General features: G+C 70.7%; 49 protein-coding genes, 2 tRNA genes and 2 pseudogenes (1 of these 53 only partly in view). 22 read left to right on the plus strand and 31 right to left on the minus strand.

The window, feature by feature from the left end; genetic code table 11:
* Positions 1 to 33: 33 nt before the first annotated feature.
* Positions 34 to 1,938 (plus strand): annotated as a pseudogene (locus tag C464_RS14685) (DEAD/DEAH box helicase); the annotation flags it as partial.
* 35 nt (positions 1,939 to 1,973) lie between these two features.
* Here the strand turns inward: C464_RS14685 and C464_RS14690 are convergent.
* Positions 1,974 to 3,108, minus strand: a pseudogene (locus C464_RS14690) (molybdopterin-dependent oxidoreductase).
* 32 nt (positions 3,109 to 3,140) lie between these two features.
* Entirely contained in the window at positions 3,141 to 3,968 is an 828-nt protein-coding gene (locus C464_RS14695; protein ID WP_006114543.1) for an MBL fold metallo-hydrolase, read from the minus strand.
* Between the two features lie 113 nt (positions 3,969 to 4,081).
* On the opposite strand from C464_RS14695, the gene C464_RS14700 reads away from it, so the two are divergent.
* A complete protein-coding gene (locus C464_RS14700) occupies positions 4,082 to 5,131 on the plus strand; it encodes a succinylglutamate desuccinylase/aspartoacylase family protein (RefSeq protein WP_006114544.1) in 1,050 nt (349 codons plus the stop codon).
* A gap of 30 nt (positions 5,132 to 5,161) precedes the next feature.
* On the opposite strand, the gene C464_RS14705 is transcribed toward C464_RS14700, so the two are convergent.
* From C464_RS14705 to C464_RS14725, 5 genes are all read right to left on the minus strand, one after another.
* A complete protein-coding gene (locus tag C464_RS14705; RefSeq protein WP_006114545.1) occupies positions 5,162 to 5,647 on the minus strand; it encodes a Tfx family DNA-binding protein in 486 nt (161 codons plus the stop codon).
* A gap of 137 nt (positions 5,648 to 5,784) precedes the next feature.
* Positions 5,785 to 6,258, minus strand: coding sequence for a TRAM domain-containing protein (locus tag C464_RS14710; RefSeq protein ID WP_006114546.1), 474 nt, complete (start codon positions 6,256 to 6,258; stop codon positions 5,785 to 5,787).
* A gap of 130 nt (positions 6,259 to 6,388) precedes the next feature.
* A complete protein-coding gene (locus C464_RS14715; protein ID WP_006114547.1) occupies positions 6,389 to 6,736 on the minus strand; it encodes a hypothetical protein in 348 nt (115 codons plus the stop codon).
* Positions 6,737 to 6,959: 223 nt separating this feature from the next.
* On the minus strand, positions 6,960 to 8,102 hold the full coding sequence (locus tag C464_RS14720; protein WP_049911220.1) for a sensor histidine kinase: 1,143 nt from the start codon (positions 8,100 to 8,102) through the stop codon (positions 6,960 to 6,962).
* A 237-nt stretch (positions 8,103 to 8,339) separates the two neighbouring features.
* Positions 8,340 to 12,245, minus strand: coding sequence for a PAS domain-containing protein (locus C464_RS14725; RefSeq protein ID WP_006114549.1), 3,906 nt, complete (start codon positions 12,243 to 12,245; stop codon positions 8,340 to 8,342).
* 293 nt (positions 12,246 to 12,538) lie between these two features.
* Between C464_RS14725 and C464_RS14730 the strand changes: the two genes are divergently transcribed.
* The 6 genes from C464_RS14730 to C464_RS14755 all read left to right on the plus strand — a co-directional run bounded on the left by C464_RS14730 (position 12,539) and on the right by C464_RS14755 (position 19,980).
* Entirely contained in the window at positions 12,539 to 12,958 is a 420-nt protein-coding gene (locus C464_RS14730) for a winged helix-turn-helix domain-containing protein (RefSeq protein WP_006114550.1), read from the plus strand.
* Between the two features lie 37 nt (positions 12,959 to 12,995).
* Positions 12,996 to 15,062, plus strand: coding sequence for an ATPase, T2SS/T4P/T4SS family (locus C464_RS14735; protein ID WP_006114551.1), 2,067 nt, complete (start codon positions 12,996 to 12,998; stop codon positions 15,060 to 15,062).
* On the plus strand, positions 15,059 to 17,017 hold the full coding sequence (locus C464_RS14740) for a type II secretion system F family protein (RefSeq protein ID WP_006114552.1): 1,959 nt from the start codon (positions 15,059 to 15,061) through the stop codon (positions 17,015 to 17,017). The genes C464_RS14735 and C464_RS14740 overlap by 4 nt, the downstream gene beginning before the upstream one ends.
* A gap of 2 nt (positions 17,018 to 17,019) precedes the next feature.
* Positions 17,020 to 18,771: an Ig-like domain-containing protein gene (locus tag C464_RS14745; protein ID WP_152420962.1), complete on the plus strand. Its 1,752-nt coding sequence runs from the start codon at positions 17,020 to 17,022 to the stop codon at positions 18,769 to 18,771.
* Positions 18,772 to 18,894: 123 nt separating this feature from the next.
* Positions 18,895 to 19,275: a hypothetical protein gene (locus C464_RS14750; protein WP_152420963.1), complete on the plus strand. Its 381-nt coding sequence runs from the start codon at positions 18,895 to 18,897 to the stop codon at positions 19,273 to 19,275.
* 99 nt (positions 19,276 to 19,374) lie between these two features.
* Positions 19,375 to 19,980 (plus strand): response regulator, encoded by a 606-nt coding sequence (locus C464_RS14755; protein ID WP_006114555.1) that lies wholly within the window; start codon positions 19,375 to 19,377, stop codon positions 19,978 to 19,980.
* A gap of 163 nt (positions 19,981 to 20,143) precedes the next feature.
* Here the strand turns inward: C464_RS14755 and C464_RS14760 are convergent, their stop codons facing one another.
* Positions 20,144 to 22,003 carry an ATP-binding protein gene (locus C464_RS14760; RefSeq protein WP_006114556.1) on the minus strand — a complete coding sequence of 620 codons (1,860 nt, stop codon included), beginning with the start codon at positions 22,001 to 22,003 and terminating at the stop codon, positions 20,144 to 20,146.
* 86 nt (positions 22,004 to 22,089) lie between these two features.
* Between C464_RS14760 and C464_RS14765 the strand changes: the two genes are divergently transcribed.
* Positions 22,090 to 22,341 carry a hypothetical protein gene (locus C464_RS14765; RefSeq protein WP_006114557.1) on the plus strand — a complete coding sequence of 84 codons (252 nt, stop codon included), beginning with the start codon at positions 22,090 to 22,092 and terminating at the stop codon, positions 22,339 to 22,341.
* A gap of 223 nt (positions 22,342 to 22,564) precedes the next feature.
* Here C464_RS14765 and C464_RS14770 read toward each other — a convergent pair whose 3' ends face one another.
* Both C464_RS14770 and C464_RS14775 read right to left on the minus strand, forming a co-directional pair.
* A complete protein-coding gene (locus C464_RS14770) occupies positions 22,565 to 22,888 on the minus strand; it encodes a hypothetical protein (protein WP_006114558.1) in 324 nt (107 codons plus the stop codon).
* Positions 22,888 to 24,432, minus strand: coding sequence for an acyl-CoA carboxylase subunit beta (locus tag C464_RS14775; RefSeq protein ID WP_006114559.1), 1,545 nt, complete (start codon positions 24,430 to 24,432; stop codon positions 22,888 to 22,890). Before C464_RS14775 ends, C464_RS14770 begins: the two co-directional genes overlap by 1 nt.
* A 284-nt stretch (positions 24,433 to 24,716) precedes the next feature.
* Between C464_RS14775 and C464_RS14780 the strand changes: the two genes are divergently transcribed.
* From C464_RS14780 to C464_RS14795, 4 genes are all read left to right on the plus strand, one after another.
* The gene (locus C464_RS14780; protein WP_006114560.1) at positions 24,717 to 25,355 is read left to right on the plus strand and encodes a 50S ribosomal protein L1; all 639 of its coding nucleotides are present in this window, start codon (positions 24,717 to 24,719) and stop codon (positions 25,353 to 25,355) included.
* Positions 25,352 to 26,395: a 50S ribosomal protein L10 gene (locus C464_RS14785; RefSeq protein ID WP_006114561.1), complete on the plus strand. Its 1,044-nt coding sequence runs from the start codon at positions 25,352 to 25,354 to the stop codon at positions 26,393 to 26,395. The genes C464_RS14780 and C464_RS14785 overlap by 4 nt, the downstream gene beginning before the upstream one ends.
* A 16-nt stretch (positions 26,396 to 26,411) precedes the next feature.
* Positions 26,412 to 26,756, plus strand: a complete 345-nt coding sequence (gene rpl12p / locus C464_RS14790; protein ID WP_006114562.1) for a 50S ribosomal protein P1 — start codon at positions 26,412 to 26,414, stop codon at positions 26,754 to 26,756.
* A gap of 126 nt (positions 26,757 to 26,882) precedes the next feature.
* Positions 26,883 to 27,074, plus strand: coding sequence for a hypothetical protein (locus C464_RS14795; RefSeq protein ID WP_006114563.1), 192 nt, complete (start codon positions 26,883 to 26,885; stop codon positions 27,072 to 27,074).
* On the opposite strand, the gene C464_RS14800 is transcribed toward C464_RS14795, so the two are convergent.
* A complete protein-coding gene (locus C464_RS14800; protein WP_006114564.1) occupies positions 27,055 to 27,699 on the minus strand; it encodes an SWIM zinc finger family protein in 645 nt (214 codons plus the stop codon). The genes C464_RS14795 and C464_RS14800 overlap by 20 nt on opposite strands.
* A 173-nt stretch (positions 27,700 to 27,872) precedes the next feature.
* Between C464_RS14800 and C464_RS14805 the strand changes: the two genes are divergently transcribed.
* On the plus strand, positions 27,873 to 28,088 hold the full coding sequence (locus C464_RS14805) for a DUF7472 family protein (protein WP_006114565.1): 216 nt from the start codon (positions 27,873 to 27,875) through the stop codon (positions 28,086 to 28,088).
* Positions 28,089 to 28,131: 43 nt separating this feature from the next.
* Here the strand turns inward: C464_RS14805 and C464_RS14810 are convergent, their stop codons facing one another.
* The 5 genes from C464_RS14810 to C464_RS14830 form a co-directional block, all read right to left on the minus strand.
* Positions 28,132 to 29,289 (minus strand): DNA primase large subunit, encoded by a 1,158-nt coding sequence (locus C464_RS14810; protein ID WP_006114566.1) that lies wholly within the window; start codon positions 29,287 to 29,289, stop codon positions 28,132 to 28,134.
* Positions 29,290 to 29,401: 112 nt separating this feature from the next.
* Positions 29,402 to 30,052, minus strand: coding sequence for an HVO_2922 family protein (locus C464_RS14815; RefSeq protein WP_006114567.1), 651 nt, complete (start codon positions 30,050 to 30,052; stop codon positions 29,402 to 29,404).
* A gap of 68 nt (positions 30,053 to 30,120) precedes the next feature.
* Entirely contained in the window at positions 30,121 to 30,801 is a 681-nt protein-coding gene (locus C464_RS14820; RefSeq protein WP_006114568.1) for a protein sorting system archaetidylserine decarboxylase, read from the minus strand.
* Entirely contained in the window at positions 30,798 to 31,847 is a 1,050-nt protein-coding gene (locus C464_RS14825) for an AAA family ATPase (RefSeq protein ID WP_006114569.1), read from the minus strand. Before C464_RS14825 ends, C464_RS14820 begins: the two co-directional genes overlap by 4 nt.
* A gap of 60 nt (positions 31,848 to 31,907) precedes the next feature.
* On the minus strand, positions 31,908 to 32,564 hold the full coding sequence (locus tag C464_RS14830; protein WP_006114570.1) for a DUF4013 domain-containing protein: 657 nt from the start codon (positions 32,562 to 32,564) through the stop codon (positions 31,908 to 31,910).
* A 172-nt stretch (positions 32,565 to 32,736) separates the two neighbouring features.
* On the opposite strand from C464_RS14830, the gene C464_RS14835 reads away from it, so the two are divergent.
* The 4 genes from C464_RS14835 to C464_RS14850 all read left to right on the plus strand — a co-directional run bounded on the left by C464_RS14835 (position 32,737) and on the right by C464_RS14850 (position 37,243).
* Positions 32,737 to 34,041, plus strand: coding sequence for an ABC transporter substrate-binding protein (locus tag C464_RS14835; protein WP_006114571.1), 1,305 nt, complete (start codon positions 32,737 to 32,739; stop codon positions 34,039 to 34,041).
* Between the two features lie 53 nt (positions 34,042 to 34,094).
* Positions 34,095 to 35,081: a carbohydrate ABC transporter permease gene (locus tag C464_RS14840; RefSeq protein WP_006114572.1), complete on the plus strand. Its 987-nt coding sequence runs from the start codon at positions 34,095 to 34,097 to the stop codon at positions 35,079 to 35,081.
* Positions 35,078 to 36,022, plus strand: a complete 945-nt coding sequence (locus tag C464_RS14845) for a carbohydrate ABC transporter permease (RefSeq protein WP_006114573.1) — start codon at positions 35,078 to 35,080, stop codon at positions 36,020 to 36,022. The genes C464_RS14840 and C464_RS14845 overlap by 4 nt, the downstream gene beginning before the upstream one ends.
* Before the next feature lie 102 nt (positions 36,023 to 36,124).
* Entirely contained in the window at positions 36,125 to 37,243 is a 1,119-nt protein-coding gene (locus tag C464_RS14850; protein ID WP_006114574.1) for an ABC transporter ATP-binding protein, read from the plus strand.
* 51 nt (positions 37,244 to 37,294) lie between these two features.
* Here the strand turns inward: C464_RS14850 and C464_RS14855 are convergent, their stop codons facing one another.
* Both C464_RS14855 and C464_RS14860 read right to left on the minus strand, forming a co-directional pair.
* Positions 37,295 to 37,708 carry an SHOCT domain-containing protein gene (locus C464_RS14855; protein ID WP_006114575.1) on the minus strand — a complete coding sequence of 138 codons (414 nt, stop codon included), beginning with the start codon at positions 37,706 to 37,708 and terminating at the stop codon, positions 37,295 to 37,297.
* Between the two features lie 66 nt (positions 37,709 to 37,774).
* On the minus strand, positions 37,775 to 38,248 hold the full coding sequence (locus C464_RS14860) for a DUF192 domain-containing protein (protein ID WP_006114576.1): 474 nt from the start codon (positions 38,246 to 38,248) through the stop codon (positions 37,775 to 37,777).
* A 61-nt stretch (positions 38,249 to 38,309) separates the two neighbouring features.
* On the opposite strand from C464_RS14860, the gene C464_RS14865 reads away from it, so the two are divergent.
* Positions 38,310 to 38,383 (plus strand) — tRNA-Val (locus C464_RS14865).
* A 168-nt stretch (positions 38,384 to 38,551) separates the two neighbouring features.
* Here the strand turns inward: C464_RS14865 and C464_RS14870 are convergent.
* The 4 genes from C464_RS14870 to C464_RS14885 all read right to left on the minus strand — a co-directional run bounded on the left by C464_RS14870 (position 38,552) and on the right by C464_RS14885 (position 44,382).
* Positions 38,552 to 39,367, minus strand: a complete 816-nt coding sequence (locus C464_RS14870; protein WP_006114577.1) for an ABC transporter permease subunit — start codon at positions 39,365 to 39,367, stop codon at positions 38,552 to 38,554.
* Positions 39,364 to 40,386 (minus strand): ABC transporter ATP-binding protein, encoded by a 1,023-nt coding sequence (locus C464_RS14875; protein ID WP_006114578.1) that lies wholly within the window; start codon positions 40,384 to 40,386, stop codon positions 39,364 to 39,366. Before C464_RS14875 ends, C464_RS14870 begins: the two co-directional genes overlap by 4 nt.
* Positions 40,387 to 40,467: 81 nt before the next feature.
* Positions 40,468 to 42,645 (minus strand): NAD-dependent DNA ligase LigA, encoded by a 2,178-nt coding sequence (ligA, locus tag C464_RS14880; RefSeq protein WP_006114579.1) that lies wholly within the window; start codon positions 42,643 to 42,645, stop codon positions 40,468 to 40,470.
* A 552-nt stretch (positions 42,646 to 43,197) separates the two neighbouring features.
* Complete coding sequence (locus C464_RS14885; RefSeq protein ID WP_193366021.1) at positions 43,198 to 44,382, minus strand: metal-dependent hydrolase family protein; 1,185 nt, start codon at positions 44,380 to 44,382, stop codon at positions 43,198 to 43,200.
* Between the two features lie 118 nt (positions 44,383 to 44,500).
* Here C464_RS14885 and C464_RS14890 point away from each other — a divergent pair, with 118 nt between their 5' ends.
* Positions 44,501 to 46,195 (plus strand): HVO_2922 family protein, encoded by a 1,695-nt coding sequence (locus C464_RS14890; RefSeq protein ID WP_006114581.1) that lies wholly within the window; start codon positions 44,501 to 44,503, stop codon positions 46,193 to 46,195.
* A 30-nt stretch (positions 46,196 to 46,225) separates the two neighbouring features.
* On the opposite strand, the gene C464_RS14895 is transcribed toward C464_RS14890, so the two are convergent.
* The 8 genes from C464_RS14895 to C464_RS14930 all read right to left on the minus strand — a co-directional run bounded on the left by C464_RS14895 (position 46,226) and on the right by C464_RS14930 (position 53,807).
* The gene (locus C464_RS14895; RefSeq protein WP_006114582.1) at positions 46,226 to 46,534 is read right to left on the minus strand and encodes a glutaredoxin family protein; all 309 of its coding nucleotides are present in this window, start codon (positions 46,532 to 46,534) and stop codon (positions 46,226 to 46,228) included.
* Positions 46,531 to 46,911, minus strand: coding sequence for a DUF7126 family protein (locus C464_RS14900; RefSeq protein ID WP_006114583.1), 381 nt, complete (start codon positions 46,909 to 46,911; stop codon positions 46,531 to 46,533). Before C464_RS14900 ends, C464_RS14895 begins: the two co-directional genes overlap by 4 nt.
* Complete coding sequence (gene guaA / locus C464_RS14905) at positions 46,911 to 47,828, minus strand: glutamine-hydrolyzing GMP synthase (protein WP_006114584.1); 918 nt, start codon at positions 47,826 to 47,828, stop codon at positions 46,911 to 46,913. Before guaA ends, C464_RS14900 begins: the two co-directional genes overlap by 1 nt.
* The gene (locus tag C464_RS14910) at positions 47,829 to 49,484 is read right to left on the minus strand and encodes a CTP synthase (RefSeq protein WP_049911224.1); all 1,656 of its coding nucleotides are present in this window, start codon (positions 49,482 to 49,484) and stop codon (positions 47,829 to 47,831) included.
* Between the two features lie 713 nt (positions 49,485 to 50,197).
* Positions 50,198 to 50,281, minus strand: a tRNA-Leu gene (locus C464_RS14915).
* A gap of 35 nt (positions 50,282 to 50,316) precedes the next feature.
* Positions 50,317 to 51,555, minus strand: a complete 1,239-nt coding sequence (locus C464_RS14920) for an endonuclease/exonuclease/phosphatase family protein (protein ID WP_080510463.1) — start codon at positions 51,553 to 51,555, stop codon at positions 50,317 to 50,319.
* A gap of 226 nt (positions 51,556 to 51,781) precedes the next feature.
* On the minus strand, positions 51,782 to 52,858 hold the full coding sequence (locus tag C464_RS14925) for a PAS domain-containing sensor histidine kinase (RefSeq protein WP_006114587.1): 1,077 nt from the start codon (positions 52,856 to 52,858) through the stop codon (positions 51,782 to 51,784).
* Between the two features lie 67 nt (positions 52,859 to 52,925).
* A complete protein-coding gene (locus C464_RS14930) occupies positions 52,926 to 53,807 on the minus strand; it encodes an EamA family transporter (protein WP_006114588.1) in 882 nt (293 codons plus the stop codon).
* Positions 53,808 to 53,918: 111 nt separating this feature from the next.
* Here C464_RS14930 and C464_RS14935 point away from each other — a divergent pair, with 111 nt between their 5' ends.
* Positions 53,919 to 54,500 carry a DUF309 domain-containing protein gene (locus tag C464_RS14935; protein ID WP_006114589.1) on the plus strand — a complete coding sequence of 194 codons (582 nt, stop codon included), beginning with the start codon at positions 53,919 to 53,921 and terminating at the stop codon, positions 54,498 to 54,500.
* A gap of 128 nt (positions 54,501 to 54,628) precedes the next feature.
* On the plus strand, positions 54,629 to 55,432 hold the full coding sequence (locus C464_RS14940) for a M14 family metallopeptidase (RefSeq protein WP_006114590.1): 804 nt from the start codon (positions 54,629 to 54,631) through the stop codon (positions 55,430 to 55,432).
* A 39-nt stretch (positions 55,433 to 55,471) separates the two neighbouring features.
* On the opposite strand, the gene C464_RS14945 is transcribed toward C464_RS14940, so the two are convergent.
* Positions 55,472 to 55,835, minus strand: partial view of a cupin domain-containing protein gene (locus tag C464_RS14945; RefSeq protein ID WP_006114591.1) — the 3' portion only. 17 nt of this gene lie beyond the right edge of the window; only the last 364 of its 381 coding nucleotides appear in the window; its start codon lies beyond the right edge, outside the window — the gene reads right to left on this strand; its stop codon occupies positions 55,472 to 55,474.

Genomic DNA, 55,835 nt, shown 5'->3' on the forward strand with positions numbered 1-55,835 from the left:
TTGCCAGCCCGCTCAGAGATGTGTATAAGAGACAGGGTGATGACCGAGGAGGACGCCGACGTCGACGAGTACACCCACGACACCGACGTCCAGTGGGAGCAGGTCACCTTGCCGGACGAGGTCCTCGGCATCCGCGACGCGCTCAACGAGGTGATCACCGACCGGCTGGAGAAGCTGAAGCAACTGGGCGTGACGAACAAGACGAGCCCCGACCTCTCGCAGAAGGACCTCAACAAGATGCGGGGCCAGCTGAAGCAGATGATGGACAACGACCAGTCGGACGGGTACAAGGGGATGAGTACCCACGCCGAGGTGATGAAGCTCCGGCGCGCGACCGAGCTGGTCGAGACGCAGTCCGTCGAGTCCGTGCGGCGCTACTTCGAGCGCCAGCGCGAGGCCGCCCGCTCGTCGGGCGCGTCGAAGGCGAGCCAGCGCATGGTCGCGGACCCCAAAGTGAGAGAGGCGATGCGGAAGGCGGAGTCGTTCGACGGGCTCCACCCGAAGTTCTCGAAGGCCCGCATCCTGCTGGCGGAGACGCTCGGGATCAACGAGGGCGAGCGCGCGATCCTGTTCACGGAGTCCCGCGACACCGCCGAGGCGCTCGTGGAGTTCCTCTCCGCGAGCTTCGACGTGCGGAAGTTCGTCGGGCAGGGCGACAAGGACGGCTCCGACGGGATGACCCAGAGACAGCAGCAGGAGACGCTCGACGAGTTCAAGTCGGGCGAGTTCGAGGTGCTCGTCTCCACGTCGGTCGCGGAGGAGGGCCTCGACGTCCCCGAGGTCGACCTGGTCTGCTTCTACGAGCCGGTCCCGACCGCGATCCGGTCGATCCAGCGCAAGGGCCGGACCGGCCGACAGGCGGAGGGGAAGGTGGTCGTCCTGATGGCCGAGGACACCCGCGACGAGGCGTTCTTCTGGATCTCCCGGCGGCGCGAGAAGAAGATGGCCAGCCAGCTCGCCGAGCTGAAGGAGGCCACCGACGACATCGAGGAGACGGTCGGCGACGACGGGCAGGCGGGCCTCGACGCGTTCGCGGGCGGACCCGAAGCCGAGAGCGACGGTGCCGACTCGGGGGCCGACGAGAGCGCGGGCGACGGTGACGGCGCGAACGCCGAAGAGGCCGACGCCGGCGAGACCGGGGCGGCCGGTCTCACCGACTTCGCCGAGGAGGCGCGAGCCGGTGGAGACGGCGACGCCGACGAGGCGGACGGCGAGGGCGCGGACGGTGAGGAGACGAGCGGCGAGAAGGCGGACGCGGACGGCGTCGTCGCGACCGCGGGCGTCGACGAGGGCGTCGAAGTCGTCGTCGACCAGCGCGAGCTCGACTCCTCGATCGCGAAGGAGCTCTCGACGCGCGACGGGCTCGTCACGCGGCTGGAGACGCTCGCGGTCGGCGACTACGTCCTCTCCGACCGCGTCGCGGTCGAGCGCAAGTCGGCGGCGGACTTCGTCGACTCGATGCTCGATTCCGACCGGTCGATGTTCGAGCAGGTGGGCGAGCTCTCGCGGGCGTACGCCCGCCCCGTCATGGTCGTCGAGGGGACGAACCTCTACGGCCAGCGCGACATCGACCCCAACGCGATCCGCGGCGCGCTCGCGTCGCTCGCGGTCGACTTCGACGTGAGCGTCCTCCGCACCGAGGGCGAAGACGACACGACGGAGCTGCTCGCGACGATCGCCAAGCGGGAGCAGGAGACGCGCGACCGCGAGGTGAGCGTCCACGGCGAGAAGACGACGAAGACCCGCGCGGAACAGCAGGAGTACGTCGTCTCCTCCATCGCCGACATCGGGCCGGTGACGGCCCGGACCCTCCTCGAACACTTCGGCACGGTCGAGGCGGTGATGACCGCGCCCGAGGACGACTTACTGGAGGTCGAGGGCGTCGGCCCGGTGACCGCGGAGCGCATCCGCGAGGTCGTCGGGAGCGATTACGAGTAAGCCACCCGAGCTCCGGTGTCCGACCGGGGCGCCGGTCAGTCCAACCCGCTCACCAGCGTCACGATCCACTGCCCGAGGTCGTACTCCGACCGGACCTCCACGCGCGTCACCCACTTCACCCACTGGAAGCCGCGGCGGTCTGGCGCGACCAGCCGCGCCGGCGCGCCGTGGCCGTGACTCAGTCGCTCGCCGCCGACGTGCGTCGCGAGCAGGGCGTCCTCGACCTCCGAAAGCGGGAGGCTCCACCGGTAGCCCGTCACCGACGTGAACCGGACGTAGGCCGGGGCGCGGGCGGGCTCCCCGTCGTCGGCCGCGCTGCCGGGTCCCGCGGCGGNTCGCCTCGACCCCGCCCGCCGCGTCGAGCAGGTCGCCGACGCGGATCCCGCCCCACTCTTGGACCGTGTACCAGCCGCTCGTACAGTCGAGTAGGGCCGCCGTCTCGTGGCCCGCCGCCAGTTCGTCGGCGGTCAGTTCGACGGGCTCGCTCACGAGGCCGTCGACCGTCAGCCGGTACGCGTCGCGGTCGATCGGGTCGGGGTCGTCGGCGACCCACGAGGTGATCGGGAACGCGCCGTTGCCGTCCCCCTCGCGGGGTTGCGAGCCGGTGAACCGCCGGTCCGCGCCCGCGGTGTCGAGCGCGTCGTTGACCCCCTGCTGGAGCCGGTAGGTCGCGCCGCCGGCCGCGAGCAGCGCGAAGTAGGTGACGGCGGTCCGGCGGCGCTCGAAGTCGACGCGGCGGGGGAGCCGGAACCGGGTGGAGGCGTGCGCGGCCACGAGCGGGACCAGCGCGAGGCCGAACCCGACGTGGACCGACAGCAGAGTCCAGTACGAGAGCCGCACGTCGAGCCCGAACACCCACGCGACGCCGGTCGCGAGCGCGCCGACCGCGGCGACGAGCGTCAGGACCGACAGCGCGGTCGACCGCCGCCAGAGCCGGGGGTCGGTGAGCCGGCGGCGGACCCGCGCGAGCTTCCACCCGAGCAGCGCGACGATGCCGACGCCGAGCGAACGGTGGAGCCAGAACAGCGGCCACCCCTCTGGGACGCCGACGGTGAAGGAGACGAGACCGGTCACCGTCTCGGCGAGGACGAACGCGAACAGTGACCAGTCGACCGCGCGCGGCGGCGGCTCCAGGCGGTCGATCGCGGTCCGGAGGCGGTTCGCGGCCATCTACGCGTGGTACGTGCTAGCGGGACAAAAGGCTACAGCTCGTACACTTCGCCGTCGACCGCCAGCGGCTCCTCGAACGCCTCGTCGGCGGGGTAGTAGTGCGCGAGGTGGACGAGCCGCGTCCGGTCGGGGTCGAGCTCGTCGGCCAGCGCGAGCGCTCCCTCCCGGGTCATGTGCTTCGTGCCGAACGTCCGCGGGACGCCGTCGGGCCCCTCGTGGCGGCCGCCGATCGGGTGGTGTTCGCAGAGCGCGGCGGGGACGATGGCGTCGGCGAGGAGCAGGTCCGCGCCGGCGAGCGCCTCGCGGGAGCGCTCGGGGACGTCGTAGCTGGTGTCGCCGGTGAGCGAGAGTTTCGCGCCCGTCTCGGGGTCCTCGACGACGACCCCGTAACAGACGAGCGGCGGGTGGTCGACGGGGACGAACCGCACCTCGAAGCCGCAGGTCTCGAACGGCTCGAAGGGGTCGCGGGCGTGGACGCCGATCCGGTCTTCGAGGTAGTCGTACTTGCGCCGGATAGTCTCCGCGACGCTCTCGTCGGTCGCGGGGTCCGTCTCCGCGGGCGCGTGGACGGGGAGGCCGTCGACGAGCCGGTAGACGTTCCCCAACCCGTCGAGGTGGTCGAAGTGGATGTGCGTCACGAGGCCGGCGTCCGGCAGCGGGACGTCGGCCGCGAGGAACTGCTGTCTGAAGTCGGGGCTGAAGTCGACGAGCAGCGACTCGCCGGTGCGCTCGTTGGCGACGTGGACGGAGAAGCGCGACCGCGACACCCCGCGCTCGCGGGCCGTGACGCAGGTGTCGCAGCCGCAGCCGACCGTCGGCGTCCCCGTCGTGTCGCCCGTCCCGAGCAGGGTGACCCGCATGGAACGTCGTGCGCGGGCCACGGCCTTAGCGTCCGCGGTCGGGGCGGGGGAGTCCGCGGAACGCCGGGGCCACACCCCCGAGGTATAACCCCGAGCCGGCCCGAGCCGCAGGCATGCACACCAGTCGCAGCCTCACCCTCGCGCGGCTCCCCTCGGGCGTGCCGATCCGGACGACCGTCCACGCGTACGGCGAGGGCGATATCGTCGACGGCGACGACGGCCCCGAGCTCTACGCCCCCGACGACGCACCCGTGATCTACGCGCAGGCGGCCCAGCACGGCCGAGAAGTGAACGGGACCGCGGTCCTCCGGCGGCTCCACGACCGACTCGTCGGCGAGGCGGGCGACGCGGGGGACGGGTCCGGAGCCGACCCGACGGCCGCCGACCTCGCCGGGACGCTCGTGACGGTCCCGGTCGCCGACCCGCTCACCTTCGACCGCGTCTCGTACACGACGCCGGAGTCGCTCGACTCGCGCCAGCCGAACATGAACCGCTGCTGGCCCGGCGACCCGGAGGGGTCGCTCCACGACCGGATGGCGGCCCGGCTCTGGGCGTTCGCGAGCGGGGCTGACGCGGTCGTCGACCTCCACACCGGGTCGCCGTCGATGGCGACGCACACGGTGTACATGCGCGGCGACGAGGGGTGTCGCGGGCTCGCGGAGGCGTTCGGCACCGACCTCCTGCTCGCGGAGGCCGCGGGGGACGACGCCGACACCGAGTGGGACGAGCGCGGGTTCGCCGGGAAGTTCCGGGTCGCCGCCACGCGCGAGGGGATCCCGACGATCACGCCCGAACTCGCCCACAGCCGGGAGGTCGTCCCGGCGGCGGTCGAGACCGGCGTGGCGGGGATGATCGGCGCGCTGCGGCACGAGGGGCTGCTCGACGGCGAGCCCGAGCCGTGGGACGGCGTCGTCGCGCGCAACCACCTCGGGCGCGTGACCGCGGCCGACTCGGGGCTGTTCGTCCCCGACCCCGACCTCGCCGTCGGCGATTCGGTCGCGGACGGCGAGCGGGTCGGCGAGGTGTTCGACCCGACGACGTTCGAGACGCTCCAGGTCGCGCGCGCCGACCGCGACGGGATCGCGTACTCGGTCGCCCGAGAGGCGACCGTCACCGCGGGCGCGACGCTCGTCGGCGTCGCGGAGCGGATCGACGGGGAGTGAGGAGGGCGGGAGCCGGCGTGCGGTGCGGGACTACGGCCGCCGGACGCGTATCTGTCCGTCGGCGGCGACCGTGACGAACAGCCGGCTGCGGACCTCGCGGCCGTGGACCGCGTCGCCCGCGCGGTCGCCGATCGCCTTCATCAGCTCGGGCGCGGTCTGGTTCACCTTGACGCCGGCGTCGTCGCAGGCGTCGTACACCCGCTTCGGCGCGTCGTAGAGGTCGGTGCCCGACTCGATCTCGACGCGGACCGGCGCGGACAGCGCCTCCGCGAACGCGACCGTCTCGCGGGCGCGCTCGACGTTGTCGCGGGCGCTCGCCTCGACGCTGGAGACGTTCGCGCGCGAGGTTCCGAGCCGGTCGGCGATGTCCGACTGCCGGAGCCCGCGCTCGCGGAGCGCCAACACCTCCGCCTGCCGGCGCGTGAGCACGCTCTCGTCGGCGTCGAACCCGGCCCCTTCGAGGATCGAGTCGGCGTCGACGTCGGCCGGCTCCGGCTGCTCGTCGTCTGCCACCATGTGGGCACCGAGGGACCGGTCGGTCAAAAAACGGCGGTTTCGGGCGACGGGCGTCGGGTGAGTCGGTCGGCGGGGAATCGCGCGACGGATCGACGGCGTCCGGACTGTCCGTGGGGCGGGGCTCCCCCGAGACGCCGTCACTTGCCCCAGAAGTTCTCGCGGCTGCCGAGCCGTTCGCGGTCCGGGCGGTCGCGCCGACTGCGTCCCTCGTCCTCCTCGTCGTCCTCACCCTCGGCGCCCGCGTCCTCGCCGTCGGACTCCTCGGCGTCCGGGTCGTCGGGGAGGCGCTCGATCACGTCCTGTGCCGTCGCGTGGCTGGACTTCACGCGGTGGATCTTGACCTCGGCGCGCGCCGGGGGGAGGAGCCCGTCGACGAGGACGATGAACCCGTCGTCGGTGCGGCCGACGCCGGCGCCGCTCTCGTGGATGTCGTCGACCTCGACGACGACCGCCTCGCCGGGCTGGACCGGCTGCTGTTTCAGCTCGTAGATCGGCATGTCGTAGTGGTTACACCACTCCGCGCCGCCTTTGTTGCCGTAGTGTTGACACCCCATCCCCTGGATCCGTTCGTCGAAGCTGGGGCAGTCGTCGGCGAGTGGACAGTCCGCCATACCCTAGGGGAGACCGGCCGCTGTTGTAAACGTTTTCGACTCTCAGGCCGAAGTTCGCGAAAACGGTCGCGTCACGCGGGCGAACGGCGGCTGCTTCGACGGGCGGTCGGGCGGCGACGGAGCGGCGGCCTCAAAGGAACTCGCGGACCTCGGAGTACCACATGTCGTGGTGGTCGACGGCGTCGAGCCCGTCCGCGACGTCGACCGCGATGGCGTGCCAGCAGCGCTCGTCGGGGTCGTCGGCGTCGAGGTTGTACGTCGCGTCCGCGCAGGTACACTCCCCGTCCTCGACGACGTACTCGTCCTCGTGGCCCACGACGACGGTGAAGTCGCGGTAGCGCTTCACGCGCCCCTCGCCGACCGCCTCGATCGCGCGTTGGCCGCGGTCGCCGTGGGCCTCGACGATGGCCGCGGCGATCGGGCCGGTCAGCTCGCCGGCCTCGGCGATCGCCGACCGCCAGTCGTCGACCGGTTCCATACCCCCTCGTTCTCGGGCGCCCCGTTAAACAGCGTCGGTCAGATCTGACCGACCGGCGCGCGTTTCGGCCCGCTCCTCCGCGTCCGCCCGTCCCGGACGAGACGTACCGGCGCTGCGCACCGCGAGTGGGCGGCCGGGAGCGTTCGGGGGCGGCAGACGAGCGCCGGCGACCATCGCGGCGGAACGCCGGCGACCGTCACGGCGGGGCTCGCGTCGAGCGCGGTCACGCCGGTCTCGGGGCCGTCGTCGCCGTTCCGACCCCGGAAAACACGAACTCGGTCTCGTCCGGCCCCGTCTCGACCGCGCCGTCCCACCCGTGGCCGGAGACGACCCGTTCGACGATCAGCAGTCCGAGACCGCCCCGGTCGGCGCCGAACGCGTCGTCGAACAGCGAGTCGGCTATCTCGGCGGGCATCTCGGGGCCGTCGTTCGCGATCGCGAACCCCGAGTCCGTCCCGCGCACGGTGACCGTCACCCCGGTTCCGCAGTGCTCGTCGACGTTCCGGAAGACGTTCTCGAACAGCTGCCGCAGCCGCGATTCGTCCGCGGTTAGCGCGCGGCTTTCGGCCACCTCGAGCGCGGCGTTCGACGGCGCGACCAAGTCCCACGCCTCGCGGGCGACGCGGCCCAGGTCGACGCGATCGCGTTCCCCCACGTCGACGCCCTCGCGGGCCAGCGCGAGCGTGCTCGCGATCAGCTCCTCGATCCGGTCCAGAGAGTCCATCACCGTCCGGAGGCGCGTCGTGACCGTGTCGGGTGCCGTCTCGATCGCGTACTCGGTGTAGCCGACGGCGGCCGTGAGGGGGTTCCGAATGTCGTGGGCCAGAACGCCGGCGAACTCGTCGAGGCGCTCGTTCTGTGCTTCGACGGTCTGGTAGTGTTTCTCGCGTTCTATCTCGTAGCTGATCCATTGGGTCATCAGCTGGACGAACCGTCGTTCCGTCTCCCGGAACTCGCGGTCCCGAGGCGTCTCGTCCGAGTAGCAGAGGGTTCCGTACGTCTCTCCGTCGACCACGATCGGCCCGCCGATGTAACACTCCCACCCCGAAGCCTTCCGAGCGACGTCGTCGGCGTACGTGGACGCCCCCGCGTCGGCCACCACGAGGAGCTCCCGTTCGTCGACGACGTGTCGACACCACGTCTCCTCCAGGTCGGAGACGGTCCCGGCGGCGAACTCGCCCGCCCGAACCGTCGACCCGGTGATCTCGTGTTCGCCGTCGGCCGTGTACGAGAGGACACCGTACGCGAGGTCCAGACGTTCTCGACCCAGCGTCACCGCCTTCGCGATCTTCTCGGACAGGGGCATCGACTTGTCCGCACCCAGCTCGTATAGGTCTCTGAAGTAGTCCTCCGATGTCTGTGGCATGGACGTACCACCGGTAAGCGATCGCCGGTGATGGCGCTTTTACCCACGCACATCGGTACACCGCCTCACGCACCGATTCACACGGGGCGCCGGACGACGGCCCGCGAACGAACCGCCCGAAGGCCGTGCGCCGCAGGCGGCGTGGACGAGCGGGGCGGGCAGCGTGCGAACCGCCTCGCGTGTTCTCCTCGGGGTCGAGCGGTACGTCCCGAGTTTCCGTCTCCGGGTCGGGGGGTCCTACGCGGCTTCGTCGAACTCGAACCGCGCGCCGCCGTCGCTTCCGTCCGTCACGGACACCGTCCAGCCGTGCGCCTCCGCGATGTCGGCCACGATCGAGAGCCCGAAGCCGGTCCCCCCGTCGCTGGACGTGACGCCGTGCCGAAGCACGTCGTCGCGTCGATCCGGCGGGATCCCGCTCCCGTCGTCTTCCACGTAGAAGCCGCCGTCACCGGCCGACTGCCCCACCGTAACCGTGACCGTCGGTCCGCCGTGCTCGACCGCGTTCCTGAAGAGGTTCTCGAAGAGCTGCGTCAGGCGGCCCGGATCGCCGGTGACCGTCGGCACCGCGTCCGCGACCGCGAGCGCCGCCTCGTCCGTGTCGACGTACCCCCACGCCTCCGTCGTCACGGTGCCGAGGTCCACGGCTTCCGCGTCCTCGACGGCGGTCTCGCCGCGCGCCAGCGCGAGCAGGTCGTCGATGAGCCGCTCGGTCCGGTCGTGAGCCGACTGCACCCGCGCGAAGTGGTCCGGGTCGCCCGTCTCCGTCGCGAGTTCGAGGAACCCCTGCGCGACGGTGAGGGGGTTTCTGAGGTCGTGGGCGACGACGCTCGCGAACTCGTCGAGCCGCTCGTTTTGCCGCTGTAGCTCCGCTTCCCGGCTCGCCCGCGCGAAGGCCGCCTCGACGGTCGCACCGAGGATCCGGAACAGGTCGACGTCGGTCTCGCAGAACTCGCGGGGCGACGTCGACCCGGTGATCATGACGCCGTACTCGCCCAGCGGAACGACGACCTCGCTCTGGATCGCCGTGTCGGAGTTGTATCTGCGGTCCGCGTCGTGAACGTCGTCGTACACCCGCGTCTCCCCCGACTCGAACGCGTCCCACGCGAGCCCCTCGCCGCTGTCGAACCGGGGGGCCTCTCCGAGCAGGTCCGTCGCCGCGTCCGTTTCGCTGACCGGGACGAGCGCGTCCGCCCGCCGGTCGAACTCCCACGCCGCGGTGACGTCGAGGCCGAGCACGTCGGCCGCGGCGTCGACGGCGACGGAGCCGATTGCCTCTGCCGACTCGGCGCTGCTGAGCCGCTGTGCGGTCTCTTGGAGCGCCCGCAGTCGGGCCTCCAACCGCTTCTGATCGGTGATGTCCTCGACGACGGCGAGCGTGCCCGTGACCTCGCCGTCCGGGGCCGTGATCGGGGCGATGGACAGGAGCAGGTCCAGCGTGTCCCCGGCTTTCGTCTCCAGTCGCACCTCCTCGGCTCTGACCCGCTCGCCGCGTAGCGCGCGTCGCCGGTGTGCGGCGAACTCCTCCCACCGCTCGGTCGAGGCGAGCGGGTTCCGCGCGCCGCGGACCTCCTCGTGCGACCAGCCGAACATGGTCTCGGCCTCCTCGTTCCAGCGCACGACGCCCCCGTCGGCGTCGACTTCCATCACGGTGAGCGGGGTCGCTTCGATGAGCGACTCCAGCCGCTGGTTCGTCGTCTCGAGCTCCCGCTCCCGTTCGACCCGTTCGGTCACGTTCCGGGCGATGCCCACGATCCGAACCGTCTCGCCGTCGACGGTCACCGGTGCGAGGCTAGTCTCCCAGAACCGGCCGTCCGCGACCGTTTCGAGCTCCTCGTGGTACGAGATCGGCGCGCCCTCCTCGACGCAGCGAGCGTAGTTGGCCGCGAGCTCGGCCCCCTGTTCGTCGCCGAACACCGCCCGCGGCGTCTCGCCCCGAACGTCCGCGGTCGTGAGCCCCGTCTGCGACTCGTACCCGGGGCTGAGGCGGGCGAACTCGAACGACGGCTCGTCGCCGGCGGCGTCGACGTCGAGCAGGAATATCGCGTCGCCGGAGGTCTCGAGCAGCGCCGCGTACTCCTCCGCGAGCGCCTGATGCTCGCGCCGCTTCGCCTCCCGCTCCGTCACGTCCTGGAACACGCCGCGGAGCGCCGCGTCCCCGCGGCGCGCGTCCTCGACGAACTCCCCCCACGCCCGGACGTCGCGCACCCCGCCGTCGGCGCGCTCGATCCGGAGGTCGAGGTCGTACAGCTTCCCGTCCTCGATCGCGGTGTCGACCGCGTCGGTGATCGTCTCGCGGTCGTCCGGGTGGTAGAACTCGATCGCGTCGTCGATCGACGGCTCGTACCCCTCGTCGACGCCGTGGATCCGGCGCGTCCCGTCGGACCACGTGAGCTCCTCTCGCGCGGGGAAGTACTCCCAGACGCCGATGTCCGCGATGTCTTGGACCCGGTCGAAGAGGAACTCCCGTCGCTCCAGGTCGGCGCGGTCTCGCGCCCGGGAGAGCTCGGCGCTCACGAGCTCGGCCAACAGCTCGACGAACGTCCGTTCGAGCGCCCCGAACGGGGCCACTCGCGTCGTCGGGCTCGAGAAGTTGACCGTCCCGTAGCGAGCGCCGTCGACGACGAGCGGCACGCCGATGTACGACTCGAGTTCGAGCTCGCGGTAGGCGGGATGAGTCGCTTTCCCCTCGCTGACCGCGTCCGCGAACGAGCAGACGGAGTCGGTCCCGACCACTTCCGCGCAGTACGTCGACGCGAGGTCGAACCGGTCGCCGGCCTCGACGTCGGCGTCCGGTGCGTGAACCGCTTCGACCGTGTAGTCGCCGCCCTGCGCCCGCGAGACGATCCCGATCTCGAGCCCGAGCGTCCGGCAGCCGACTCGCAGCAGGTTCCGAAGGCGAGACGCGCTCGAGGTGTCGCTCTCCGCCATGACGGTCTGGAGCTCCCGGAGCGCGTCCCGCTCCCGTTCCAGCTGGTGCTTCGCCGCACTCCGCTCGGTCACGTCGCGGGCGACGACGAGCACCTGATTGGTCGCTCGGCGCTGGAACGGCGTCAGCCGAATGTCGAACGTCCGCTCGCCGTCCCCGACGGCGACGTCTATCCGTAGGTCCGCGTCGTAGAACCCGGACAGCCCGCCGTCGCTCTCCATCTCGTCGAGCGTCAGTTCGACCGCCTCGGAGAACGCGCGGGCGTCCGCCTCGTCGACGCGGTCACCGGCGAGCTCGGACAGCCGCTTCCCGGTGAGGTCCGCCGACTGACGACCGGACAGCAGGCGGTTCGCGGCCGCGTTCGCGAACGCGACGGACCCGTCCTCGTCGACGACTGTCACCGCGTCGTGGACGTTCTCCAGGACCGCTTCGCTGCGTTCCAGCTCTCGCTCGCGTTCCCGTTCGTCGGTGATCTCGCGCGAGAAGACGGTCAGCCCGTCCTCGTCCGGGAACGCCCGCACCTCGACCCAGTAGTCGAACGGGTCGCCGAGCCGCTGTTCGAACGACGCCGGTTCGCCGGTGGCCATCGCCGTTCGATACCGCTCTTCGAGCTCCGTCCCCACGATCGACGGGAACGCCTCCCAGATCGTGTTCCCGACGATCCGCTCCGGGTCGCGCTCGATCCGCTCGGCCATCGTGTCGTTCATGTACTCCACGCGCCAGTCGCCGTCGACCGCGTAGATCGCGTCGGTGGCGCGTTCGAGCGTCCGCTGGAAGCGGTCCGACAGCCGCTCGGCGGTCGCCTGTTTGCGCGCCGCGTCCACCAGCGTTCGGACCCGACCGGCGAGCAGCTCGAAGCTGTCTTGGGTCCCGTGGATCGGGATGTAGTCCGACACGCCGGCTTGGGTCGCCTCGCTGGCGATCCGCTCGCTGCCCCGCCCGGTGAAGAGGACCGTCGGCAGGTCGGGACGTTCGGTCTCGGCCCGCGCGACGAGGTCGATCCCGGTCCCCTCCGGCAGCGAGTACGAGGTGACGAGACAGTCGACGGAGCCCTCGGCGACCCGGCTGAGAGCGACCCGCGTGTCGCCGACGGTCGTCACCGTCACGCCCGGTGCGATCCGTTCGAGCTTCGCCCGAGCCAGTTCGGCGAAGTCGGCGTCGCCGTTCACGTACAACACGTGAATCCGCTCCGGGCGTCCGTCGCTCGCGTGTTCCATTGGCGGCTATCGGCGGTGCGGCTGTATCAATCATTCCCGCCGATTATGTCCAGTGATAGAGCCGCTGAACGAGCCGGCGACGAGACCGGCGCGACTGCGTCGCGAGCGGGACGGCGATCGGCGTCTCGGCGGAACCAAGGGCTACGAAGGCGGCTACCCGGACGTCTTACTCCCTCTATCGGCCGTATTTGAGCTACACCGATGAGCATCGGTATCAGGAAAACGGGACCGATGAATCTCGGAAGCCGCCTTTTCACCGGTGATAACGGACGGCCAAGCGAGGTCGTACGCTCATGAAACCCATTCGCGCGCTCGGTCGGGAGTACAGCATGGAGATCCTCGGCGCAACCGAAGAACCCACGTCGGTGACTCGTCTCAGCGACTCGTTGGACGTCCCGATCGCGACTTGCTACCGCCGCGTCGGCGAACTCGTCGCGGTCGGCCTGCTAGAGGCGACGCCGGCCGCGGAGGCCGACGCGTCGAGGGCGAGCCTGTACCAGCGAACGACGGACGCCGTGGGTATCAGGTTCGCTCCGGTCCCGTCGCTGTTCGCGTGGACGTGCGTCCGTGAAGCCGTGGGCACCGACGCGTCGGCGCTCGAATCGGCCGCGGAGGCGGAGTCGGAGGGGCGGGTTCGAATCGCGCCGATGAGCGGCTCCGCTCCGGACACCGCGGCGGTCACGGAACGGCCCCCCGCGTGGAGTGACGAGTAGGCCGACGATTTATTGCCATGAGACACGTCAACAATACATGACTGGCCCGCGATCGCCGCTCGCGTCTCCGGAGCGCCTTCTCAGCCTCTCGGCGGAACTCAACGGGGCCGAGACCGTTTCGACCGCGATCGGTCGCACGACCGAGTTTCTGGAGACGGTGTTCGACCGGCCGGCGGTGAGCGTCTGTGCGTACGACGCGACGACCGAGACGGTCACCGCTCTCAGGCCCGACGCCTCGTCTTCGTCCGGCGTTGACGGCGCTCCGGACCGGATTCCGGAATCGATCGGCAAGCGGGTGGACGAACGGGGAGACGAGTCGTTGAGCGACGGCGCTCCCGAAGCGGCGGTCGACGACAGCCCGCCGGAGCCGCTTCAGTCCGAGATACTCGTTCCCGTCGGGGGCGACCGCGTACTCCGCGTCGGTCTCACCGAGGTCGAGGGGCCCGACGACGCCGACGTCGCCGTCGTCGAGGGGATCGCGGCGAACCTCGAGAGGACGCTGTCTCGGGTCGACCCCCGACGGTCGCCGGCGGCGGGTTGTGACGTCGCCCGCGCGCTGTTCGATCGGTCGGACGACCCCACGTTCGTCAGCGACGCCGACGGGACGCTGGTGGCCGTCAACCGGGCCGCCGTCGAGTTGACGGGGCGAGACCGGCGTTCGCTTCTGGGCAGTCGGTTCGCCGCGGTTCTGGGGGACTCGTCGGCGGCGGTTCGCGAGCACCTCGACGACGCCGCCGCCGGTGCGTCGGAACCGGTCGCGACGACGTTCGAGCGCGCCCGCGGGGGCGACCTGCGGGTCGAACTCGCCAGCCACCGGGTCGACGTCGACGGGACCGCGCACGTCCGCACGGTGGCACGCGGGCCGTCGCGGGGCGCGGAGCTTCACCGAGGGCGACGCGGGGGGCCGGTGGGCGACGACGCGGCCGCGCTCCGTCGGCTGAGCGAGCTCGCGGTCGACTTCGAGGAGTTCGACGAGGCCATCGAGCGACTGCTGTCGCTCGGGTGCGACCACTTCGGCCTCGACGCGGGCGTACTCGCGCGCGTCGACGGCGACGACTACGAGGTCGATACCGCGGTCGACGCGACCGGGACACACGAGGCGGGCGCGGTGTACGACCTCGCGGACACGATGTGCGACGCGACGCTCGCCGGCGACGCGGCCGAGCCGCTCGCGTTCGCCGACGTCGCGGAGACCGACCACCGGGACCACCCGGCGGCCGACAGCGTCGTCGCGTATATCGGCGCTCCCGTCGTCGTCGGTGACGGGGTCTACGGCACGGTGAACTTCTCGATGCGGAGACCGCGCGTCGTGCCGTTCCGCGCGGAGGAGAGGGAGTTCGTGAAGCTCATCGCGAAGTGGCTCGGCACCGAGATTCGACGGCGCGAGCGGTTCGAGGAGCTGGAGCGGTACGAGACGATCCTCGAGGCCGTCGACGATCCGGTGTACGCGCTGGACACCGAGGGGCGCTTCACCTACGTCAACGACGCCGCGAAGCGAGAGTTCGGGTACGGAACGGAGATCGTCGGCGAGCGTCCGTCGGTCGGCATGAAGGGACCGGACGTCGCCCTGGCGTTCTTCCAAGCGATGGCCACGGGCCACACCGCCTGTACGACGCTCCACGCGGACAGCATCGGGACGGTCCTCTCCCGGCTACAGAACCCGCCGCTACAGGTGCCCGAGCAGATGATCCAAGAGCTCGACATCGTCTGCGTTCAGCGTCAGGTCCAGCGGGGCGAAACGCGGATCCGACGGAACACGAACATCACCGAGATCGGCGAGGGCGACGGCGTACAGCGTAACCAGCTGTATCGGTGGGACCCGACGACCGACGAGTTCGACGTCCGAGGAGAGTCGCGGAAGCTCGAATCGCTCCGTCGCGCGAAGGGCTGGTCGGCGACCCGACTTCAGGCGGAGCTGCGCCGGCGGGCTCGGTTCCTCGCGGCGCTGGTGGAGGCGGACGTTCGCACCTACGAACGGGTCTCGGCCGTCATCGAGCAGTTCCAACGGCGTCCCGAGGAGACGCTCGCCCGGGTACGGAGCGGAGCGATCGGCGGAGACGCCGCCCGCAAGCCGGGAGATCCGGGTGGCGGGACACGGCGATGAACGCGGCGGACGTGGTGGACGGCTTCGGGCTCTCCCGCGTCTACGAGTTCTTCTGGTCGCGCTACCGGCGCGGCGGCGAGGAGTACGCCGAGCTACAGGGCGCGTTGAACGCGGCACAGCTACCGGTCACCGCCGAGACGTATCTCGCGCGGTCGGCGACGCTGTCGGTCGGATTCGGCGTCGTCGGCGCGGTGGCCGGCGTCTTCGTCGGCGCGATGCTCTCGCTGGGCGGGGTCGTCGCGGCGCTGGACGCGCCGCCCGCGCTCCATCCGATCGCGGTCCCGCTAGCGGGGGCCGAACCGATCGGGTCGATCCTCGTCACCGCGACCGTGCTGGGCGGTGGCCTGGGGTTCGCCTACCGACGGTACTCGCTGTCGCGGCCGCAGGCGATAGCCGACAGGCGGGGCCGGGCGATCGACCTCAACCTCCCGAACGGGATCCTGTTCATGTACGCCCTCTCGCAGGGCGGGATGGACACGCTGAGCGTCTTCCGGACCCTGGCCGAGTCGGACGACGCCTACGGCGAACTCGGGTCCGAGTTTCGGGTACTCATACGCGACGTCGACGTGTTCAACAAGAACCTGCTGGACGCGCTGCGGGCCGCGCGCACCCGAACGCCGAGTCGCAGGTTCGCTCGGTTCGTCGACGACGCGGTGAGCATCATCGACTCGGGCGGCGACTTCACGTCGCTCGTGGAGACGGAGGCGAACACGTACCTACAGGAGGCGCGCGCGGAACAGCGCGGCCTCATCGAGACGTTGGCCCTCGTCGCCGAGGGGTACATCTCGCTGCTCGTCGCCGGGCCGCTGTTTCTCCTCGTTCTGCTGTTGGTCATGGCGTTGCTCGGGGCCGAGACGCTGTTGTACGTCGCGGCCGTCGTGTACGTGGGAATTCCCCTCGGGTCGGTCGCGTGTGTGCTGCTCATCGACCGGATCGCCGGCCCGTTCGAGGCGACCTCGGCGTCGATTTCGGTCGACGAGGCGGCCGGCGTCCGACCGCCGGCGGGCGACGCCCGCATCGCCCGCTACGCCCGACGGAAGCGCGTCGGGACGGTCCGGGGATGGCTTCGAAACCCGGTCCAGACGCTCATCGACGAGCCGAGGTTGACGCTGCCGATCACGGTGCCGGTCGCCGTCGGTCTCGTGGGCGCCGTCGCGCTCTCCGGGCCGGCGCTGTTCTCCGCTTCCGGGCTGACCGCCAGGCCGATCGCGGGTTCGATCGCCGTCTTCGTCCTCCCCGTTCTGGTCGTCGCCGCACCGGTGTCCCTCTTTCACGAGCTCCGCCGGCGACAGCGGTCGGAACTGATGAACCGGTTCCCCGAGACGCTGTCGGCGATCGCGAACATCAACGGTATCGGGCTGTCGCTGCCCGAATCGATCGACATCACGAGCGACCGACGGAGCGATCGGCTCGGAGAGCAGTTGGGTCGACTCACGAACGACATCGCGTGGAACCGCGACACGTCGGGGGCGCTGGCGCGGTTCGCGAACCGGATCGGTATCGGCGAGATCACCCAGTCGACGAAGCTCCTCAGCGAGGCCAACCGTGCCGGCGGGGGGATGCGGCGCGCGCTCTCGATCGCGGCGGACGACGCGCGGGCGAGCAGACAGCTGCGGCGAGAGCGCACCCAAGAGCTTCAGTCGTACCTCGCCATCGTCGTGGTCGGCTTCGTCGTCTTCGTCGGCGTCGTGGCGATGATCGACCTGTTCTACCTCCAAGGCATCGCGCAGACCGCCAGCGACAGCGTTCCGGACCGACGCGCCACCGGACTGGCCGTGTCGCTGCGGGAGTTCGAGGTCAACACGTTTCGGCTCCTCGTGTTCCACGCCGCCCTGATACAGGCGGGATTCAGCGGTCTCGTCGGAGGAAAGATCGCGAACAACGACGTGCTGAGCGGTCTGAAGATCAGCCTCGCGCTCGTCGTCGCCACGGTCCTGCTGTTCCTCGGTGTCTGACGATGAGACGCGCACTCCCAGCCCTCGGGTTCGCCCGTGTCTCCCGGCGTCGGGCGGCCGGCCGGGCCGTGTCCACCGTCTTGGGCACGCTGCTGATGTTCGGACTCGTCATGTTGCTGCTCGCCTCGCTTCAGGCGACAGCCGTTCCGATCTGGAACGAAGACATCGAGTTCCGACACGACGGGGAGGTACGGAGCAGTGTCGGCGACGTTCACGACGACATCGTCGAGCTGTCGACGCGGCGGGCCGACCGTTCGAACACGGTCGAGCTCGGGGTCCGCTACCCGACGAGACCGTTCCTGCTCAACCCGCCCGACGCCAACGGTCGGCTTCGGACGCTCCCGAACGGGACCGTGACGTTGTCCAACGCGACGGCGGCCGGGGAGGCGGGCGACTACTTCGACGGGACCGACCGCTCGTTCGTCACCCGGACCGTCGCTTACGAGGCCGACTACAGCGAGTACCGGAGCGCACCGCGGTACCTCATCGACAACGGCGGACTCATCGAACAGCACGAGGGCGCGGACCTCGCCCGCAGCGACCCGATGCTCGTCGACGGGACCCGGATCAATCTCGTCCTCGTACACGGGTCGCTCTCGCGGTCCGGCGTCCGCGACGCGAGCGTGATGACCCGCGCCGGGAGCCCGTCCGCGGACGCGACCGCCGTCAGCAACGAGAGTTCGCCGGTCGGAATCACCGTCCCGACGGCCGCGGGGCAGTCGTACTGGGAAAGCGCCCTCGGGGACGAGCTGGCTTCTGCGGGCGGTTACGTCACCTCGATACGCGTGACCGCGGGCGAGCCGTACAACACGTTGCGGCTCGAGTTACGGCCGAACGTGACGTACCGGCTCCGAACGGCTCAGGTCAGCGTCGGCGGTGACCGCGCGGACGGCGCTCCGGAGTACCTCACGCGGGGTGAGACGACCGGTACGACCGCGGTCGGTGAGCATCGAGAGGTCGAGTACGTGGTCCGCGACCGCTTCTCCAATCCCGTCGCCGACGTCGACGTCGAGGCGGCGGTCGTCGACGGCCCGGGAGAGCTCGTCGCAGCCAACGACACGTCCGACGACGACGGAACCGTGCGGTACCGCTACGTCAGCGATCGGGCCGGGACGGCCACGGTCAGGGCGACGTTCGGTTCCGCGCCCGGAGCGTTGGAGACCGCGGAGCAGTCGATCGCGGTCCACTCCGGCTCGGAGTCCACCGACGGGTGCCGCTTTCCACGGTGGACGGCCGCCGATCCGACCGTTCGGCTCACGAACGCGCAAGAGGGCTGTGCGTGGTCCGGCGTCGAATCCGTCGACGGCGTCTCGCTCTCGGATCCGAACCTGACGTCGCTCACCGGAGCCAACGAGGAGTTCGACCCGAAACGCCAGTACTTCAGGCTCGGGTTCACCGTGGAGAGCGGGGATACGGCGTACTACGTCGCCGTCACTCGGACGACCGACCTCGCGAGCGACGTGGTCGACCTCGACGGGCTGACGCGGTCGTACGGGGGGAGCTGGTCGAACACGAACGTTCAAGTGTACCGGCGGGTCGGCGATCAGGCGTTCGAACTCCGCGGTGAGGGGGCGCTGAGTTCGTCCGCTCTCGAGGAGTGGTACCAGCGGACGAGGTCGGTCGACCTGCTCGATCAGGCCGCGTACGGGTCCGGGAACCCCGGCGTCGACGAGTTACGGAGCTTCACGAGCGGTCGAACGGTGACGATCCGCTTCTTGGAGTTCCACGGCGCGACGACGGTCACGGCCGCGTGAACGGCTCGCGACGAACGACAGCCGGACGGCCGGGTTCACCGGCTTCGAGCGGGGACTCGTCTGCCTATCTGAATCGGTGCGACAGACCGCACACCGATGAGGGCAGGCGGAGGGCACGTGTCGATGTGGGCACGATCCGAGTGTATGTCGCATCAGTCCGACGCAGACGCCGCGTCACACGCGGACGCCCAACGAGGAACCGACCCGCGTGTCGTGGCGGGATGGTCGACGGACACGGAGCTAGTGCGGGAGTTCGGTCAGGCGGCGGACATCGGCGACGCGGTCTGCCTGACGGTCGACGAAGCCGTGGCGACGTGGTCGGAGCTCTCCGAGACGCCCTCGCTGCTCCGGTTCGTCGACGTCGACAGCCTCGACGGGCTGTTCAAGGCGAAGGCGACGGACAACAACGGGTGGCTTCCGTCGACGAACTTCCAGTTTCAGAGCTGTCGGGTGACGCTCCTGTACGGCGCCTCGATCCGCGTGATCGTCGACCGCGAACCATGAGGCGCGCTCGACCCGTACCGGCACCGCCCGGGACGCGCCGCGCGGGACACGGCGAGCCGACGAGAACGCACCGGCGGGGGCGGCGGCCGGGAGGACGCGATGCCCGCTGACGCGGACCGGACGCGCGTCCTCGTCGTCGAGGATCGCCGCGACCTGGCCGCCCTCTACGAGACGTGGCTCGAAGACGAGTACGACGTTCGAAGCGTCTACTCCGGTCGGGCGGCGCTGGAGAGCGTGGCGGAGCACGGGGCCGACGTCGTGCTTCTCGACCGGCAGCTGCCGGGGCTTTCCGGTGACGAGGTCGCGGACAGCCTGGACGGGAACGGGTGCGACGCGCAGGTGGTCATGGTCACGGCCCACTCGCCGTCGCCGGCGGTCGCCGACCTCCCGGTCGACGACTACGTCGTCAAGCCGCTGCGGGTGACACAGCTACACTCGATAGTGGAGACGGCGGCGCTGATCAGAACGTACGACGACGACATCTCCGAACTGCTCGGACTGCTGGCGCGAAAGCAGGCGTTGGAGGCGGATTTCCTCGCGAGCGAACTGGCGGCGAGCGAAGCGTTCGACCGATTGACGGCGGAGATCACGGAACGCGAGGAAGCCGCGGCGGATGCGGTGGAGCGGCTGTGGTCGCAGTCGGAGACCGACCTGTTCGCGCGGCTTCCGGTCGCGTCGACCGGGGGCCCGACGACGCGGCTCTGACGAGGCGCGCTTCCGACGCCGTCCGCCCCGAGGCGCGCGAGGCGCACGCGGCGCCCGTCGGTGCCGAAGGGCGTCTCGCGACAGATCCCGGTTCCCCGCTGACGCTTATGCGCACGGCGGTCCTCTCGTCCGGACTCCAGCGGTTTCGGGACCGGAGACCCGACTACTCCAGCACGATCAGCACGTCGCCCATGTCGACGCTGTCGCCCTCGCCGACGTGGACCCCCGCGACGGTGCCGCCGCGCTCGGCGACCACGTCGTTCTCCATCTTCATCGCCTCGAGGACGCAGACCACGTCGCCGGCGGCGACCTCGTCGCCCTCCGCGACGTCGACGGAGAGGATCGTCCCCTGCATCTCCGCGTCGATGGACTCGCCGCCCTCGGCGACGTCGACCGAGTCGTCGCCGCCGTCGTCGGCGGTCGCCTGCGGCGGGCGCTGCTGGCCGCCGCTCCCGCCGCTCTCGGGGACCGGAACGGCGGGCGCGCCGCGCTCCTCTAACTCCACGTCGAAGCGCTTGCCGTTCACCTCGACGGTGAACTCGCGTTCGGTCACCTCCTCGTCGTCGTCCGCGACGCCCGCGGTCTCGGAGCCCCACCGCTCCTGCGCGTCGGCGACGAGCTCCCGGTCGAGCTCCTCGTCGAGGTACTTCGTCGTGTGCGTGCCGTCGACGAAGCGCTCGTCGTCGAGCATGAGCCGGTGGAACGGGACGATGGTGACGACGCCGTCGATGTCGTACTCCGCGAGCGCGCGCTTCGAGCGCGCGAGACAGGTCTCGCGGTCGCCGGCCCGCACGATCAGCTTGGCGATCATCGAGTCGTAGTCGGTGACCAGCTCGTCGCCCTGCCGGAGCGCGTCGTCGACGCGGACGCCGATCCCGCCCGGCGGGTCGTACGTCTCCAGCGACCCCTCGTTGGCGGGCTGGAAGTCGTTCGCGGCGTTCTCGGCGTTGATCCGGAACTCGACGGCGTGGCCCTCCAGCTCGACGTCGTCCTGCGAGACCGAGAGGCCATCGCCGCTGGCGACCCGGAGCTGCTCGCCGACGATGTCGATCCCCGTCAGCTCCTCGGTGACGGTGTGTTCGACCTGGATCCGCGTGTTCACTTCGAGGAAGTAGAACGGCGTGTCGGGGCCGAGCGGCTCCGCCGGGTCCCGGTCGGGGTCCTCCTCGACGAGGAACTCGACGGTTCCGGCGTTGGTGTAGTCGGCGGCGGCGACGCCGCGGCGGGCGGCCTCGCCGATCTGTTCGCGCAGTTCGTCGGAGAGCGCGGGCGAGGGGCCCTCCTCGATCACCTTCTGGTGGCGGCGCTGGAGCGAGCAGTCGCGCTCGCCGAGGTGGACCACGTCGCTCTCGGTCACCGACCCGTCCGGGTCGTCCGCGACGACTTGGACCTCCACGTGGCGGGGGGTCTGGAGGTAGCGCTCGAGGTACACCGAGTCGTTCGAGAAGTACGCCTCGCCCTCGCGCTTCGCCGATTCGAGGGCCTCCGCGGCCTCGTCGGCGCTCTCGACGACTTTCATCCCGCGGCCGCCGCCGCCGCCCTCGGCCTTGATCGCGACGGGGTAGCCGTACTCGTCGCCGAACTCGGTGACGGCCTCGGCGTCGGTCACCGGTTCCGTCGTGCCGGGGACGATGGGCACGTCGGCGTCGTCCATCACGCGGCGCGCGTGGGTCTTCTCGCCGAGTCGCTCCATCGCGTCGCTCTCGGGACCGACCCACGTGATCCCGTCGGCCGCCTCGACGCGGGCCGCGAAGTCGGCGTTCTCGGCGAGGAACCCGTAGCCGGGGTGGATCGCGTCGGCACCGGCCGAGCGCGCCGCCTCGACGACCGCCTCGCCGTCGAGGTACGAGTCCGCCGCGCGGGCGGGCCCGACGTTGTACGCCTCGTCCGCGTACCGGACGTGGCCGCCGTGTTTGTCGGCGTCGCTGTAGACGGCGACGGTGTCGACGCCGAACTCCTCACAGGCGCGCATCACGCGAACCGCGATCTCGCCGCGGTTCGCCACGAGAACCTTGTCGAACATTCCTGTCGGTTCTTCCACCAACTGCTACCAAACTCTGTCGGTCCGTGCCGGGACGGTTAAGGGGGCCGCGGGTCCCACCTTGAGGCATGCTCGACGCGGGAAACCCGTACGTGCTGCCGTCGGTCCTCGTCGGTGCCGCCGTCTATCTCGGGCTGACGGTCGCCACCGACGCATCGCTGCCGATCCGGGTCGGCGCGCTCCTCGTGTTCGTGGCCGTCGTCCCGGTCGTCCTCAACCGCCTGTTCGGCGACCGCGGCGGGTCGGCGGGCCTCGGCGGCGCCGACGAGCCGACCGGCGCGACCCCGGGAGAGGAGACCGGCGACGAGGAGACGCGCTGAGCGACCGCGAGAGGGGTTACCACAGCTATATATGTCAGCGGACCTATCATCCGACGCGCCCTGCGGTGGGGCTGAGGCGACGGCGCGACGGTTCGACGCCGCGCCGTCGGGGGAATGTACGCGACCGGACGCTCCCGCGTCCGGCGATTCGGTTCGACGTGTCGATCGATCGACGAGTAGTGACGCGGTCGAGAAGCGATAGCCGGCGTGCGCGCGCCCCGGGTCAGAACCGGTCGCTGCGACCGGCCGCGGTCCACGGATCCGCGGGCGCGTCGGCGTGGACGCGCACTCGACGGCGGTGGAGTCGGTCGATCCGGCCGGCGAGCGCCCAGCGGTCCTCGTCGCGGCCGTCCCCGCCGTCGCCCGCCGCGGCCGCGGCGGCGAGCTCGCCGTCCCGGAGGTGCGCCGCGACCGCGGCGGCGATGGCGGCCGCCTCGTCGTCGCGGGCGTCGTCGGGGATCGACAGGCCGGCGAGCGCGGCCGCCGGCCCGGCGGTCGCCGCCTCGTCGACCGACCCTCCGCGGCCCGCTTCGTCGTCGGTCGCCATCAGATCGGGATGTTGCCGTGCTTCTTCGCGGGCTGGTCCGAGCGCTTCCCCTTCAGCATCTTCAGGTCCTCGACGAGGCGCGCGCGCGTCTCGGTCGGCTCGATGACGTCGTCGACGAAGCCGCGGTCCGCGGCGGTGTAGGGGTTCGCGAACTCCTCGCGGTACTCGTCGATGAGCTCCTGTCTGCGCGCGTCCGGGTCGTCCGCCTCGGCCAGCTCCTCACGGTAGAGGACGTTGACCGCGCCCTTCGGCCCCATCACCGCGATCTCGGCGGTGGGCCACGCGTAGTTGACGTCGCCGCCGATGTGTTTCGACGACATCACGCAGTAGGCCCCGCCGTACGCCTTCCGGGTGATGACGGTGAGCAGCGGGACGGTCGCCTCCGAGAAGGCGTACAGCAGCTTCGCGCCGTGGCGGATGATCCCGTTGTGCTCCTGATCGGTGCCGGGCATGAAGCCGGGCACGTCCTCGAACGTGACGATGGGGACGTTGAACGCGTCACAGAAGCGGACGAAGCGCGCGCCCTTCTGGCTCGCCTCGATGTCGAGGGTGCCGGCGTTCACGCGGGGGTTGTTCGCGACGACGCCGACGGAGTGACCGTCGAGTCGGGCGAAGCCGACCACGATGTTCTTCGCGAAGTTCTCCTGGACCTCGAAGAAGGAGCCCTCGTCGGTGACGCTCGCGATCACGTCTTTCATGTCGTACGGCTTCCGGGGCGCGTCGGGGACGATCTCGGCCAGCTCGTCGTCGGCGCGCTCGGGGTCGTCCCACGGCTCGACGCGCGGCGGGTCCTCGACGTTGTTCGCGGGGAGGTACGACAGCAGCCGCGCGATGTCGTCTAACGCCTCCTCCTCGCTCTCCTCGGCGAAGTGCGCGACGCCCGAGGTCGACGAGTGGGTGACCGCGCCGCCGAGCTCCTCGAAGCTCACCTCCTCGCCGGTGACCGTCTCGATGACGTCCGGCCCGGTGATGAACATGTGCGAGGTGTCTTTCACCATGAACGTGAAGTCCGTGATGGCGGGCGAGTACACCGCGCCGCCGGCGCACGGCCCCATGATCGCCGAGATCTGGGGGATCACGCCCGACGCCTCCGTGTTGCGCCGGAAGATCTCCGCGAAGCCGCCGAGCGAGGCGACCCCCTCTTGGATCCGCGCGCCGGCGGAGTCGTTGAGGCCGACGACGGGCGCGCCGACGTCCATCGCCTTGTCCATCACCTTACACACCTTCTCGGCGAACACCTCGCCGAGCGACCCGCCGAAGACGGTGAAGTCGTGCGCGAAGACGAACGTCTTCCGGCCGTTCACCTCGCCGTAGCCGGTCACCACGCCGTCGCCCGGGATCTGTTTCTCCTCCATCCCGAACGTGTGGTTGCGGTGGGTGCGGAACCGGTCGAACTCGTGGAAGGTCCCGTCGTCGAGGAAATAGTCGATCCGCTCGCGGGCGGTCATCTTCCCCTTGTCGTGTTGCGACTGGATCCGGTCTTCACCGCCGCCCTTCGCCGCCCGCTCGCGGCGCTCGCGGAGGTCTTCGATGCGGTCGTCCATCGTCACGGCGGACCACCCTGCGTCATTACCTCGTGGGTCGGAGAGCGCCGTCAAAAGGGTTCCCCTATGCGACGTTTCGCCGTTCGACGACCGTCGAATCCGAGCGCGGAGGCGGAGACGAGGAGGGCTCGATCGCGTGAGCGCCGGCGAGCGGCCCTGCCTCGGGTTCACACGGCGGCGGGCGCTTCGACGCTTTTAAACCTCCGATGAACCACTCTCCGATGAGACAGGCTTCGCCTGTTTCACTGACCCGTAGGAGCGACCTGCGTACTACGGAGGTGAAAATGGCAGACACAATACAAGAGGCCGTAACCCTCGCACTCGACGATGCGCCCGAGCGGAACTTCCGCGAGACCGTGGACATCGCGATCAACCTGCGAGACCTCGACCTCAACGATCCGTCGAACCGTATCGACGAGTCCGTCGTGCTGCCGGCTGGAACGGGGCAGGAGACACAGATCGTCGTCTTCGCGGAGGGCGAAACCGCCGTCCGCGCAGAGGAGGTCGCTGACGAAGTGCTGGACAGCGACGCCCTCGAAGACCTAGGAGACGACGACGACCGCGCAAAGGACCTCGCCGACGAGACCGACTTCTTCGTCGCGGAGGCCAACCTGATGCAGGACATCGGTCGGTACCTCGGTACCGTCCTCGGTCCGCGCGGGAAGATGCCTACCCCACTACAGCCGGACGACGACGTCGTCGACACAGTCAATCGGATGAAGAACACGGTGCAGCTCCGGTCGCGCGACCGGCGCACGTTCCACACCCGCGTCGGCGCCGAGGACATGGGCGCCGACGCGATCACGGACAACATCGACGTCATCATCCGGCGACTCGAAGCGAACCTCGAGAAGGGCCCGCTCAACATCGACGGGATCTACGTGAAGACCACGATGGGTCCCGCGCGGGAGGTGCCCGTATGAGCTCGGTCCGCAAGACCGAGACGATCCCCGAGTGGAAACGCGAGGAGGTCGACGAGCTCGTCGAGTTCATCGACTCGTACGCGTCCGTCGGGATCGTCGGCGTCGCCGGCATCCCGAGCCGACAGCTCCAGGCCATGCGCCGGGAGCTCCACGGCTCGGCCGGCGTCCGCATGAGCCGCAACACGCTCACGACCCGAGCGCTCGAGGAGGTCGACGACGGCGTCGAGGCGCTGACGGAGTACGTCAGCGGCCAGGTGGCGCTCGTCGGCACCAACGACAACCCGTTCGGCCTCTTCAAACAGCTCGAAGCCTCGAAGACCCCCGCCCCGATCAACGAGGGCGAGGTGGCCCCCAACGACATCGTGATCCCCGAGGGCGACACCGGCGTCGACCCGGGACCGTTCGTCGGCGAGCTCCAGACGGTCGGCGCGTCCGCCCGCATCATGGACGGCTCGATCAAGGTGACCGAGGACTCGACCGTGCTGGAGGAGGGCGAGGTCGTCGACAACGACCTCGCGAACGTCCTCGTCGAGCTCGGCATCGAGCCCAAGGAGGTCGGCCTGGACCTGCGGGCCGTCTACTCCGAGGGCGTCCTGTTCGAGCCGGAAGAGCTCGAACTCGACGTCGACGAGTACGAGGCGGACATCCGGTCCGCCGCGGCCGCCGCGCGGAACCTCTCCGTCAACGCCGCGTACCCGACGGCCGCCACCGCCGGCACCCTTCTCGCGAAGGCGTCCGGCGAGGCGAAGTCCGTCGGGCTGTTCGCGGAGATCGAGAGCCCGGACGTCGTGCCCGACCTGATCGGGAAGGCCGACGCCCAGCTGCGCGCGCTCGCGGCACAGATCGACGACGACGAGGCGCTCCCCGAGGAGCTCCAAGGCGTCGAGGCCGCGCCGGCGGCGAAGCCGGCGACCGACGACGCCGACGAGGAGGAACAGGCTGACGAAGAGACGGAAGACGCCGAGGAGGCCGACGCCGACGACGCCGACGACGACGACGGCGACGACGGCGGCGAAGGTCTCGGCGCGATGTTCGGATAACACGAGGTACACACCAATGGAATACGTTTACGCTGCGCTCATCCTGAACGAGACTGGCGAAGAGATCAACGAAGACAACGTCACCGGCGTGCTGGAAGCCGCCGGCGTCGACGTCGAGGAGTCCCGCGTCAAGGCGCTCGTCGCCGCGCTGGAGGATGTCGACATCGAGGAGGCCATCGAGACGGCCGCCGCGGCCCCCGCCGCCGGCGCGTCCGCCGGTGGCGCCGCCGAGGCCGACGCGTCCGCCGACGAGGCGGACGACGACGACGAGGACGAGGCCGAGGCCGAGGCCGCCGACGAGGCGGACGACGACGACGAGGACGACGACGGCGGCGAGGGCCTCGGCGAGCTCTTCGGCTAACGCCGGACCGCCCGAACCTCCGACCGCGTCGATCGACGCCCGAACGCGAATTTTTTCCGAGACCCGCTATCCGAAGTGATAACGCCGTCCGCGAGTTTATGTGTCAATCGCGGAAACGGTGGACCGATGAAGATCGTCGACGGCGACAAGGCGGAGTGCGATCGCTGCGAGTCGGTGTTCCCGCTCGAAGACGTCTCGCTGCTCGAAAAGGAGACCAACCGCGACTACGAGCGGGCGCTGTGCGAGGAGTGCCTCGGGGTCGTGGGCGTCCCGCAGGGGTACACGCTCCGCCGGGACATCAGTTTCCTCGCGCGGTGAGCCGCGAGGCGGGGAAGGCGTACGAGTCGACGTCGGAGGGGAGCCGATCCGGGCGGAGCGACTCGGCGTAGACGGCCTCGACGACCGGCTCGTGCGCGCCGTACGCCTCGTTGGCGTCGTACGCGGCGACGAGGCGGCCCTCGTCGGTCCGGTACGCGTCGGCCCGGTCGGTCGTGACCGCCGTCACGACCAGTCGCTTCCCGGTCTCGCGGTCGGCGACGGCGTCGCCCGGTTCGAACGCGTGCCGGTCACAGAGGTACGAGCCCGCGGCGTCGACCGGGACGAACGTCTCGCGCCCGCAGACCGCGCAGGCACCGACGCGCTCGCCGGGGGCCGGAACCGTCCCCGCGGTCACCGCCATCGCGACGCGGCGGAGGTGCTTACACCGAGCCCCGCGGATCGCGTGGTCGGGGCAGGTACAGTCGCCGGCGTCGAGGGCGACGACGTACGTGCCGCCGTCGGTCTCGACGACGTACCGGCGGTCCGGGAGCCGACGGACGGTCATCGCCTCCGTCAGGGCGCGCTCGGAGCGCGCGTCGAGGGCGGCGAGATCCGTCGGTGACGGGGAGTCGCGGCGGGGCGATTCGGCGGCGGGTGACGCGGCCGTGTTTCGGGTGTGCGTCATGAGACGACCGCGAGGCCGGGGCCTCGCTTCGACCGAGCGTAGGCGGCCAAGACGGGTAAACGCACCGCCGACCCGCCCGAAACCGGCGTTTCGGGTCGCGCGGACGTCCGAATCCGGGAGCGACCGCCGCCTTCATCGAAGTCCTTTTTTAGTGGCGACGGAAAATCGCAGTCATGGAAATCGACGCGGAACTCCGTCGGCAGATCACCGTCTCGCTGGCGGCGGCCGCGGTGTTCATCGTCGGGTTGGTCGCGATCGGCGTCACCTTCGGCGGGTCGACGGTCCTCCCGGAGGCCGGAGCGATCGCCCTCGTTGGGCTGCTCGCCGGGTTCGTCCTGCTGATGGCCGGCGTCGGGACGTACCTGATGCGCGCGGACGACGAGTCGTAGTCGGGCGCGCCGCCGCGGTGTCGCTTCGCTCGCCCCGTCGCGTTCACGCTTCTTCCGTCTCCTCCGCGTCTCGCTCGTCCCGCCAGTCCGTCACCTCGTCGGCGGCCGCCACCCGCGTCTCGTAGTACGAGAGCGGGTCGGCCGCGACCTGCATGTGGTCGTCCTCGTTGTGGCAGATCCCGTAGTTCGCGAGCGTCTCGCAGGTCGGCGGCGGGTACTGTGTGCCCCGGTCGTCGGTCAGGAACTCGGTCTGGTAGCGGATCCCCTCGGCGTCGAGGCTCGTGTCCGCGCAGAACGCGACCACCTCGTCGGGCGTCATCCCGATGCCGACGAGGAACGCCATCAGCGCGAACGACTCGGCCGCGGAGAGCGTCACGTCGCGCTCGGCCTTCTCGATCAGGTTGGTCATACACGGCGGGAACAGCGCGGGCGCGACGACGTCCGGCGGCTCGGTGTACGTCCGCTCGGAGAGCAGCCGCCGGAGGTCGGCCACGCGCGGTTCGAGCGCCTCGGCGAGCGGCTCCCCGAGGTCCTCGAAGGGGAGCCCCTCGGCGACCCGCTCCTCGACGGCGGCCTCCAGCGCCGCGAGCAGTTCGTCGCGGGAGACGCGCACCGCGCCGTCGGCGAGCGCGCGGTTGACGAGCCGCCACGAGTCCCCCCACTCGGGGGAGGTGAGCCGGAGGTACGGCCCGACGTCGATCCGGTAGCCGTCGGGGTCGCGACCGGTCCCGCCCGCGCCGCCGGCGACGCCGCCGCGAGCGCCCGCCGGCGCGGTCGCGTCCGGACGCACGGCGTCGGCGAGGTCGAACTCGGCGAGCAGGTCGTCGAGCGCGACCGTCGCCGACGACACCGACCGCAGGTCGTCGTCGGCCTCCAGATCGCGGCGGACCCGCTCCATGGCGGTCGCCGCCTCCGCCGCGGCGTACTTCTCGATGGCGGGGCCGGAGTCGAGCAGCGAGACGAGGATCCGCGCGATGGGGTACGAGAGCAGCTCCGCCTGCGCGTCGGACGACGACTCGCCGGGGAACGCGCCGCTCTCGGAGGCGACCGTGCCTTCGAGTAGCGCGCGCTCGACGCGCTCGCGGGCGCGCTCGACGGCGGGGGCGTCGGCCGCGACGAGGTCGGGCAGCGACACCCCGGCCGACGCGACCGCCTCGCGGGCGCTCGCGAAGAACGGGTACTTAGCGTCGAGCGCGTCCATGTCGGCCCGAGGTAGTGAGGGCCGGCGAATAAGCGGTGCGGTCCGCGGTCGGTCCGGTCGGGATCGGACGAGGCGGGTCGGAGCCGCGGCGGAGACGAGGCGAGGCCGCGAGCTACTCCTCGGGCTCCTCGACGGCCGCGCCCGGCGCGTTCGACTTGACGCTGCGGAGCCCCTGTTTCGCCTTCTGTTTGGAGGCGTACCCCTGCCCGCCGTCCGCGATGACGTTTCCGTTGTCGTGGCGGAGCCGCCAGCGGTACTCGTCCGCCTTGTCGCGGAACAGTTCGAACGTCGCGTCGCTACCCCCCTCGTCGGGCGCTTCCTCGTCGCGCGAGACGTCGATCACGTGCGCGCCCGGCGCGTTCCGCTGGACGCTCTCGATCCCCGAGCGGGCGTCGCGCTTGTCGGCGTACCCCTCGCCGCCGTCGGCGATGACGTTTCCGTTGTCGTGGCGGAGCCGCCAGCGGTACTGGTCGGCGCTGTCGGCGTACAGCTCGAACGTCCCCTTGCTCGCGGCCGCCTCGACGTCGATCTCGGCCTCCTCGTCGGGCCACTCCATCTCGACTTCGAGGTGGACCGTCCCGTCTACGCGTTCGAGTTCGACCTCGACGTCGCCGGTCCCGGCCGCGTCGACGGTCACCGTTCCCTCGTCGTCGACCGGGACCGGTTCGCCGCGTCCCAGCGCCCGAGCGATCCGCCGGAGGTAGGTCGCCAGTCCCTGTCGGCTCCGCGACCGCGTCGACTCGTGGATGGTCTTCTCTGACATACAGGGATCCGTCACCACCGCGAAACAAAAGCGTGTGCCCGAACCGCGAGCGCGACGGGGGGCTGTCGCTAGGTCTCGGCGTCCGGCGTTTCCGAGGCCGACGACGACGCCGAGACGGCCGACCGCTCCGCGACGATCGTCTCGCCCGCGCGGACGCTGTCGCCCTCGGTGACGAGCAGTTCCTCGCGGGTCACGTCCGCGGGCAACACCACGTCCGCGCGCGAGCCGAACGAGACGTGGCCGACGCGGTCGCCGCGCTCGACCCGGTCGCCCGCCTCGACCGACGGGTGGATCCGGCGGGCGAACCAGCCGGCGATGACGAGCAGTTCGTAGTCGCCGAAGTCGATCGCGACCTGCTCGTTGCGGTCCGACTCCTTGTCGAACGCGGGGCGGTTCGCGCCGGGGCGGTGGCGGACCTCGCGGACCTCGCCCGCGAGCGGCGCGCGGTTGACGTGGACGTCGGTGACGTTCATGAACACGCCGACGCGCAGCCGCGACCCCTCCTCGCGCACGACGGAGACGGTACCGTCGGCCGGGGCGACGACCGTCTCCGCGACGTCGGGCGGCTCGCGCTCCGGGTCGCGGTGGAACCAGAGGGTGCCGACGGCGAGCGCGACGAGGGCGACGCCGACCGGGGGGAGGAACGGCAGCGCGACGGCCCCCGCGAGCGCCGGGACGAGCGCCAGGTCCCACGCGGCGTCGACCACCGGGAACGGGAGGAGCCGCGAGAGCGGCGGCGCTCGGCTCACGGGGCCACCTCGGCGTCCCGAAGCTCGGGCGAGAGTCCGGTCCGCCCGGCCGCCCACGCCGCGAGCAGGTGGACGAGGTGGGTCGCGTCGTCGAGCCCGTCCGAGAGGTCGAGGTCGGCCTCGCCCGCGAGCGCGTGGAGCCGCGCGAGGTCGTCGCCGCCGTACTCGGAGCCGGCGCGGGCGACGCGGAGCGTCTCGCGGAGCAGCTCCTGCCCGTCGTACCCCTCGTCGAGGAGGTCGTCGAGCGTCGAGCGCGCGTCCTTCAGGTCGCCGCCGCGGGCGGCGGCGAGCGCCTCGCGGAGCGCGTCGTCGTCGCCGACGTCGCCGAGCGTCTCGTAGGCGGTCGACATGGTGACTTCCTCGCCCTCCACGGCGGTCGCCTGCGCCGAGAGGATCGCCTCGCGGAGGTCGCCGCCGGCCGCGCTGGCGACGAACTCCAGCCCGTCGCCGTCGTACTCGACGCCCTCGCGGTCGCAGATCGTCTCGAGGACGTCGATCGTCTCGTCGGTCGTGGGGGAGCGCACGCGGACGGGGAAACAGCGCGACCGGATCGGAGCGATGAGCTTCGAGGGCTGGCGGGTCGCGATCACGAACTGCGTGGTCCGGTGGTGCTTCTCCATCACGCGGCGCAGCGCCTGCTGGAAGTCCTCGCGGATCGCCTCCGCGTTGTCCAACAGGACCGTCTTGTACTCGCCGGACATCGGCGCGTACGACGCGGACTCCTTCAGCACGCGGTTTATCATGTCCCGTTTCGCCATCCGGCTCCGCCCTTCGAGGAACCCCTCGAAGCGCGGGTCGGTGCGGATCTCCTTTTTCGTCCGGCCGAAGAAGTCGGCGACGTTGATCTCGATCAGGTCGGCGTCCGGGTCGGCGTGCGACGCGTCGGCGAGCGCCCGCGCCGCCGCCGTCTTCCCGACCCCCGGCGGCCCCTGAACGACGAGGTTCATCGGCTCGTCGACGGCCCGGCGCAGGCGATCGCGGGCCTCGTCCTGCCGGATCTCGTCGAGATCGGGCGCGTGCGTGTCTATCCAGAGCGGCCCCTGCATTACCGACGACTCGGGGCCGCGCGCTCAAGAATCGGTCGGTCGCGGCGGCGGTCCGAACCCCTATCGTCGCCTCGCGCGCTCGACGGCGCGGCCCCAGAGGTACGCGGCCACGAGGAGGCCGTAGGCGAGGACGAACGTCCCGAACAGCGGCCCGGCGCGCGAGACGGTGAACAGCGCGCCGGCGAGGCCGACGGTGACGACGAGGGCGGTGAAGCCGAGCGTCCACCCGAAGAAGTAGGCCGCGTGCCCGGCGACCGGGCGGAGGGCGTCCGGGGAGAACGCCCGGCGGAGCGACCCCTCGCGCCCGTACACGGTCAACGCGATCGGGGCGAGGTACGTCCCGAGGATCCCGAGGAAGAGGACGGCCGTCGAGCCAGCGAGGATGCGACCGACCGGCGCGTTCGCGCCGGGCTCCAGCGAGACGACCCCGTAGAGCGTCACGAGGAGGGCGGCGAACGGGACGCCGAGGAACGCCAGAGAGACGACCGCTCCCCCGACCGAGCGGCGGACGAGCGTCCGCGGCGCGGAGAGGAACGGCGGGATCGACTCGCCGCGCTCGCTGGCGGCCAGCACGCGGACGAGGTACCCGACGACCGGCACCGCCGGGAGCACGGGGACGACGACCGACAGCGCGAACAGCAGCCAGACGGCGAGCAGCGGCCGCTCCGCGGCGTCGCCGGCGATCGGGTACGTGACGGCGGCGGTCGAGGGACGCATGGGTACGCTCATCTCCCGAACCGTAGTATGCTCGTCGGTCCGTCGTCGGACGGATGAAAAACGGGACACGGCGATACGACCGCTGACACTCGTTAAAAGTGTACTTCAGAAATTGTTCTAAAAGAATGAGTAAGTATATATGCCAAAGATCCATTGTACATCGTGAAGTACCATGACAGATCAAGACAAGCGGTTGTCGCGGCGACACTTCGTCGGAGCGACGGGGGCAGCGACGCTCGCAGGGCTCGCTGGCTGTTCCGGCGGCGGCGACGGCAGCGACGGGAGTGACGGCGGCGACGGCGGCGGAAACACGCTGGAGGTCCTCCACGCGTGGACCGGCGGCGACGGCGCTCGCGCGGCGGAGGCGCTCGTCTCCGCCTTCGACGAGGAGTATCCGGACGTCGACCACGAGTTCAACCCGATCGGCGGCGGCGGGAACCAGAACCTCGACGCGGTCGTCGCGAACCGGCTTCAGAACAGCGACCCGCCGAGCTCCTTCGCCAACTGGCCCGGCCCGAACCTCCAGCGGTACGAGGGCGTGCTGGGCGAGGTCGGCGACGTCTGGGAGTCCGAGGGCTTCGAGGACGTGATGGTGGAGGAGGCGGTCGACCTCCACCAGTACGACGGCGCGTACCGGGGCGTTCCGCTCGGTTCGCACCGGCTGAACTGCCTGTTCTACAACACGTCGGTCGTCGAGGAGGCGGGGGTCGACCCCGACTCGCTGACGAGCGTCTCGGCGCTGATCGACGCGCTGGAGACGGTCCAGAGCGAGACCGACGCGATTCCGATGACCCACGGCGCGAGCGGCACCTGGACGACGACCCAGCTGTTCGCCTCGACGATGCTCGGTCAAGAGGGGTACGACGCGTACATGAGCTTCATCGACGGGAGCCCGGACGAGGCCGCCGTCCGCGCGACCTTCGAGTCGCTCGCCGAGATCCTCGGGAACTACATCAACGACGACGCGTCCTCGATCGGACTCACCGAGTCCAACCAGAACATCATCGAGGGGAACGCGGCGTTCATCCATCAGGGGAACTGGGCGGCCGGTGCCTACCGGAACGCCGAGGACTTCGCCTACGACGAGGACTGGGGCTTCAAGACGTACCCCGGCTCGGAGGGCATGTACATGCTCCACTTCGACTCGTTCCTCTACCCGTCGGACAACCCGAGTCCGGACGCGACGGAGCAGTTCATGGCCTTCGTCGGGAGCGAGGCGGCGCAGGTCGCGTTCAACCAGTATAAGGGCTCGATCCCGACGCGCACCGACGTGGACATGAGCCAGTTCGGCCCGTACCTCCAAGAGACGCAGGAGGACTTCGCCAGCGCCGACGAGCGGCCGCCGAACCTCCAGCACGGGCTGGGCGTCCCCTCGGAGACCATGACGACACTGAACGACGTGATCTCCAGCGAATTCTCCGGACCGTACAACGTCGACGCCGCCACGGAAGGCTTCGTCGACGCGGTCTCTAACTGACTCCGGTCCACGATGCGACCGGATTTTAGCGGTTTCGGCGCACGAAGAACCATATGACACGAAACACAGACACCGGCGACGACAGTGGCGACGCGGTCGCGGACGGCGGCGTCGCCGAGGGCGGGCAGCGCTCCGGGTTCAGTCCGATAGCCGCGCTGAACGAGCGGTTCGGCAGCGACTTCGTTGAGTCGTCGCAGTTCTGGCTGCCGCCGTTCCTCCTGGTCGGGCTGTTCGTCTACGGAGCGATCATCTGGAACCTCCTGATATCGCTGACGGACTTCCGCGGATTCGGCACGCCGGACTACGGCGACCTCGACCTCCAGATGTACAGCCGCGCGTTGGCGGACAGCGGGTTCATCGACGCCGCGATCAACACCTTCATCCTGCTCGTCGGGTTCACCCTCGTGACGCTGGCGCTCGGTCTCGGGTTGGCGATCCTGATCGACCGCAACATCCGGTTCGAGAACACGTTCCGGACGATCTACCTGCTGCCGATGAGCCTCTCGTTCGTCGTCACCGCCCAGTTCTGGGCGTGGATGTTCAACTTCAACAACGGGGTCATCAACATCGTGATCACGTCGCTCGGCCTCGGCCGAGTCGACTGGATCGGGAACCCGGACATCGTCCTCTGGGCGGTCATGTTCGCGCTGATGTGGCAGTTCGCCGGGTACGCGATGGTCGTGTTCCTCGCGGGCCTGCGAGCGATCCCGAACGAGCACTACGAGGCGGCGAAGGTGGACGGGGCCTCGACGGTCAGGATGTACTGGCGCGTGATCATCCCCCAGCTGAAGGGGTCGACGATCAGCGCCTCGGTCGTCCTGATGGTGTTCGCGCTGAAGGCGTTCGACTTCCTGTACTCGCTCGTCGGCGGCTACCGACCGCCGAACGGGGCAGACATCCTCGCGACGAAGATGGTCCGCGAGGCGTACGCGAACCTGAACTGGGCGTACGCGTCGGCGGTCGCCATCACTCTGTTCCTCATGACGCTCGGGATCGTCGGTCCGTACCTCTACTACCAGTACAATCGAGGGAACCTATGAGCAACGACGCACGAACCGACGGCGGTACGGTAACGGAAGCGGACCCCGGAGCGTCCGCGGGACTGCTCGCGGGCATCGACGGGTACCGGGTGCTCCTGTACCTCGGGCTGCTCGGGATGTTGACGTTCTTCCTGATTCCGATCGAGTCGGGGCTCGTCACCTCGTTCAAGAACCCAAGCGGGGTCTCCGGGTCGCTCCCCTTCGCGCCGCCCACGGGCGGCACGTTCACCTTCGAGAAGTGGCGGGCCGCGTTCGACGCGCTCGGGCGGGGACTCATCAACAGCGCGCTGTACGCGATCCCCGCGACCGTCATCTCGGCGCTCCTCGGGAGCTTCGCCGCCTACGGGATCACGCAGTCGGACTGGAAACAGAAGTACAAGGCGCCGGTCCTCGCGCTGTTCGTCGCCGGGATATTCATCCCGTATCAGGCCGTGCTCGTGCCGCTCTCGCAGTTCTGGTCGATGGTCCCGCTCCAGGAGTGGTTAGGGTTCCTGTGGGCGCTCGGGATCAACAACGACTACGCCGGCGTCGTCGAACTGGTCGTCACCCACGTGGCGTACGGCCTGCCGATCTGTACCGTCCTGTTCAGGTCGTACTACAAGAACATGAGCGAGGAGATGATCGAGGCGGCGCGGCTGGACGGCGCGTCCATCCGCCGGATCTACCGCCGCATCGTGCTCCCGCTCTCGGGACCGATGTTCGCGGTGGTCCTGATCTATCAGTTCACGCAGATCTGGAACGACCTCCTGTTCACCCTCGTGTTGGTCCAGACGGAGTCCAGCGCGGCCGCGCCGATCGTGTTGATCCTCGCGGGACTGGGAACGTCGCTCGAAGGTCAAGACTTCGCGCTTCGCATGGCGGGCGCGTTCATCGCCGCCCTCCCGACGCTCGCGGTGTACATCGCGTTCGGCGAGGAGTTCGCCGAGGGGGTGGCGACGTGACCGCCATCGCTCGCCAGCAGCAATCTATGACTCGACAGCACTCACGCAGCCGACCGGACGTATCGCTCTCAAACCGCCGCACCGCATCGCGGGGGCGATAGGATGGGGACGCTCGAACTCGACGGCGTGACGAAGGTGTTCCCCGACGGCGACGGCGAGATCGTCGCCGTCGACGGCGTCGACATCGAGATGCGCGACGGCGAGTTCCTCGTCGTCGTCGGCCCCTCGGGCTGTGGCAAGTCGACGACGCTCCGGATGGTCGCGGGGCTGGAGACGATCTCCAGCGGGGAGATCCGACTGGCGGGCCAGCGGATCAACGACGTGAAACCGCAACACCGGGACATCGCGATGGTGTTCCAGTCGTACGCGCTGTACCCCCACATGACCGTGGAGGGGAACATGGCGTTCGGCTTGGAGGAGTCGACGGACCTCTCCGACGGGGAGATCGAGACGCGCGTCGCCGACGCCGCGGAGACGATGGGCATCGCGGAGCTGTTAGACCGGAAGCCCGCCGACCTCTCCGGCGGCCAGCGACAGCGCGTGGCGCTCGGGCGGGCGATCGTCCGCGACCCCGAGGTGTTCCTCATGGACGAGCCGCTCAGCAACCTCGACGCCAAGCTCCGGTCGGAGATGCGGACGGAGCTCCAGCGCCTCCAGGACGAACTCGACGTGACGACGATGTACGTCACGCACGACCAGACCGAGGCGATGACGATGGGCGACCGGATCGCGATCCTCAACGCCGGCGAACTCCAGCAGGTCGCGACGCCGCTGGAGTGTTACCACGAGCCGGCGAACCGGTTCGTCGCCGGGTTCATCGGCGACCCGTCGATGAACTTCTTCCCCGTCGAGCGGGACGGCGAGACCCTCGTCGGCGACGTGTTCGACTACTCGCTCTCGGCGTCGACGCTCGACGACGTGGGCGACGTGACGGACCTCACCCTCGGGATCCGTCCGGAGGACATCGCGCTGGCCGGCGACTCGACCGGCGACCACACCTTCTCGACGGTCGTCGAGGTCGTCGAGCCGATGGGCGACGAGAACACCGTCTACCTCCGGTTCGCGGACGCGCCAGAGGGCGAGACGTTCATCGCCACCGTCGGCGGTCTCCAGCAGGTCTCGGCCGGCGACGAGATCACCGTCGAGATCCCCGAAGAGACGGTCCACCTCTTCGACGGGACCTCCGGAGAAGCGGTACACAACCGCGAGATCGACGAGTAGCGCGCCGGGACCGCGCTTCGATCGAACGGGCGGGAGGCGGCGGCCTCGTTTTCACTCCCGCAGCCGCTCGACCTCGCGTCGGACGCCCTCGCGGACCCTGCCCGCGACGTCTTCGGCGGGGTCGTCCACCGTCTCGGCGTCTTCGGTCTCCAACAGGCGGTCCAGCTTGCGCTCGAACTCCCGCTCGTCGATGTCGTCGTTCGCGTACCGCTCGCGGAGGGCGTCGAGCGCGGGGTCGCCGGTCGCGTGCGCGTCCTCGTCGGCGTCGTCGTCGGGGACGGGCTTCGTGAGGACGTGGAGGACGGGGAGCGCGATGAAGAGGCCGAAGAACCACACGAGCGGGAGCCACCACCAGACGCCGGTGAGGAGGGGTGCGGCGACGCCGGCGCCGACGACGCAGAGGACGAACACCCGCCGCCAGCGGTGGCGGAGGTTCCACGCGACCCGGCGAGCGAGTCCGGTCATGGTCGGAGCGACGCCGGCGACGCTGAAAGCGGTTTCGTCGCCGGGCGCGACGACCGCGCGGCGGCGTCACTCGCGGTCGATCAGGATCCGGTCCCCGGGGTCGACGCCGTGGCGCTCGCTCCACCCGCGGGGCACTTCGAGGACGTACCGGCCGGTCCCCTCGTAGCGGGTGAGCGGTCCCGACTCCGGTTCCGCCTCGTGGACCGTCGTGACGGTGCCGTCGGCGTCGACGAAGACGATGTCGATGGGGAACGCCATGTCGCGCATCACGTAGGCGCGCTCCGCGACGTCGCCGTGGACGAACAGCATCCCCTCGCCCGCGTCGAGGTCGTCGGTCGCGGAGAGCCCGACGTACTGTTTCAGGAGCCCGTCTGCGACCCGGGCCTCGACGGTCGCGAGCGACTCGCCGGTGTCGCCGTCGACGGCCTCGACCGTGGCGGTGTCGTAGCCGGTGACGAGGAGCGCCGGGTTCGTCGCGGCGACGGCGACGCCGGCGAGGAGGACGAGCGCGGCCGCGGCCCCGACGAGACGGCGGTTCACGGGCGGGGTTCGCGGCGCGGAAGGAAATCGTTTTCCGCTCCCGGCGGGTTCGAACGGGTGAGGGCTCGTGGTCTAGCTGGTTATGACGCGGCCTTTACAAGGCTGAGATCGGCGGTTCGAACCCGCCCGAGCCCACTTCGCTGTCGCGAACACACCGTGAGCGACAGCGGTGTGCGTGTCTGAGGGGCGGGTTCGAAGCAGGGAACGGAGCGAGCGCAGCGAGCGGAGTGAGTGAGGTTCGAACCCGCCCGAGCCCACTTCCTGCGGCGAGCAACTCCGCGAGCCGCAGGTACGGAGGGACGCTCAGAGGTCGTCGGCGTCGAACTTCAGCAGGCCGGCGAGCGGCGGCGCGAGCGTCCAGAAGACCAACATCGCGGCCGCGGAGAGCTGCTGGTTCGCGGTGTCGCCGCTGAACAGCTGTTCGCCGAGGAACGCGTTCGACAGCGCCTCGACGGCGGTCGTGGGATTCGAGGCGCGGAGGAACACCCGGATCTGCGCCGCCGACACCGGAAGGGCGTCGACGACGGGACCGGCGGCTCCGACGAGGCGGCCGGTGATCGCGCCCCACAGCAGGACGAAGAGGACGTATATCGCGACGCCGGCGATGAGCGCGCGGCGCTGGGTCGCGGACGCCGCCGAGCAGCCGACGGCGATGGCGACGAAGACGACGCCGAGCGCGGCCGCGAAGACGGTGTAGCCGAGGAACGCGCCGGCGTTGAAGACGACGGGCGCGGCGATCAACACGAGCGCGGGCAGGAGGAAGCCGGCGAACACCGCGAGCGCGAGCGCCGCGGCGCGGCCGGCCACTTTTCCGAACACCACGTCGGCCCGCGAGTGCGGCAGCGATAAGAGCAGCTTCAGCGAGCCGGACTCGCGCTCGCCGCTCACGGCGTTGTAGCCGACGACGACGCCGACGAGCGGGACGAGCGTCGTCACGAGGAAGGGCCCGATGAAGACGCTCAACAGCACCTCCGTGGCGAACTGCTCGCTCTGGCCGGTGGGCCGGACGGCGTACGCGAACGCGGCGACGAGCAGCGAGAACAGCACCACCAAGGCGATCATGCCGCGGGACTGAACGGTCTCTTGGAAGTCCTTCCGGGCGATCGCGGCGAGGCTCATCGGTCAACCTCCTCGGCCGCCGGTTCGTCGTCCGTTCCGTCGTCAGTCGGTTCGTCGTCGGCCGGTTCGTCGTCGGCCGGCGTGGACGCGGCGGAATCGGCGTCGCGCGTCGCCGCGTCGCCCTCCGTGTACGCCAAGAAGAGGTCCTCCAGCGAGGCCTCGCGGGTGTGGAAGTCGGCGACCGCGACGCCGGCCTCCTCCAGCGCCCCGATGACCGCCGTCTTCGCGTCGCTGTCGCAGTTCACCACCAGTTCGTCGCCGTCGCGGGTGACGCCCGAGACGCCGTCGAGCGCGCGGACCGTCGCCACCGCCTCGTCGTCGGCACCGGCGGCCGCGACTTCGAGCGTCTCCTCGCCGCCGACGGTCTCGCGGAGTCCCTCGACTGAGTCTTCCGCCACCAGTTCGCCGTCGCGGAGGATGCCGACGCGGTCGCAGACGGCGTCGACCTGTTCGAGGATGTGCGAGGAGAAGAAGACGGTCGCGCCGCGCTCGGCCTCGGCGCGGACGATCTCGCGCATCTCCTTCGCGCCGGCCGGGTCGAGCCCGGCGGACGGCTCGTCGAGGACCAGCAGGTCGGGGTCGTCGACGAGCGCCATCGCGAGGGCGAGCCGCTGGCGCATCCCCTTCGAGTACGCGCCGGCGTCCCGATCCGCGGCGTCGGCGAGGCCCACGCGCGCCAACAGCGCGTCGGGGTCGTCGGCGGCGTCCTTCGACTCGACGGCGAACTCGACGTGTTTCCGCCCGGAGAGGCGGTCGTACACCGAGAAGCCGTCGGGGAGCACGCCGGTCCGGCGGCGGATCGCGACCCCGTCGGTCGCCACGTCGGCTCCGAGCACGCGGACCGTCCCGGCGGTCGGGCGGACGAGGTCTAAGAGCATGTCGATCGTCGTCGACTTGCCCGCGCCGTTCGGGCCGAGGAACCCGTACACCTCGCCGTCTTCGACGGTGAGATCGAGGTCGCGAACGGCCGTGACGCCGGCGAACTCCTTGGTCACGCCCCGCAGTTCGATCGCGGTCATGTCTTCCGGTTCCGGCGTGAGTTGATAAAGGGTTGTGGGTCGTCGCGGAGCGCGGTCGGCGGCGACCGCGCCCTCGTCGCCTCAGTCGTCGGTCGGCGGCCAGTCGACGCCGCGGTCGGCGAGCAGGGCGGCGAAGTCGGCCTCGTCGACGATCGGAACGCCCTCCGCGTCGGCGTCGTCGCGCTTCGACCGACCCGGACTCTCGCCGGCGACGAGGTAGTCCGTGTTGCCCGAGACGCTCGACGTCGCCGACGCGCCGCGCGCCTCGACGTGGGCCTGCGCCTCGCTCCGCGGGACGGACAGCGATCCCGTGAACACGAAGGTGAGGCCGTCGAGCGCGTCGGCCGGAGCGTCGCCCGCGTCGGTCTCGAACGGCTCGGGGTCGACGCCGCGCTCGCGGAGCCCCGCGATCGCGGTGCGGTTCTCCTCGCGGTCGAAGAACGCCCGGATCGACGCGGCCACCTCCGGGCCGACGTCGTCGACCTCGCGGAGGGCGTCCTCGTCGGCGTCGAGGAGGGCGTCGAGCGTCCCGAAGTGCGCGGCGAGCGCCCGGGCCGTCGTCGCGCCCACGTCCGGGATCCCGAGCCCGGCGAGGAAGTCGTCGAGCGGCGGGTCGCGGGTCGCGTCGAGCTCCGCGATCAGGTTCGCCGCGCTCGTCTCGCCCCACCCCTCCAACGCCGCCAGCTCGTCGGCGGTCAGGTCGTACAGGTCCGGCAGCGACGCGACGAGGCCGGCCTCGCGGAGCTGTTCGACCCGCTCCGGCCCGAGCCCCTCCACGTCGAGCGCGTCGCGGCGCGCCCAGTGTTCGACCGCCCGCTCCAGCTGCGCGGGGCAGCCGAGCCCGCCGGTACAGAACGCGAGCGGCCCGTCGCGCTCGACGGCGGCCCCGCAGACCGGGCAAGCGTCGGGGAACTCGTAGGCCCCCTCGCCGCGCTTCTCGACGACCTCCGGGACGTAGGGGATCACGTCGCCCGCGCGGTAGATCCGGACGCGGTCGCCGACGTTCACCCCGAGCGCCTCGATTTCGGCGGGGTTGTGGAGCGTCGCGCGCGAGACCGTGACGCCGCCGACGTCGACGGGATCGAGCTCGGCGACGGGCGTGAGCCGGCCGGTGCGACCCACCTGGACCGTCACGCCCTCGACCGTTGTCGTCGCGGTCCGGGGCGGGAACTTGTGCGCGAACGCCCAGCGCGGCGCGCGAGACGTGCTCCCGAGCGCCTCGCGGTGCGCGAGCGCGTCGACCTTGATCACGACGCCGTCGACGGCGTAGTTCAGGTCGTCGCGGGCGGCGAGGATCTCGTCGCGGTAGTCGATCGCGGCCTCGACGTCGTCGACGACTTCCACGCGGTCGTTCCGCCGGAGCCCGAGGGACTCGAACGCGTCGAGCGCGTCGCGGTGGCGCGCGGGGCGTTCGGGGCCGTCCGCGTCCGCCTCCCACGCCAGCACGTCGAAGAAGAAGACGTCGAGGGGACGCTCGGCGACGACCGCGGGGTCGAGCTGGCGGAGCGTCCCGGCCGCGGCGTTGCGGGGGTTCGCGAACGGCTCCTCGCCGCGCTCCATGAGTTCCTCGTTGTACGCCTCGAAGGCGGCGCGAGGCATGTAGACCTCCCCGCGAACGGCGAGGCGCTCGGGGTGGTCGTCGCCCCGGAGCCGGGCCGGAACCGAGCCGATCGTCCGGACCTGCTCGGTCACGTCGTCGCCCTCTCGCCCGTCGCCGCGCGTGGCCGCGCGGACGTACGCGCCGTCCTCGTAGACCACCTCTATCGAGAGGCCGTCGAACTTCGGCTCGCAGACGTACGCGAGGTCGTCCGGGTCGAACCCGGGGAGATCGCCCGATCCCGCCGCGTCCGCCAGCCCCCCGCGGACGCGCTCGTCGAACTCGCGGACCGCGTCGGCGTCGGTGTCGTTGTCGATCGAGCGCATCGGCGCGACGTGCTCGACCGTCTCCAACCCGTCGAGCGGCTCGCCGCCGATCCGTCGGGTCGGCGAGTTCTCGGTCGGGAGGTCGAACGCGTCCTCGAGGTCCCGCAGCCGGGCGAACAGCCGGTCGTACTCCTCGTCGGAGACGAGGGGGTCGGCCTCGACGTAGTACCGGTGGTCGTGTTCGCGGACGGCCGCCCGGAGCAGGGCCGCCTGGTCGGCCGCCGCCTCGCGAGAGAAGTCGTCGACCGGATCGAAGTCGGTCGGCGGGTCTTCGACGTAGGGGTTCTCGTCCGGGTCCGCGTGCCGGGTCGACGACCCGGATTGCGCGCTCGTCATCGGTCGATCCTTGCGTCTGCTCGGGTTAAAGGCGACCGTTCGTCGCATTCCGCGCCGGGAGAGAAGACCGACGGCGGCGGGACGCAATTAAAACCTGCGCGCGGCGACGACGGCCATTTATAAATCGAACGCGCAGTGCGGTCGGCGCGTGCCGATGAGCGCCCGAAGGGCGCGAATCGCACGCGCGAGGGACGCGGTGAGCGCTCGGAGAGCGCGAACCGCGAGGCTGGGGAGGCGTGAGGTGCGGTGCTGTGCCGGGCGGGACTCAAAGGGGCAGTCGCGAGGGCGAAGGCGCGGGACGTAAGCACTGGAGGGAGCGAGCAACGCGAGCGACTGAAGCGCGCAGCGAGCGCACCGAGCCCTCGCGACTGGGGCTTTGAATGTCTCCACCACTGACTCGCTGTCGGATATTTATAAACGAGCGACTGGGGCCTCGACAGTGTTCGCCGTCAGTTCGGCGACGGCGATTCGGCACCGTACGAGCGGGGCTTCGGAGACGTTCCTCGCACCACGATGAATCGCTTATAAATCCCCACCGAAGTCGACTCTCTCTCAGTTCACGCGCTCGCCGCGCGCGAACACCGCGTCCGGGTCCTGCCACGCTTCGACGTCTTCTGTCGGGTCGGCGTCGAGGACGACGAGGTCGGCTCGGTACCCCGCGGCGACGCGCCCCACGTCGTCGAGTCCGAGCAGGTCCGCGGCGTTGACGGTGGCGGCTTCGAGGGCCGCCTCCGGCGAGAGGCCGTAGTCGACCATGTGCGCCATCTCCCGCGGGATCTCCTCGAAGAAGTTGAACGGCGTGCCGGCGTCCGTCCCCATCGCGATCGGGACGCCGGCGTCGAGCGCGTGGTCCCACGCGTCGTCGAAGCGCTCGGCGGCGTCCTCGGCCTTCGCGACGGCGTCCTCGGGGATGCCGGCCTCGACGCCGTTGTCGACGATGCCGCGGAGCGCGCTCGCGGTCGGCACCCAGTAGGTGCCGCGCTCGGCCATCATCTCGGCGGCCTCGCGGTCCATGAACGTCCCGTGTTCGACGCTGGAGATGCCGGCCTCCACCGCGTTCTTGATTCCGACCTCGCCGTGGGCGTGGGCCGCGGTCGGCGTGTCGGTCGGGGCGGCCGCGTCGGTGAACGCGGCCAGCTCCTCCGGCGTCAGCTCCGGCGCGCCCGTCACCGCGCCCTCGGTGAGGACGCCGCCGGTCGCCATACACTTGAGCACGTCTGCGCCCGCCTTCAGCTGTTCGCGGGCCGCCTTCCGCACCTCCGCGGGGCCGTCGGCCTCGCGCCCGAACCAGTTGCCGTGGCCGCCGGTCATGATCACGTTGCGGCCGCAGGCGAGCACCCGCGGGCCGTCGATGTCGCCCGCGGCGACGGCCTCCCCGGCGTCGAGCGCGAGCGTCCCGCGGCTGCCGAGGTCGCGCACGGTCGTGACGCCCGCCTGGACCGCGGCTTCGAGGTTGCTCGCGGCCCGGTAGCTCGCCGCGTAGTCGCTCTCGGAGACCGCCGTCGAGACATCGGGCCGCCCGTCCATCATCGCGTGGACGTGCGCGTCGATCAGCCCGGGCGCGACGACCCGCCCGCCGACGTCGACCTCGGTGGCCGCGCCCGCGTCGCGCTCCGCGACCGCGTCGTCGACCGTCGCCGAGTCGCCGACCGCGACGACCTCGCCGTCCGCGACCGCCACGTCGGCCTCGCGGGTGCCCGCGACGTCCGCCACGCGACCGCCTCGCAGTACGTACATGCCACCATGAGGGAGCGTCAGGGTCGTAAACGCTCGGGTCGCGGTAGCCCGGCGGGGCCGGCGCGCAGTCGTGTCATCTGCCATCACATATAACCGGCTGGCCGGAGTCGCACGCCACATGCCAACAGATGACGATCCCGGCGGCGGGGGGCTGTACCGGCGGCGGATCGGCACACCCACGACCGACGACGAGGTGAACGGCTACTGGCTGTTCGGCTTCGGCGTGCTGCTCGGCCTCGCCGGCGTCGCGGTGTTCCTCCTCACCGAGTCGGGGACCGTCGCCCGCGGCCTCGGGTACGCGCTCGCGGCGCTGGCTCCGCCGTTCGTGATGCTCGGGGCCGTGATCCGGTTCCCGCTCCGACGGACCGGGACGTACCTCGGCTACCTCGGCACGGCGGTGAGCGTCCTCGGCGTCGTGTGGTTCGTCAACATCTTCCCGGACGGCTGGTTCACCGCGTCGGGCGACCCGACCGTGATCACCGTCTACGGCGTCGGGCTCCTCCTCGTCGGGCTCGCGGGGACGGTCGTGCCGCTACTCTCGGACCCCGTCTACGAGGACTACGACCGGATGCGCAACGAGGCCGCCGCGGCGACGGCGACGGCCGAGGAGGCCGGCGAAGAGCTGGCGGCGACCCGCGACGAGCTGGCGTCGACGGAGGCCGACCTAGACGCCGCTCGCGAAGAGTTGGCGGCGACCGAGTCCGAACTCGAGACGGCGCGCGAGGACCGAGCGGCCGCCGAGGCCGCGGCCGCGGCGCTGCGCGAGAGCAAGGCGCGGTTCGAGCTGTTCGAGGACGCGAGCGGGAAGCCGCGCTGGCGGCTCCGCCACCGCAACGGCAACGTCATCGCGACCTCCGGACAGGGGTACAGCAGCCGCGGGAAGGCCCAGCAGGGGCTCCACAGCGTGCGCCGAAACGCCCTCGGCGCGGGGCTCCTCCGGATCGAGACGGCGGTCGAGGAGGCAGAGGCGGTCGCCGACGACGACGGTCCGGAGCCGACCGACGCGACGGATCCGGACGTGGCCATCCCGGACGTGACCGCCCCGGACGAGGACGCGGCGGAGAGCGACGCGACGTTCGAGCTGTACGCCGACGCCGCCGACGAGTGGCGCTTCCGGCTCCGCCACGACAACGGCAACGTCGTCGGCGACTCGGGCGAGGGGTACGCCTCCAAGTCGAACGCGAAGCGCGCGCTCTCGAGGCTCCGCGACCACGTCGCGGCCGCGGACTACCTCCGGATCGACCCCGCGGCGTTCGAGGTGTTCCGCGACGCGGCCGGCGAGTACCGCTGGCGGCTCGTCCACGAGAACGGCAACGTCCTCGCGGACTCCGGCGAGGGGTACGCCTCCCGGTCGAAGGCCCGGCAGGGGCTCGACAGCGTCAGGTCGAACGCGGGCGGCGCGGGGCTCGAATACCCCGACGACGAGGAGGCGAATGGCCGGTCGGGCGACGGCGAGAGCAAGGCGACGTTCGAGGTCTACGAGGACAGGGGCGGCGAGTGGCGCTGGCGGCTCGTCCACGACAACGGGAACATCATCGCCGACTCCGGCGAGGGGTACGCCTCCGAGTCGAACGCGACGGACGCGGTCGAGCGCGTCGCCGAGTACGCCCCCGATGCGGGCGCGCTGGCGGCGGGAAGCGCGGCGTTCGAGATCTACGAGGACGCCGCCGAGGAGTGGCGCTGGCGGCTCCGCCACCGCAACGGCAACGTCCTCGCGGACTCCGGCGAGGGGTACGCCTCCCGGTCGAACGCCGTCGAGGCGGTGACGAAGGTGAAGGCCGGCGCGCCCGGCGCGGAGACGGTCGAACAGTAGAGTCGCGGCGGGTGAGCGGGTTTCTCCGGCTCAGGTCGCCGCGAGCAGCTTCAGCCGCAGGTCGCGCTCGTCGACCTCGTACTTGAACGCCGGGTGGCCGTCGACCAGCACGTACGGGACGCGCTCGCCGTACTCGTCGGCCAGTTCGGGGTCGGTGTCCACGTCGACCTCGTCGATCTCGACCGTCACGGGGTCGAGGTCGGCGGCGACCGACTCGATCGTCTCGCGGGCGACAACGCACAGCGAGCAGTCCGCGCGGGTGTAGAGGGTGACCGGGACGGTCGTCGGGCCGCCGTCGGTCGCGGGCCCGTCGTCCGTCGGTTCCGCGTCCCCGGTCACGACTCGCGGTCGGTCGCGTCCGGCGACTCCTCGTCGGCCGGTTCGCCGTCGACCAGTTCCGCGGCGACCGTCGCGGCGTCCAGCAGGTCGGGGTCGACCGCGAGGTCGGCGACGGTCGCGACGAACTCCGGCAGCGACCGGCTCGCGTACGTCACGACCCGAACGTCCGGGTTCCGCTCCTTCGCGACCGGGATGCCGGTCGCCTCCTCGACGTCGGTGAGGACGAAGTACGCGGCGTCGGCGATGCCGGCCTCGGCGAGCGCGTCGGCGGTGACGAGCCCATCGATGCGGTTGATCGCGACGCCGAGCGCGGCGAGCTCCTCGCCGAGCCCGTGCTCGTCGGGGCCGGCGACGACGGCGAGTGGCTGGTCCGTCATCACTCGTACTCGATCGTCGCGGGCGGCTTGTGGGTCACGTCGTAGACGACCCGCGCCACGTTCTCGTTCTCGCCGGTGATCCGGCTCTGGATCCGCTGGAGCGTGCTCCAGTCGAGCTCCTGCGCGCGGGCGGTCATCCCGTCGCGGCTCTCGACGGAGCGCACGGCGACCACCCAGCCGTGGACGCGGTTGTCGCCCTTGACGCCGGTCGCCTTGCCGAGGACCGCGGCGAACGCCTGCCACGGGTCGTACTCCTCCAGCTCCTCCTCGACGACGTGGGTCGCCTCGCGGGCGACCGCGGCCTTCTCCGGGGTCACCTCGCCGACGATCCGGACGGCGAGCCCGGGGCCGGGGAACGGCATCCGCTCGGAGATGATCTCTTCGAGCCCGAGCTCGCGGGCCACCTCGCGCACCTCGTCCTTGTACAGGTCGCGCACGGGCTCGACGATCCCCTCGAAGTCGACGACCTCGGGGAGCCCGCCGACGTTGTGGTGCGACTTGATGTTCCCCTCCGACTCGATGCGGTCGGGGTAGATCGTCCCCTGAACGAGGTAGTCGGCGTCGACGTCGCGCGCGACCGCCTCGAACTCGTCGATGAACCCCTCGCCGATGACGTGGCGCTTCTCCTCGGGATCGGTGACGCCCGCGAGCCGGTCGAAGAATCGGTCCTGCGCCTCGATCACGCGCAGCGACTCCATGAAGTCGAACGTGTCGCGGATCTCCGCCGTCTCCCCCTTCCGCATCAGGCCCGTGTCGACGTAGACGGGGGTGAGCTGGTCGCCGACCGCCTCGTACGCGAGCGTCGCCGCGACCGAGGAGTCGACCCCGCCGGAGAGGGCGATCACGGCGTTCGCGTCGCCGATCGCCTCCCGGATCTCCGCTTTCGCCTCCGCGATGAATTCGTCCGTCTCGACCATCTATAGCCTCACGTCCGCGTTCCGCTCGGTTGTGTCCGTCGATCCCAGCGCCGCCTCGACGAGCGAGACGAACGGCGGGCTCGCGCGGTCGGGCCGCGACCGGAACTCGGGGTGCGCCTGCGTCCCGAAGAAGAACGGGTGGTCCGGACGTTCGAGGATCTCCATCCGGTTGTCGGCGCGCCCGGAGAACGTCAGCCCGTCGGCCTCCAGGTCGTCGATGTACTCGGGGTTCACCTCGTAGCGGTGGCGGTGGCGCTCGGTACAGGAGTCGGCGTCGTACACCCGGGCCGCGAGCGTGTCGGGTTCGATGTCGGTCTCGTGCGCACCGAGCCGCATCGTCCCGCCCATGTCCTCCGTCTCGTACTGCTCGGGGAGCAGGTCGATGACGGGGTGAGGGGTGTCGGGGTCGATCTCCGCGGAGTGGGCCGCGTCGAGGCCGAGGACGTTGCGCGCGTGCTCGACGACCGCCATCTGGAAGCCCAGACAGAGTCCGAGGAACGGCACGCCGTTCTCGCGGGCGTAGCGGATCGCCTCGATCTTCCCGTCGGTCCCGCGGGAACCGAAGCCGCCGGGGACGACGACGGCGTCCGCCTCGGCGAGGCGCTGCTCGTGTTCCTCGCGCGTCTCGTCGGCGTCGACCCACAGCACGTTCACCTCGGTGCCGGTCTGGATGCCGGCGTGCTTCAGCGCCTCGTGGATCGACATGTAGGCGTCTTCGAGGGCGTACTTGCCGACCAGGGCCACGTCGATCTCCTCGTCGCGGTCGCGGGTGACCAGCTCGCGCCACTCCGTCGAGCGCTCGGCCTTCGGCAGCGCCTCCGCGGCGAGGCCGAGCCGCTCCATCACGTACTCGTCTAACCCCTCGTCTTCGACCATCAGCGGGACGTGGTAGATGTCCTCGACGTCCGGGTTCGAGAAGACGGCGTCCGTGGGCACGTCACAGAAGAGGGCGATCTTCTCTTTCGTCTCCGGGTCCAGCCGGTCCTCGGAGCGCCCGACGAGGATGTCGGGCTGGAGCCCGATCGAGCGCAGTTCCTTCACAGAGTGCTGGGTGGGCTTCGTCTTCTGCTCGCCGTTCTTCGAGTACGGGACGAGCGTGACGTGCGTGAAGAGGATGTCCTCGTCGTCCTCCTCGTGGGCGAACTGGCGGAGGGCCTCGAGGAACGGCATCGACTCGATGTCGCCGACCGTCCCGCCGATCTCGACGAGGCAGACGTCGGACCCCTCGGCGGCCTCGCGGATGCGGCGCTTGATGTCGTCGGTGACGTGCGGGATGATCTGGACGGTCTTGCCGAGGTAGTCGCCGGCGCGCTCGCGCTCGATGACGTGCTCGTACGTCTTCCCCGTGGTGACGTTGTGGTCGAACGTCATGTCGGTGCCGAGGAAGCGCTCGTAGTTGCCCAGGTCGAGGTCGACCTCGCCGCCGTCCTTGAGGACGTACACCTCGCCGTGCTCGTACGGGTTCATCGTCCCGGCGTCGACGTTGAGGTAGGGGTCCACCTTGACGGCGGTGACGTCGAAGCCCGCGTTGGCGAGAAGACGCCCGGTGCTGGCGGCGGTGATGCCCTTGCCCAGCCCGGACATCACTCCGCCCGTGACGAACACGAACTTCCGACCCATCGAGGGGTCGTACCCCGTGTCGGGATCTGCTGGCATATCGACCGTCCGGCAGGCCAGGGCAAAACCGTTTCGGACCCTCCGTTTCGGGTGGACGTTCGTGTCGTTTCGAGATGAATCGCGTGATGACGGTGAGAGGAGCGACACCGTCTGCTCGACCGCTTGTACGTAACTCGTTGACCGCAGATCGACTGCGAACACCGTCAAATCCCCAGTCGCGAGGGCGCGGTACGCTCGTTGCGCTCCTCGCTCGTTTCGCTCGCTGCGGTGCTTACGTCGCCTACCGCGCCCTCGCGACTGCCCCTTTGAGTCCCGCCCCGTACGGCTCCGCACAGCACCTCACGCCTCCNTTTGCGAGGGAAGAACGCTCCGAGAGCGCCTTCCGCATCACGGGGGGTGGACCCCGGCGATGCGAGGGGAGGGATTTGAACCCACGGACCACCGCGAGACGGTCCGGCTCGCTTCGCTCGCCGGTTGCGGCTCGCGTGCTCTCGTTCGCTCGCGTCGCTCGCTCACGAGACCTCTACAGGAGCGGAGGTTGAATCCGCCGCCGTTTCCGGGCTCGGCTATGCTGACGGCTCAGAGTAAGTCGGGTGTGAAATTTTGCTAGGGAAGAACGCTCCGAGAGCGCCTTCCGCATCACGGGGGGTGGACCCCGGCGATGCGAGGGGAGGGATTTGAACCCACGGACCACCGCGANGGAAGAACGCTCCGAGAGCGCCTTCCGCATCACGGGGGGTGGACCCCGGCGATGCGAGGGGAGGGATTTGAACCCACGGACCTCTACAGGAGCGGAGCTTGAATCCGCCGCCGTTTCCGGGCTTGGCTACCCTCGCACGCAGTCGAGACCAAGCCCGCCGAGCGATTTAAATCACCGGTTTCCGCGTCCGCGGCCGCCGCCGGATGACCCCGGCCGCGCGGCGATGTCCGCCCAGACGAGGCGGTGGTCCGAGGCGGCCGCGACGTCGTCCGCGAGCCCGCGCTTGTTCGCGTTCGAACTCGGCCAGACGACCGAGGAGCCCCGGAGCGAGAGGTCCGGCGAGGGGAGCACCCAGTCGACCGTCTCACCGCCGCCGAACTCGGCGGTCGCGTATGGGTTCCCGCGCTGCGCGCCGCCGGGGCTCGTGGGTCGACTGCGACTGTCGAAGTCCGAGTTGTCGATGAAGTACTTCGCCGCCGGGTTGAGCGGCTCGTCGCCGGGACCGGCGTTCATGTCGCCGAGCAGGACGTAGGAGGCGTCGTCGTCGAGGCCGCCCTCCGTGCCGGAGTCGTCGTAGATGTACTCTGCGCCGGCGACGTAGTCGGCCCAGAACCGGTTCTCGTCGTGGTTCCACCGTCCGTTGAAATTGTTTTCGGCGTCGAACCCGGTCGGGGTCGGGTGCGAGAACAGCCCGTGGACCGTCTCGCCGTCGACGTCGAACGGCACGTCGACGTGGGTCTTCGAGGAGAGGCGGAAGGCGTCGAGCTCCGTCTCGGTCAGGTAGATCGCGTCGCCCTCGGTAACGACGTCTTCGTCGCTCGCGAGCGGGATCCGGTTGTCCGGCATGTCCGCCCACAGGAACTCCTGGAACGAGCGGACCGCGTCCTCGTCGACGGGGTACTTGCTCGCGATCCCGAAGGCGTACTGGCCGGGGTAGAACCCGAAGCCGAACGCGTCACCCGGCCGAGCGCCCGCCTCGCCGTCCTTGTTGAAGTCGTAGTCTTCCTCGGGGAGGAGCCCGGTGTTGCTGTCTGGCTGGAGCGTGTACTCGTAGTCGATCCCCTCCAGCCGCGGGGTCTGCGGGTCGCTGAGGTAGTTCTCGACGAACGCCTCGATGTTCGTCCGGTCGGTCGGCACGTCATCGTCGACCGTCGCCTCCTGGACGTTGTTGGCGAGTTCGTTGACGACGAGCACGTCGGGGTCGACCTCTTGGACGACGCGGGCCGCGGCCTCCGCCTGCGAATCGCCCGGTTCCTGTACCTGCTCGGTGCCGAGGTCGACGACGTTGAACGCGGCGTACCGCGGGGTCGGGGCGTTCCCACGACCGGCGGCGGTGCCGACGACACCCGGCACCGTCGCGGCTGCGCCGATCGCCTTCAGCACGCTCCGTCGCGAGGAGTTGCGTGGCATGCGAACACGAATATAGTTTAATCGATGTTAAATTTAAACAAATGTGCCTAAAAATACATTTTGCGGCGATCGAGAGAGAAACGTGGCGTCGACGGCGCGTCGGCTGCGTGGCCGTCGGCGGTATCACGGCGCGTCGACGGCGAGAGAGTTCGCGGCTCGGCCGGGCGGGACGGGGAGGGCTAGGGCGGGACAGGGCGGGGCGGGCTAGGGCGGGTAGGGTAGGCGACTACCGCGTTGCGGCGCGCTCGGCACCGACCAGCGTCGCCCGGAACCCGCCCTCGGCGGACTCGTCGATCTCGAGCGTCCAGCCGTGCGCGGCCGCGACGCGCTCGACGATGGCGAGCCCGATTCCGGTGCCGCCGCCGCGAGAGACGCCGAAATCGGCCAGATCGGCCGTCGGGTCCGACCCGTCGGAGAGCGCCGCGTCGTCCGGGAGCCCGGGCCCGTCGTCGGCCACGTACAGCCCGCGGTCGTCGACGCCGACGCGGACCGTCGGGGCGTCGCCGCCGTGGTCGAGGGCGTTGGCGATCAGGTTCCCGACCGCGCGCCGGAGGAGGGCCGGGTCGCCGGCGACCGGGCCGGGGTCCTCGACGACGAGGTCGGCGTCGGCCGGCAGGTCGCCGAAGTCGCCCGATTCGAGGCAGTCGTCGGCGAGGGCGGCGAGGTCGACCGCCCCGTCCGCGGTCTCGATCGCGTCCGGATCGCGGGCCATCACCAGCGCCTCGTCGATCATCGTCTCGATCCGACCGAACGCGCTCTCGGCGGCGTCGAGTCGCTCCACGTCGCCGGTCTCGCGCGCGAGGTCGACGTAGCCGCGGGCGACCGAGAGGGGGTTCCGGAGGTCGTGCGAGAGGAAGCCGGCGAGGCGTTCGAGCCGCTCGTTGAGCCGCCTCAGCTCGCGCTCGCGCTCGACCCGGTCCGTGACGTCGCGGATGACGCCGACCGCGCCGACGACCGCGTCGCCGCGCTCGACCGGCGTCAGCCTGGTCTCGGTGGTCACTTCGCTGCCGTCCGCCAGCGTCGTCGTGAGTTGGACGCGCTCGTCGGCGGCCTCGCCCGCGAGGACGCGCTCCGCGGCCTCCCGGTAGCGGTCGCCCGTCTCGGCGCTCCAGTACCCCTCCTCGACGAGCCGTTCCGGGTGTTTCGCGTGGAGGACCGCCTCCTCGAACCCGGTCACCTCGCGGAGGCGGTCGTTGACGAACGCGCGGTTCCGGTCGGCGTCGAGGACGTACGCGCCGTCGCCGAGGGCGTGGACGATCGACTCGGCGTGGTCGATCGGGGTCGACTCGGACGCGGGTTCCATGGGGGCGGTAAGAGTCGAGCGGTCAAGTGTCTCTCGGCTGCCGGCGGGAGTGCGGGACGGCGACGCCTCAGCCGGCGATCATCGCGACGCCGACGACCGCGAGGACGGCCGCGACGAGCCGGACTCGGAAGTGTCGCTCGCCGAGCAGCACGCCCCCGAGGACGACCGCGACGATGGCCTGCGTGTTGATCACCGGGGAGGCGACGCTCGCGGGCAGCGCCGCGAACGCGACCGTCGTCAGGTGCTCGCCCAGCGCGACGAGCGCGCCGGCCGCGAGGAACTTCGGGAGGTCCCGTCGGCTGACCTCGAACGAACTCCGGAGCGCCGCCGGGAGGAGGACGGCCGCGACGCCGGCGAGCAGCAGCGGCACCCAGAGCGTGCCGGGGATCGCGAGCTCCTGGAGCGCGACCCGCTTTCCCACGTCGGCGACCGCGTAGCAGGCCGCGCTCGCGAGCGCCAGCTGCGCCGGTCGCGACCGCGCGGCCCGCGCGAACGGCGCGAAGAAGCCGCCCGGCTCGTAGTTCGCGACGTACACCGCGAGGGTGGTGACGACGACGCCGGCGACCTGGACCGGCGACAACACCTGTCCGAGCAGTCCGACCTCCAGCGGGAGGACGAACATCGGGACGACCTTGTTGATCGGCGCGACGTACGACACCGCGCCGTCCTCGATGGCGCGCAGGAAGAGGACGAAGGCGGCGGCCGTCGCGAGCGTCGTGACGGCGACGACGGCGAACCGTCGCGGGACCGCGAGCCCCGCCACGCCGGCCGCGGCGTCGCCGAAGCCCACCGTGAGACCGGTCGCCGCGAGGAACCACGCGAGCGCCGCGGCGTTGATCGTCACCGTCAGCGCGGCGGGCGGATACGCGGAGAAGGACCGCTTCAGGACGAAGAGGTACGCGCCCCAGACGACGGCGGCGGCGAGGGCGAAGAGGAGTCCGGCGTCCATTCGGTAGACCGGAGCGCGAGCGGGGGAAAGAAGGGTTCGATCCGTCTGCGGACCGGCTCCGTCGCCAGCGCCGCGAAACGGTTAGGTCGCTGCCGCGTCAACGGCCCGCGCATGGACGACCACACCCGCGATCCGGGCGTCGCCCCGCCCCTCGGGAACCCGACCGGGTGGCACGCGGGCGACGACCCGGACCCGAGGTCGGGAGCGCCGGAATCGACGTCCGACGACGGGGACGGGTCGTCCGGCGAACCGTCGGACGCGCGGCTGGTCGGCGGCTACTGGGAGCACGCGACGCTCCGGCGCGCGACCGAACACGGTGTGCGGCTGTTCAACGACGGCGCGTACCACGAGAGCCACGACTGTTTCGAGGACGAGTGGTACAACTACGGCCGCGGGACGGCTGAGAGCGCCTTCCTCCACGGAATGGTTCAGGTCGCCGCCGGCGCGTACAAGCGCGTCGACTTCGAGAACGACGCGGGGATGCGGTCGCTGTTCGAGACGGCGCTCCAGTACCTCGACGGGATCCCGAGCGACTTCTACGGGGTCGACGTCGACGACGTGCGGGAGACGCTCCGGGCCGCGCTCGGCGACCCGGCCGCGGTCGACGGGTGGCAGATCGCCCTCGACGGCGCGCAGCCGCCGGCGTACCCGGCCGACTACGAGTACGCGGAGCGCGTCGACGAGGAGCACTGAACTCGGGCGTCGCCGATCGCGGAGCGGCGGGGACCGAACGCTTCGCCGCGGGTCCGCACTCCACCTCGGGTCCGAACCCCTCGCCCCGGATCCGAACGCCACTTATCCGCCGCCCGCCAGGGTGTGGTATGGAGATCCACGATCTGGGCGACGGGGAGCCCGAGGTCGCCGTGGTCGGCGCGATCCACGGCGACGAGCCCTGCGGCGCCCGCGCCGTCGAGCGCCTGCTCGACGCGGGCCTCGACCCCGAGCGGCCGGTGCGGCTGATCGTCGCCAACGAGGCCGCGCTCGACGCCGGGGAGCGCTACCTCGACGCCGACCTCAACCGGGCGTTCCCGGGCAACCCCGACGCGGAGGCCCACGAGGTGCGGCTCGCGGCCGAACTGGTCGGCGCGCTGGAGGGGTGTACGACGTTCGCGATCCACTCGACGCAGTCGTACGCGGAGCCGTTCGCCGTCATCGACTCGATGGACGAGGTGACCCGCGCGGTCGCGCCGCACCTCCCCGTCGACGCCGTGATCCAGACGGACGCGTTCACCGAGGGACGGCTCATCGAACACCCGCACACGCTCGAAGTGGAGGCCGGGCTCCAGGGCTCCGAGGCGGCCGCCGACAACGCCTACTGGCTCGCCCGCGCGTTCCTCGCCGCGACCGGCGCGATCTCCGCGCCCGGCGCCGACGACGTGCTCGACGCCGGCGGCCGCGAGGACGTCTCCGTGTTCCGGCTCCGCGAGCGGATCCCGAAGCCCGACGCGGAGGCGTACGAGGTGTTCGCGCGCAACTTCGAGCGCGTCGAGCCCGGCGAGCGGTTCGCGGCCGCCGACGGCGAGCCGCTGCTCGCCGACGAGTCCTTCTACCCCGTGTTGCTGTCGTCGAACGGCTACCGCGACCAGTTCGGCTACGTCGCCGACCGCGTCGGTACGCTGGAGTAGTCGGCCCCGCCGCGGGGGACGCGACCGCGCACGCGGCCCTTACTCGACGAGTTCGATCGCGTCGTCGCCGTTCGGCACCGCGCAGATGAACGCGCCGGGCTCGTCGCGCTCGTTGCGGTACCAGTGCTCGACGCCCGCGGGTATCAGGAGGGCGTCGCCGGCCGACACGGCGTGTTCCTCGTCGCCGATCCCGACGACGTACTCGCCGGCGAGGACGTACTGCTCGTGTTCGACCGCGTTGGTGTGGCGGGGGACCGCGGCGCCCGGCGCGAGTTCGAACCGGCGCATCGCGAAGTTCGGCGCGCCGTCCGACTCGTCGAGGAGGACGCCCTTCGAGAGCCCCTCGGCGGCCTCGACGGGTTCGTAGGTGATCTCGCCGCCGCGTTTCACGACCGACTCGGGA

This window comes from Halorubrum coriense DSM 10284 (genome assembly GCF_000337035.1).
Lineage (GTDB): Archaea > Halobacteriota > Halobacteria > Halobacteriales > Haloferacaceae > Halorubrum > Halorubrum coriense.

What these genes read in the sequence shown, in the direction of transcription:
- C464_RS14785 (WP_006114561.1), top strand. Translation starts at nt 25,352, where the DNA reads ATGAGCTCGGTCCGCAAGACCGAGACGATCCCCGAGTGGAAACGCGAG.
- C464_RS14925 (WP_006114587.1), bottom strand. Translation starts at nt 52,858, where the DNA reads ATGGAACCCGCGTCCGAGTCGACCCCGATCGACCACGCCGAGTCGATC.
- C464_RS14695 (WP_006114543.1), bottom strand. Translation starts at nt 3,968, where the DNA reads ATGCGGGTCACCCTGCTCGGGACGGGCGACACGACGGGGACGCCGACG.
- C464_RS14805 (WP_006114565.1), top strand. Translation starts at nt 27,873, where the DNA reads ATGGAAATCGACGCGGAACTCCGTCGGCAGATCACCGTCTCGCTGGCG.
- C464_RS14935 (WP_006114589.1), top strand. Translation starts at nt 53,919, where the DNA reads ATGGACGACCACACCCGCGATCCGGGCGTCGCCCCGCCCCTCGGGAAC.
- guaA (WP_006114584.1), bottom strand. Translation starts at nt 47,828, where the DNA reads ATGGTCGAGACGGACGAATTCATCGCGGAGGCGAAAGCGGAGATCCGG.
- C464_RS14810 (WP_006114566.1), bottom strand. Translation starts at nt 29,289, where the DNA reads ATGGACGCGCTCGACGCTAAGTACCCGTTCTTCGCGAGCGCCCGCGAG.
- C464_RS14730 (WP_006114550.1), top strand. Translation starts at nt 12,539, where the DNA reads ATGAAACCCATTCGCGCGCTCGGTCGGGAGTACAGCATGGAGATCCTC.
- C464_RS14825 (WP_006114569.1), bottom strand. Translation starts at nt 31,847, where the DNA reads ATGCAGGGGCCGCTCTGGATAGACACGCACGCGCCCGATCTCGACGAG.
- C464_RS14710 (WP_006114546.1), bottom strand. Translation starts at nt 6,258, where the DNA reads ATGGCGGACTGTCCACTCGCCGACGACTGCCCCAGCTTCGACGAACGG.
- C464_RS14780 (WP_006114560.1), top strand. Translation starts at nt 24,717, where the DNA reads ATGGCAGACACAATACAAGAGGCCGTAACCCTCGCACTCGACGATGCG.
- rpl12p (WP_006114562.1), top strand. Translation starts at nt 26,412, where the DNA reads ATGGAATACGTTTACGCTGCGCTCATCCTGAACGAGACTGGCGAAGAG.
- C464_RS14840 (WP_006114572.1), top strand. Translation starts at nt 34,095, where the DNA reads ATGACACGAAACACAGACACCGGCGACGACAGTGGCGACGCGGTCGCG.
- C464_RS14720 (WP_049911220.1), bottom strand. Translation starts at nt 8,102, where the DNA reads ATGCCACAGACATCGGAGGACTACTTCAGAGACCTATACGAGCTGGGT.
- C464_RS14760 (WP_006114556.1), bottom strand. Translation starts at nt 22,003, where the DNA reads ATGTTCGACAAGGTTCTCGTGGCGAACCGCGGCGAGATCGCGGTTCGC.
- C464_RS14900 (WP_006114583.1), bottom strand. Translation starts at nt 46,911, where the DNA reads ATGACGGACCAGCCACTCGCCGTCGTCGCCGGCCCCGACGAGCACGGG.
- C464_RS14870 (WP_006114577.1), bottom strand. Translation starts at nt 39,367, where the DNA reads ATGAGCCTCGCCGCGATCGCCCGGAAGGACTTCCAAGAGACCGTTCAG.
- C464_RS14770 (WP_006114558.1), bottom strand. Translation starts at nt 22,888, where the DNA reads ATGGCGACCGACGACGAAGCGGGCCGCGGAGGGTCGGTCGACGAGGCG.
- C464_RS14875 (WP_006114578.1), bottom strand. Translation starts at nt 40,386, where the DNA reads ATGACCGCGATCGAACTGCGGGGCGTGACCAAGGAGTTCGCCGGCGTC.
- C464_RS14745 (WP_152420962.1), top strand. Translation starts at nt 17,020, where the DNA reads ATGAGACGCGCACTCCCAGCCCTCGGGTTCGCCCGTGTCTCCCGGCGT.
- C464_RS14885 (WP_193366021.1), bottom strand. Translation starts at nt 44,382, where the DNA reads ATGTACGTACTGCGAGGCGGTCGCGTGGCGGACGTCGCGGGCACCCGC.
- C464_RS14835 (WP_006114571.1), top strand. Translation starts at nt 32,737, where the DNA reads ATGACAGATCAAGACAAGCGGTTGTCGCGGCGACACTTCGTCGGAGCG.
- C464_RS14755 (WP_006114555.1), top strand. Translation starts at nt 19,375, where the DNA reads ATGCCCGCTGACGCGGACCGGACGCGCGTCCTCGTCGTCGAGGATCGC.
- C464_RS14855 (WP_006114575.1), bottom strand. Translation starts at nt 37,708, where the DNA reads ATGACCGGACTCGCTCGCCGGGTCGCGTGGAACCTCCGCCACCGCTGG.
- C464_RS14815 (WP_006114567.1), bottom strand. Translation starts at nt 30,052, where the DNA reads ATGTCAGAGAAGACCATCCACGAGTCGACGCGGTCGCGGAGCCGACAG.
- C464_RS14700 (WP_006114544.1), top strand. Translation starts at nt 4,082, where the DNA reads ATGCACACCAGTCGCAGCCTCACCCTCGCGCGGCTCCCCTCGGGCGTG.
- C464_RS14740 (WP_006114552.1), top strand. Translation starts at nt 15,059, where the DNA reads ATGAACGCGGCGGACGTGGTGGACGGCTTCGGGCTCTCCCGCGTCTAC.
- C464_RS14830 (WP_006114570.1), bottom strand. Translation starts at nt 32,564, where the DNA reads ATGCGTCCCTCGACCGCCGCCGTCACGTACCCGATCGCCGGCGACGCC.
- C464_RS14775 (WP_006114559.1), bottom strand. Translation starts at nt 24,432, where the DNA reads ATGGACGACCGCATCGAAGACCTCCGCGAGCGCCGCGAGCGGGCGGCG.
- C464_RS14890 (WP_006114581.1), top strand. Translation starts at nt 44,501, where the DNA reads ATGCCAACAGATGACGATCCCGGCGGCGGGGGGCTGTACCGGCGGCGG.
- C464_RS14715 (WP_006114547.1), bottom strand. Translation starts at nt 6,736, where the DNA reads ATGGAACCGGTCGACGACTGGCGGTCGGCGATCGCCGAGGCCGGCGAG.
- C464_RS14800 (WP_006114564.1), bottom strand. Translation starts at nt 27,699, where the DNA reads ATGACGCACACCCGAAACACGGCCGCGTCACCCGCCGCCGAATCGCCC.
- C464_RS14735 (WP_006114551.1), top strand. Translation starts at nt 12,996, where the DNA reads ATGACTGGCCCGCGATCGCCGCTCGCGTCTCCGGAGCGCCTTCTCAGC.
- C464_RS14930 (WP_006114588.1), bottom strand. Translation starts at nt 53,807, where the DNA reads ATGGACGCCGGACTCCTCTTCGCCCTCGCCGCCGCCGTCGTCTGGGGC.
- C464_RS14940 (WP_006114590.1), top strand. Translation starts at nt 54,629, where the DNA reads ATGGAGATCCACGATCTGGGCGACGGGGAGCCCGAGGTCGCCGTGGTC.
- C464_RS14910 (WP_049911224.1), bottom strand. Translation starts at nt 49,484, where the DNA reads ATGCCAGCAGATCCCGACACGGGGTACGACCCCTCGATGGGTCGGAAG.
- C464_RS14845 (WP_006114573.1), top strand. Translation starts at nt 35,078, where the DNA reads ATGAGCAACGACGCACGAACCGACGGCGGTACGGTAACGGAAGCGGAC.
- C464_RS14765 (WP_006114557.1), top strand. Translation starts at nt 22,090, where the DNA reads ATGCTCGACGCGGGAAACCCGTACGTGCTGCCGTCGGTCCTCGTCGGT.
- C464_RS14850 (WP_006114574.1), top strand. Translation starts at nt 36,125, where the DNA reads ATGGGGACGCTCGAACTCGACGGCGTGACGAAGGTGTTCCCCGACGGC.
- ligA (WP_006114579.1), bottom strand. Translation starts at nt 42,645, where the DNA reads ATGACGAGCGCGCAATCCGGGTCGTCGACCCGGCACGCGGACCCGGAC.
- C464_RS14725 (WP_006114549.1), bottom strand. Translation starts at nt 12,245, where the DNA reads ATGGAACACGCGAGCGACGGACGCCCGGAGCGGATTCACGTGTTGTAC.
- C464_RS14920 (WP_080510463.1), bottom strand. Translation starts at nt 51,555, where the DNA reads ATGCCACGCAACTCCTCGCGACGGAGCGTGCTGAAGGCGATCGGCGCA.
- C464_RS14750 (WP_152420963.1), top strand. Translation starts at nt 18,895, where the DNA reads ATGTGGGCACGATCCGAGTGTATGTCGCATCAGTCCGACGCAGACGCC.
- C464_RS14795 (WP_006114563.1), top strand. Translation starts at nt 26,883, where the DNA reads ATGAAGATCGTCGACGGCGACAAGGCGGAGTGCGATCGCTGCGAGTCG.
- C464_RS14705 (WP_006114545.1), bottom strand. Translation starts at nt 5,647, where the DNA reads ATGGTGGCAGACGACGAGCAGCCGGAGCCGGCCGACGTCGACGCCGAC.